The sequence below is a fragment of the Candidatus Symbiopectobacterium sp. NZEC135 genome, from assembly GCF_025962695.1.
The window spans coordinates 57,672-115,342 of sequence record NZ_JAGFPF010000009.1 but is presented as its reverse complement, the minus strand read 5'-3'; the positions used below and the strand labels follow the sequence as shown (position 1 = coordinate 115,342).

56 protein-coding genes, 1 tRNA gene and 1 riboswitch (2 of these 58 cut by a window edge) are annotated in these 57,671 nt (G+C 53.6%); of the genes, 27 read left to right on the top strand and 30 right to left on the bottom strand.

Annotated features, from left to right (window positions below):
* The 3 genes from J5224_RS07795 to manX all read right to left on the bottom strand — a co-directional run.
* Window positions 1-505, bottom strand: the 5' portion of a protein-coding gene (locus tag J5224_RS07795) for a PTS mannose transporter subunit IID (RefSeq protein ID WP_264624817.1). Its footprint begins 338 nt before the window's first position; the window shows 505 of its 843 coding nt (coding positions 1-505); the start codon lies at window positions 503-505; the stop codon falls past the left edge of the window.
* A gap of 14 nt (window positions 506-519) precedes the next feature.
* Complete coding sequence (locus tag J5224_RS07790; protein ID WP_264624816.1) at window positions 520-1,320, bottom strand: PTS mannose/fructose/sorbose transporter subunit IIC; 801 nt, start codon at window positions 1,318-1,320, stop codon at window positions 520-522.
* A 100-nt stretch (window positions 1,321-1,420) separates the two neighbouring features.
* The gene (manX, locus tag J5224_RS07785) at window positions 1,421-2,374 is read right to left on the bottom strand and encodes a PTS mannose transporter subunit IIAB (protein WP_264624815.1); all 954 of its coding nucleotides are present in this window, start codon (window positions 2,372-2,374) and stop codon (window positions 1,421-1,423) included.
* 478 nt (window positions 2,375-2,852) lie between these two features.
* Between manX and J5224_RS07780 the strand changes: the two genes are divergently transcribed.
* A complete protein-coding gene (locus tag J5224_RS07780; protein WP_264624814.1) occupies window positions 2,853-2,975 on the top strand; it encodes a hypothetical protein in 123 nt (40 codons plus the stop codon).
* Window position 2,976: 1 nt separating this feature from the next.
* A complete protein-coding gene (locus J5224_RS07775; protein ID WP_264624813.1) occupies window positions 2,977-4,527 on the top strand; it encodes a TerC family protein in 1,551 nt (516 codons plus the stop codon).
* A gap of 78 nt (window positions 4,528-4,605) precedes the next feature.
* Here the strand turns inward: J5224_RS07775 and J5224_RS07770 are convergent, their stop codons facing one another.
* From J5224_RS07770 to pabB, 3 genes are all read right to left on the bottom strand, one after another.
* The gene (locus tag J5224_RS07770; protein WP_264624812.1) at window positions 4,606-5,970 is read right to left on the bottom strand and encodes an L-serine ammonia-lyase; all 1,365 of its coding nucleotides are present in this window, start codon (window positions 5,968-5,970) and stop codon (window positions 4,606-4,608) included.
* 241 nt (window positions 5,971-6,211) lie between these two features.
* The gene (locus J5224_RS07765) at window positions 6,212-6,829 is read right to left on the bottom strand and encodes a CoA pyrophosphatase (protein ID WP_264624811.1); all 618 of its coding nucleotides are present in this window, start codon (window positions 6,827-6,829) and stop codon (window positions 6,212-6,214) included.
* The gene (gene pabB / locus J5224_RS07760; RefSeq protein WP_264624810.1) at window positions 6,826-8,202 is read right to left on the bottom strand and encodes an aminodeoxychorismate synthase component 1; all 1,377 of its coding nucleotides are present in this window, start codon (window positions 8,200-8,202) and stop codon (window positions 6,826-6,828) included. Before pabB ends, J5224_RS07765 begins: the two co-directional genes overlap by 4 nt.
* Window positions 8,203-8,326: 124 nt before the next feature.
* Between pabB and J5224_RS07755 the strand changes: the two genes are divergently transcribed.
* A complete protein-coding gene (locus J5224_RS07755) occupies window positions 8,327-8,506 on the top strand; it encodes a YoaH family protein (protein ID WP_264624809.1) in 180 nt (59 codons plus the stop codon).
* Window positions 8,507-8,555: 49 nt separating this feature from the next.
* On the opposite strand, the gene J5224_RS07750 is transcribed toward J5224_RS07755, so the two are convergent.
* Window positions 8,556-8,903, bottom strand: a complete 348-nt coding sequence (locus J5224_RS07750; RefSeq protein WP_264624808.1) for a RidA family protein — start codon at window positions 8,901-8,903, stop codon at window positions 8,556-8,558.
* A 193-nt stretch (window positions 8,904-9,096) separates the two neighbouring features.
* On the opposite strand from J5224_RS07750, the gene J5224_RS07745 reads away from it, so the two are divergent.
* The 5 genes from J5224_RS07745 (at window position 9,097) to rnd (ending at window position 15,610) form a co-directional block, all read left to right on the top strand.
* Window positions 9,097-11,022 (top strand): ATP-dependent DNA helicase, encoded by a 1,926-nt coding sequence (locus tag J5224_RS07745; RefSeq protein ID WP_264624807.1) that lies wholly within the window; start codon window positions 9,097-9,099, stop codon window positions 11,020-11,022.
* A 73-nt stretch (window positions 11,023-11,095) separates the two neighbouring features.
* Window positions 11,096-11,797, top strand: a complete 702-nt coding sequence (tsaB, locus tag J5224_RS07740; protein WP_264624806.1) for a tRNA (adenosine(37)-N6)-threonylcarbamoyltransferase complex dimerization subunit type 1 TsaB — start codon at window positions 11,096-11,098, stop codon at window positions 11,795-11,797.
* A gap of 66 nt (window positions 11,798-11,863) precedes the next feature.
* Window positions 11,864-12,433: a Slp family lipoprotein gene (locus J5224_RS07735; RefSeq protein WP_264624805.1), complete on the top strand. Its 570-nt coding sequence runs from the start codon at window positions 11,864-11,866 to the stop codon at window positions 12,431-12,433.
* Window positions 12,434-12,655: 222 nt separating this feature from the next.
* Window positions 12,656-14,359 (top strand): long-chain-fatty-acid--CoA ligase FadD, encoded by a 1,704-nt coding sequence (gene fadD, locus J5224_RS07730; RefSeq protein WP_264624839.1) that lies wholly within the window; start codon window positions 12,656-12,658, stop codon window positions 14,357-14,359.
* A gap of 123 nt (window positions 14,360-14,482) precedes the next feature.
* The gene (gene rnd, locus J5224_RS07725) at window positions 14,483-15,610 is read left to right on the top strand and encodes a ribonuclease D (RefSeq protein WP_264624804.1); all 1,128 of its coding nucleotides are present in this window, start codon (window positions 14,483-14,485) and stop codon (window positions 15,608-15,610) included.
* A 48-nt stretch (window positions 15,611-15,658) separates the two neighbouring features.
* Here rnd and minE read toward each other — a convergent pair whose 3' ends face one another.
* From minE to minC, 3 genes are read right to left on the bottom strand one after another with little or no spacing between them, the layout of a single operon-like run.
* Window positions 15,659-15,928 (bottom strand): cell division topological specificity factor MinE, encoded by a 270-nt coding sequence (minE, locus tag J5224_RS07720; RefSeq protein ID WP_222160745.1) that lies wholly within the window; start codon window positions 15,926-15,928, stop codon window positions 15,659-15,661.
* A gap of 3 nt (window positions 15,929-15,931) precedes the next feature.
* Window positions 15,932-16,744 (bottom strand): septum site-determining protein MinD, encoded by an 813-nt coding sequence (minD, locus tag J5224_RS07715; RefSeq protein WP_264624803.1) that lies wholly within the window; start codon window positions 16,742-16,744, stop codon window positions 15,932-15,934.
* A 22-nt stretch (window positions 16,745-16,766) separates the two neighbouring features.
* Entirely contained in the window at window positions 16,767-17,453 is a 687-nt protein-coding gene (gene minC / locus J5224_RS07710; protein WP_264624802.1) for a septum site-determining protein MinC, read from the bottom strand.
* Window positions 17,454-17,586: 133 nt separating this feature from the next.
* Between minC and J5224_RS07705 the strand changes: the two genes are divergently transcribed.
* The 4 genes from J5224_RS07705 to J5224_RS07690 all read left to right on the top strand — a co-directional run bounded on the left by J5224_RS07705 (window position 17,587) and on the right by J5224_RS07690 (window position 20,020).
* Window positions 17,587-17,856 carry a YcgL domain-containing protein gene (locus tag J5224_RS07705; protein WP_264624801.1) on the top strand — a complete coding sequence of 90 codons (270 nt, stop codon included), beginning with the start codon at window positions 17,587-17,589 and terminating at the stop codon, window positions 17,854-17,856.
* Between the two features lie 278 nt (window positions 17,857-18,134).
* Window positions 18,135-18,791, top strand: a complete 657-nt coding sequence (locus tag J5224_RS07700) for a fumarylacetoacetate hydrolase family protein (protein WP_264624800.1) — start codon at window positions 18,135-18,137, stop codon at window positions 18,789-18,791.
* 147 nt (window positions 18,792-18,938) lie between these two features.
* Window positions 18,939-19,385: a YcgN family cysteine cluster protein gene (locus J5224_RS07695; RefSeq protein ID WP_264624799.1), complete on the top strand. Its 447-nt coding sequence runs from the start codon at window positions 18,939-18,941 to the stop codon at window positions 19,383-19,385.
* A 365-nt stretch (window positions 19,386-19,750) separates the two neighbouring features.
* Window positions 19,751-20,020, top strand: a complete 270-nt coding sequence (locus tag J5224_RS07690; RefSeq protein WP_264624838.1) for a hypothetical protein — start codon at window positions 19,751-19,753, stop codon at window positions 20,018-20,020.
* 72 nt (window positions 20,021-20,092) lie between these two features.
* Here the strand turns inward: J5224_RS07690 and dsbB are convergent, their stop codons facing one another.
* Complete coding sequence (gene dsbB / locus J5224_RS07685) at window positions 20,093-20,623, bottom strand: disulfide bond formation protein DsbB (RefSeq protein ID WP_264624798.1); 531 nt, start codon at window positions 20,621-20,623, stop codon at window positions 20,093-20,095.
* A 218-nt stretch (window positions 20,624-20,841) separates the two neighbouring features.
* Complete coding sequence (nhaB, locus tag J5224_RS07680) at window positions 20,842-22,380, bottom strand: sodium/proton antiporter NhaB (RefSeq protein WP_264624797.1); 1,539 nt, start codon at window positions 22,378-22,380, stop codon at window positions 20,842-20,844.
* A gap of 231 nt (window positions 22,381-22,611) precedes the next feature.
* Between nhaB and fadR the strand changes: the two genes are divergently transcribed.
* Window positions 22,612-23,331, top strand: coding sequence for a fatty acid metabolism transcriptional regulator FadR (gene fadR / locus J5224_RS07675; RefSeq protein ID WP_264624796.1), 720 nt, complete (start codon window positions 22,612-22,614; stop codon window positions 23,329-23,331).
* Between the two features lie 52 nt (window positions 23,332-23,383).
* Here fadR and J5224_RS07670 read toward each other — a convergent pair whose 3' ends face one another.
* A complete protein-coding gene (locus tag J5224_RS07670) occupies window positions 23,384-24,925 on the bottom strand; it encodes a SpoVR family protein (RefSeq protein ID WP_264624795.1) in 1,542 nt (513 codons plus the stop codon).
* A gap of 282 nt (window positions 24,926-25,207) precedes the next feature.
* On the opposite strand from J5224_RS07670, the gene J5224_RS07665 reads away from it, so the two are divergent.
* A complete protein-coding gene (locus J5224_RS07665) occupies window positions 25,208-26,464 on the top strand; it encodes a D-amino acid dehydrogenase (RefSeq protein WP_264624794.1) in 1,257 nt (418 codons plus the stop codon).
* Window positions 26,465-26,478: 14 nt separating this feature from the next.
* On the opposite strand, the gene J5224_RS07660 is transcribed toward J5224_RS07665, so the two are convergent.
* From J5224_RS07660 to J5224_RS07635, 6 genes are all read right to left on the bottom strand, one after another.
* Window positions 26,479-27,672: a multidrug effflux MFS transporter gene (locus tag J5224_RS07660; protein WP_264624837.1), complete on the bottom strand. Its 1,194-nt coding sequence runs from the start codon at window positions 27,670-27,672 to the stop codon at window positions 26,479-26,481.
* A gap of 208 nt (window positions 27,673-27,880) precedes the next feature.
* Window positions 27,881-29,623 (bottom strand): ABC transporter permease subunit, encoded by a 1,743-nt coding sequence (locus J5224_RS07655; protein ID WP_264624793.1) that lies wholly within the window; start codon window positions 29,621-29,623, stop codon window positions 27,881-27,883.
* Window positions 29,620-31,134 carry an ABC transporter substrate-binding protein gene (locus J5224_RS07650; protein ID WP_264624792.1) on the bottom strand — a complete coding sequence of 505 codons (1,515 nt, stop codon included), beginning with the start codon at window positions 31,132-31,134 and terminating at the stop codon, window positions 29,620-29,622. The genes J5224_RS07655 and J5224_RS07650 overlap by 4 nt, the downstream gene beginning before the upstream one ends.
* Before the next feature lie 23 nt (window positions 31,135-31,157).
* A complete protein-coding gene (locus tag J5224_RS07645) occupies window positions 31,158-31,982 on the bottom strand; it encodes an ABC transporter ATP-binding protein (RefSeq protein ID WP_264624791.1) in 825 nt (274 codons plus the stop codon).
* Between the two features lie 6 nt (window positions 31,983-31,988).
* Window positions 31,989-32,768, bottom strand: a complete 780-nt coding sequence (locus tag J5224_RS07640) for an ABC transporter ATP-binding protein (RefSeq protein ID WP_264624790.1) — start codon at window positions 32,766-32,768, stop codon at window positions 31,989-31,991.
* 89 nt (window positions 32,769-32,857) lie between these two features.
* Entirely contained in the window at window positions 32,858-33,763 is a 906-nt protein-coding gene (locus tag J5224_RS07635) for a LysR family transcriptional regulator (protein WP_264624789.1), read from the bottom strand.
* 95 nt (window positions 33,764-33,858) lie between these two features.
* Here J5224_RS07635 and J5224_RS07630 point away from each other — a divergent pair, with 95 nt between their 5' ends.
* Window positions 33,859-34,401 (top strand): GNAT family N-acetyltransferase, encoded by a 543-nt coding sequence (locus J5224_RS07630; RefSeq protein WP_264624788.1) that lies wholly within the window; start codon window positions 33,859-33,861, stop codon window positions 34,399-34,401.
* Window positions 34,402-34,448: 47 nt separating this feature from the next.
* Here J5224_RS07630 and J5224_RS07625 read toward each other — a convergent pair whose 3' ends face one another.
* Together J5224_RS07625 and J5224_RS07620 are read right to left on the bottom strand one after the other, a co-directional pair.
* Window positions 34,449-35,723 (bottom strand): YeaH/YhbH family protein, encoded by a 1,275-nt coding sequence (locus J5224_RS07625; protein WP_264624787.1) that lies wholly within the window; start codon window positions 35,721-35,723, stop codon window positions 34,449-34,451.
* Between the two features lie 36 nt (window positions 35,724-35,759).
* Window positions 35,760-37,694 (bottom strand): PrkA family serine protein kinase, encoded by a 1,935-nt coding sequence (locus tag J5224_RS07620; RefSeq protein ID WP_264624786.1) that lies wholly within the window; start codon window positions 37,692-37,694, stop codon window positions 35,760-35,762.
* Between the two features lie 639 nt (window positions 37,695-38,333).
* Here J5224_RS07620 and J5224_RS07615 point away from each other — a divergent pair.
* Both J5224_RS07615 and J5224_RS07610 read left to right on the top strand, forming a co-directional pair.
* Window positions 38,334-39,083 carry a MipA/OmpV family protein gene (locus J5224_RS07615; protein WP_264624785.1) on the top strand — a complete coding sequence of 250 codons (750 nt, stop codon included), beginning with the start codon at window positions 38,334-38,336 and terminating at the stop codon, window positions 39,081-39,083.
* Window positions 39,084-39,204: 121 nt separating this feature from the next.
* Window positions 39,205-40,059, top strand: coding sequence for an aldo/keto reductase (locus J5224_RS07610; protein ID WP_264624784.1), 855 nt, complete (start codon window positions 39,205-39,207; stop codon window positions 40,057-40,059).
* Window positions 40,060-40,149: 90 nt separating this feature from the next.
* On the opposite strand, the gene J5224_RS07605 is transcribed toward J5224_RS07610, so the two are convergent.
* The gene (locus J5224_RS07605; RefSeq protein WP_264624783.1) at window positions 40,150-41,019 is read right to left on the bottom strand and encodes a D-hexose-6-phosphate mutarotase; all 870 of its coding nucleotides are present in this window, start codon (window positions 41,017-41,019) and stop codon (window positions 40,150-40,152) included.
* 106 nt (window positions 41,020-41,125) lie between these two features.
* Window positions 41,126-42,121 carry a glyceraldehyde-3-phosphate dehydrogenase gene (gene gapA, locus J5224_RS07600; RefSeq protein WP_264624782.1) on the bottom strand — a complete coding sequence of 332 codons (996 nt, stop codon included), beginning with the start codon at window positions 42,119-42,121 and terminating at the stop codon, window positions 41,126-41,128.
* Between the two features lie 348 nt (window positions 42,122-42,469).
* On the opposite strand from gapA, the gene msrB reads away from it, so the two are divergent.
* Window positions 42,470-42,889: a peptide-methionine (R)-S-oxide reductase MsrB gene (msrB, locus tag J5224_RS07595; RefSeq protein ID WP_264624781.1), complete on the top strand. Its 420-nt coding sequence runs from the start codon at window positions 42,470-42,472 to the stop codon at window positions 42,887-42,889.
* Window positions 42,890-42,986: 97 nt separating this feature from the next.
* A complete protein-coding gene (locus tag J5224_RS07590; protein ID WP_264624780.1) occupies window positions 42,987-43,268 on the top strand; it encodes a YeaC family protein in 282 nt (93 codons plus the stop codon).
* 32 nt (window positions 43,269-43,300) lie between these two features.
* On the opposite strand, the gene pncA is transcribed toward J5224_RS07590, so the two are convergent.
* From pncA to sppA, 3 genes are all read right to left on the bottom strand, one after another.
* Window positions 43,301-43,954 carry a bifunctional nicotinamidase/pyrazinamidase gene (gene pncA / locus J5224_RS07585; RefSeq protein ID WP_264624836.1) on the bottom strand — a complete coding sequence of 218 codons (654 nt, stop codon included), beginning with the start codon at window positions 43,952-43,954 and terminating at the stop codon, window positions 43,301-43,303.
* 38 nt (window positions 43,955-43,992) lie between these two features.
* Window positions 43,993-45,012 carry an asparaginase gene (ansA, locus tag J5224_RS07580; RefSeq protein WP_264624779.1) on the bottom strand — a complete coding sequence of 340 codons (1,020 nt, stop codon included), beginning with the start codon at window positions 45,010-45,012 and terminating at the stop codon, window positions 43,993-43,995.
* A gap of 72 nt (window positions 45,013-45,084) precedes the next feature.
* Window positions 45,085-46,935, bottom strand: a complete 1,851-nt coding sequence (sppA, locus tag J5224_RS07575) for a signal peptide peptidase SppA (RefSeq protein WP_264624778.1) — start codon at window positions 46,933-46,935, stop codon at window positions 45,085-45,087.
* Between the two features lie 409 nt (window positions 46,936-47,344).
* Between sppA and J5224_RS07570 the strand changes: the two genes are divergently transcribed.
* From J5224_RS07570 to J5224_RS07555, 4 genes are all read left to right on the top strand, one after another.
* Window positions 47,345-48,358, top strand: coding sequence for a hypothetical protein (locus J5224_RS07570; RefSeq protein WP_264624777.1), 1,014 nt, complete (start codon window positions 47,345-47,347; stop codon window positions 48,356-48,358).
* A gap of 265 nt (window positions 48,359-48,623) precedes the next feature.
* Window positions 48,624-49,175 (top strand): NAD(P)H nitroreductase, encoded by a 552-nt coding sequence (locus tag J5224_RS07565; protein WP_264624835.1) that lies wholly within the window; start codon window positions 48,624-48,626, stop codon window positions 49,173-49,175.
* A 2-nt stretch (window positions 49,176-49,177) separates the two neighbouring features.
* Window positions 49,178-51,106 (top strand): DNA topoisomerase III, encoded by a 1,929-nt coding sequence (locus tag J5224_RS07560; RefSeq protein ID WP_264624776.1) that lies wholly within the window; start codon window positions 49,178-49,180, stop codon window positions 51,104-51,106.
* On the top strand, window positions 51,103-51,420 hold the full coding sequence (locus J5224_RS07555) for a YnjH family protein (RefSeq protein WP_264624775.1): 318 nt from the start codon (window positions 51,103-51,105) through the stop codon (window positions 51,418-51,420). The genes J5224_RS07560 and J5224_RS07555 overlap by 4 nt, the downstream gene beginning before the upstream one ends.
* Window positions 51,421-51,464: 44 nt before the next feature.
* Here J5224_RS07555 and xthA read toward each other — a convergent pair whose 3' ends face one another.
* Window positions 51,465-52,274: an exodeoxyribonuclease III gene (gene xthA / locus J5224_RS07550; RefSeq protein WP_264624774.1), complete on the bottom strand. Its 810-nt coding sequence runs from the start codon at window positions 52,272-52,274 to the stop codon at window positions 51,465-51,467.
* A gap of 141 nt (window positions 52,275-52,415) precedes the next feature.
* Window positions 52,416-52,508: riboswitch (glycine riboswitch) on the top strand.
* Window positions 52,509-52,641: 133 nt separating this feature from the next.
* Here xthA and J5224_RS07545 point away from each other — a divergent pair.
* Together J5224_RS07545 and J5224_RS07540 are read left to right on the top strand one after the other, a co-directional pair.
* Window positions 52,642-53,268, top strand: a complete 627-nt coding sequence (locus J5224_RS07545) for a trimeric intracellular cation channel family protein (protein ID WP_264624773.1) — start codon at window positions 52,642-52,644, stop codon at window positions 53,266-53,268.
* Window positions 53,269-53,380: 112 nt separating this feature from the next.
* Complete coding sequence (locus tag J5224_RS07540) at window positions 53,381-54,580, top strand: MFS transporter (protein WP_264624772.1); 1,200 nt, start codon at window positions 53,381-53,383, stop codon at window positions 54,578-54,580.
* 80 nt (window positions 54,581-54,660) lie between these two features.
* On the opposite strand, the gene J5224_RS07535 is transcribed toward J5224_RS07540, so the two are convergent.
* The 3 genes from J5224_RS07535 to J5224_RS07525 form a co-directional block, all read right to left on the bottom strand.
* Window positions 54,661-54,745: transfer RNA gene (locus tag J5224_RS07535), tRNA-Tyr, on the bottom strand.
* Window positions 54,746-54,901: 156 nt separating this feature from the next.
* The gene (purU, locus tag J5224_RS07530) at window positions 54,902-55,750 is read right to left on the bottom strand and encodes a formyltetrahydrofolate deformylase (RefSeq protein ID WP_264624834.1); all 849 of its coding nucleotides are present in this window, start codon (window positions 55,748-55,750) and stop codon (window positions 54,902-54,904) included.
* Between the two features lie 138 nt (window positions 55,751-55,888).
* Window positions 55,889-56,359: a YchJ family protein gene (locus J5224_RS07525; RefSeq protein WP_264624771.1), complete on the bottom strand. Its 471-nt coding sequence runs from the start codon at window positions 56,357-56,359 to the stop codon at window positions 55,889-55,891.
* Between the two features lie 151 nt (window positions 56,360-56,510).
* Here J5224_RS07525 and rssA point away from each other — a divergent pair, with 151 nt between their 5' ends.
* A complete protein-coding gene (gene rssA / locus J5224_RS07520) occupies window positions 56,511-57,425 on the top strand; it encodes a patatin-like phospholipase RssA (RefSeq protein WP_264624770.1) in 915 nt (304 codons plus the stop codon).
* A 110-nt stretch (window positions 57,426-57,535) separates the two neighbouring features.
* Window positions 57,536-57,671, top strand: partial view of a two-component system response regulator RssB gene (gene rssB / locus J5224_RS07515; RefSeq protein ID WP_264624769.1) — the 5' portion only. It continues 881 nt past the right edge of the window; only the first 136 of its 1,017 coding nucleotides appear in the window; it begins with the start codon at window positions 57,536-57,538; the stop codon falls past the right edge of the window.

The window sequence follows — 57,671 nt, the reverse complement described above, 5'->3', positions numbered from 1 at the left end:
TACGGTAACCGTAAGCCACGCCGTAGTAGCGCACCAACAGACGTACCATGTTAAACAGCACGAAGAACAAGACAGGGCCGAGCAGGCTGCCACTCATGGCGATACCCGCACCCAGCGCGGCAAACACCGGACGGGCGGTTCCCCAGAAAATCGGGTCGCCGACACCGGCCAACGGTCCCATCAGACCGACTTTCAGACCGTTGATCGCACCGTCATCAATCGGGGCACCGTTGGCACGCTGTTCTTCCATCGCCATGGTGACGCCCAGTACTGGCGCTGCCACGAAAGGTTGCGTGTTAAAAAACTCCAGATGGCGTTTGATCGCCTGTTTACGCTCTTCCGAGTTTTCTGGATACAGACGACGAATGACCGGCACCATGGAAAAACAGAACCCCAGCGCCTGCATACGTTCGAAGTTCCACGAGCCCTGAAACAGGTTGGAGCGAATAAACACCGCACGAATATCGCTGGGCGTCAGTTTTTTCTCTTGTGTTGAATCAACCATTTCTTTCACCCCTGTTAGTCCAGTTCGTTATCAAGATCGTTGCTGCCCGATGCGCTGGCGGGTTGCCCCTGCGCCTTGTTGTATTTCGGGCTTAACTGGATGTACATGATCGCCATGACAATACCGATAACCCCCAGCGCAACCAGGTTGAACTGGGTGAAGGCGGCAGTAACGAAGCCAAGATAGAAGAACGGCATCAGGTAGCCAGCGCGCATCATGTTGATGACCATCGCATAACCAACGACAACGATCATACCCCCTGCGATATTCAGCCCGTTGGTCACCACCTCAGGGATGGAGTTCAGCAGGGTGTGAACCGCTTCCGTACCGACGGACACAGCCACAATCAGCGCCGGAATGGCGATACGCATCGCCTGCAACAGCAGGGCAGAAACGTGAATCCAACTGATGGCGTTTAAATTACCGCGTTCCGCTGCGCTGTCAGCAGCGTGCTGGAAGGCCACGGTGATGGTACGAACGATAATGGTCAATACCTGGCCTGCGGCGGCAAGCGGAATAGCCAGCGCAATACCGGCCCCAACGCCCTGACCACCGGCGATAACCAGAATGGTAGAGATGATGGATGCGAGTGCAGCATCAGGTGCTACAGCAGCACCGATATTCATCCATCCCAGCGCGATCATTTCCAGGGTCCCGCCGATGATAATCCCGGTTTGCAAATCACCCAGCACGGCGCCAATCAACGTACAAGCGACCAGAGGGCGGTGAAACTGGAATTCATCGAGAATAGACCCCATCCCCGAGACGCATGAGACGAGAAATATCAGCACAAGTTGAAGTGTTGTTATCTCCATTGTACTTCTCCTATGAGAAAACTGTCTGAGTAAATATGGTCAAAATAAACATAGTCGAGACACAGCATTAACGTGCCACAATGCGGCAATGCTGTTGTCGTTAGCTATTCACCTTGGCAATCAGATCCATCATTTTAAGTTTAGAATCGGTGGAGACCTTTCTGACTTCCAACTCGATGCCGCGTGCATCCAACGCCTTGAAGGCCTCGATATCTTTATCATCAATGGAGACGGCGTTATTCACCTGGGTTTTACCTTGACGATACGCCATACCGCCGATATTCACGGAGGTAATTTCCACGCCATTTTCGACCAGACGCTGCACATCGGTAGGATTGGTGAACAACAACATCACGCGATCGTTGGCGTATTTCGGGTTTTCATACACACGGATCGCTTTGGCGACGTCCACCACGTGGGCAGTGACACCGGGAGGCGCAACCTGTGTCAGCAGCGTTTTGCGCACGTTATCAGCGGCAACTTCATCACTGATCACGATAATGCGACTGACATTGGTCTCCTTGGTCCAACGGGTCGCAACCTGACCGTGAATCAGTCGGTCATCGATACGCGCGAGGCCAATCTTCATATGCCCGCCGGGGCCAACCTGTGCGGGCGCAACGGCTTTGGCCACCGGTTTGGCAGCGGGGGCAGGCTCAGCGGCTTTTAGTGCTTTCACGCCGGTGCGGCCCGCTTCAAGCGCGATGGCGATCAACTCCTCAAAGGAAGGGTTATCATCACGTGCCATAAACGTTTCTGCCAGCATTGGGATATTTACCCCGGCAATCACGTCATGGTTGGCTTTGCCCGTGACCAGACGGCTGGCGGCATTAAACGGGCTGCCGCCCCAGGTATCAACAAGAAACAACACGCCAAGCGACGTATCCAACGTTTCGAGCTTAGCCTGATATTTCTCAATTAACGTTTCCGCATTTTCACCGGGAACGAAATCAATCCAGGCGACGTTACTTTGTTCACCCAGAATCATCTCTGCTGTTTTCAGCAGCGGCCCGGCGGTGGATCCGTGAGTGCATAACATAATTGCAATACTCACTTGCTACCTCCTCATTCTATTTAAGGTACTCAATGCATCCGGTTAAGGGGGAAATCGGTTAACCGAAGTGATATCAGTATGAACGCAAGTTTTTACTCAAGAATCATAAAAGAATAAAAAGGTTGCGCTGTAGCGTTATATGCTATGAAACGATTCAGGCTCCCCATCATGGGTGTAATGTCCGATTTATTTTACCCACTGAAAAAATAAATAGTGTGACGTTGCTTACGTATTTGCTGGTTAAAACGTCGTTTGTTATGTGATTGAGAACAATATCACGGGCATGTTAAGAAACGTTGCGTATCGGCGTTTTTGGGTAGCAAAGAAATCTTTGTAAAAATTCGAAACAACCTGCTAGAGTAACCTCCTGTTTAATTGCTTAGGGGCACAGGGTTTCGACCCACTCTATATGGACCGTCACCGACAATCCTTCCTTACCCAGCCGGCCTGCGCCGGTGCTGTTTCTGGGGCTGACCTGATGGGTCACCCACTTATCGATAGCCGCCAGGGCGGTATTTATTTTCTTGCTGTTTCCCCTATGCTGCGCCACATCACACCGACGGTGTTGATGCTGTCTGCTTGCGCCATTTCTGGAGTCTGACATGGAATTTTTGCTAGATCCCTCAATCTGGGCGGGCTTGTTGACGCTGGTAGTCTTGGAAATCGTTCTGGGTATCGATAACCTGGTGTTTATCGCCATTCTGGCGGATAAGTTGCCGCCAAAGCAGCGCGACAAGGCCCGTGTTATTGGTCTTTCGCTGGCGCTCTTGATGCGCCTGGGGCTGCTGTCTCTGATTTCATGGATGGTGAAACTGACCAACCCACTGATCACTATCGCCAGTTACGGTTTCTCCGCGCGCGATATGATCTTGCTGGCGGGGGGGCTATTTTTGCTATTCAAAGCCACCACGGAGCTGCATGAACGGCTGGAAAATCGGCCGCATGAGCATAACGGGCCCAAAGTTCACGCCAGTTTCTGGGCGGTTGTCGCACAGATTGTGGTGCTGGATGCCGTCTTCTCTCTGGATGCGGTGATTACGGCTGTCGGTATGGTTAACCATATCGGGGTAATGATGACGGCGGTGGTGATTGCAATGGTGGTGATGTTGCTGGCATCCAAGCCACTCATGAACTTCGTCAATGCCCACCCGACAGTGGTGGTGCTCTGCCTTAGCTTCTTGCTGATGATCGGTTTGAGTTTGATGGCGGAAGGTTTCGGCTTCCATATTCCGAAAGGTTACCTGTACGCCGCGATCGGTTTCTCGATTCTGATCGAGCTGTTTAACCAGATTGCACGCCGCAATTTTATTAAGCACCAGTCGCGCCGCCCGATGCGTGAGCGAACTGCCGAAGCGATCCTACGTTTGATGGGGGCGCGTAAAGCCTCGGACGATGAAGAAGCCAAACCAGCGTCGCCCGCGATGGAAACCTTCGCCGCAGAAGAGCGTTATATGATCAGCGGTGTCTTGACGCTGGCATCGCGCTCGCTGCGCAGTGTGATGACACCGCGCACTGAGATCTCCTGGGTAGACTGTGAACGTTCGATTGACGATATCCGCGTGCAACTGTTGGATACGCCGCACAGCCTGTTCCCCGTTTGCCGCGGTTCGCTGGACGAGTTGGTCGGTGTGGTGCGGGCTAAAGAATTGCTGGTGGCGTTGGATAACGGTGTGGATGTGGAAAGTTTTGCCGCAGCCACGCCGCCGCTGGTGGTGCCGGATACGCTGGATGCCATCAATTTGCTACCGGTATTGCGCCGTGCCAAGGGCAGTCTGGTTGTCGTCACCAACGAGTTTGGTGTGGTGCAGGGGCTGGTGACGCCGCTGGATATTCTGGAAGCGATTGCCGGTGAATTCCCCGATGAAGATGAAACGCCGGATATTGTGGTCGAAGAGGGCGGCTGGTTGGTGAAAGGCGGCACCGATTTGCACACGTTGCAACAGGTACTGGACAGCCATGAACTGGTCGATCCGAAAGAAGAATATGCGTCGTTGGCGGGGCTGTTATTGGCGCACAGCAATGAAATTCCCAAGCTGGGCGAGGTGATTGAACTGCACCACTTCCGCTTTGAGGTCATGGCCGTATCGGAATACCGTATTGAACTGGTGCGAGTGACGCGTTTGGCCGATCCTTACGCGGATGAAGAAGAGTAATCCTCCTAGCGCACACAAAAAACCCCTCAGTTGAGGGGTTTTACTTTTAGAGCATTAATGTCAACCACTCACTCGCTGTTAATCACACTGCACTTTCACGGCCAACCCACCGCGCGAGGTTTCTCGGTACTTGGCGTTCATGTCTTTGCCGGTTTCGTACATGGTTTCAATCACTTTATCGAGCGATACGCGCGGTTCGCTGGTGCGGCGCATGGCCATGCGGGTTGCATTGATGGCTTTTACCGAGGCGATGGCATTACGCTCAATGCACGGCACCTGAACCTGGCCCGCGACAGGATCGCAAGTCAGACCAAGGTTGTGCTCCATACCAATTTCAGCCGCGACGCACACTTGCTCTGGACTGGCACCGAGTAATTCCGCCAGACCCGCAGCCGCCATGGAACAGGCCACGCCGACTTCTCCCTGACAGCCAACTTCCGCACCGGAGATCGAGGCATTCATTTTGTACAGTATGCCAATCGCCCCAGAGGCGAGGAAATAACGCAGGGCAATGTCAGTGGTGATCGGCTCAATAAAATGATCGTAATAAGCCAATACCGCCGGAACGATCCCGCACGCCCCGTTGGTCGGCGCGGTTACAACGCGGCCGCCAGCGGCGTTTTCTTCATTCACTGCGAGTGCAAACATGTTAACCCAATCGACCACGTCCATTGGGTCGTTGGAGTGCTTGCCTGCGGCACCCAGAATGCGACGCAGCGCCGAGGCGCGACGCGGTACACGCAGCGGGCCGGGCAACACCCCTTCAGTATTGATACCGCGCTCGATGCAGGCATGCATGGTTTGCCATACATCCGCAAAGTAGCGCTCAATCTCATCCCGGCTGTGTAGCGCCAACTCATTACGCATCACCAACCCGGAAAGGGATAGGCCGTGCTGTTTACAGTGCGCCAGCATCTCTTTTGCCGAATGGAAGGGAAATGGCACCTGAACGTCACCGGCGCTGCTTTGACCAAAGTGGGCTTCATCAACGATAAATCCACCGCCGGTAGAGTAATAGGTGTTGCGATACAGAGGAAGATCGCCGCCAAACGCAGTGATCGTCATACCATTCTCATGCAGGGAGAGATTTTCACTGCGAAAATTCATGCCGCCGTGCAGCGGAAAATCCACTTCATGCTGACCGTTTGCCAGCAGCAAGCGTTCGCGCTGTTCCACGTCGCGGATAAATCCCGGAATGGCATCGATGGCGATGGTATCGGGCATGTTGCCCGCCAGCCCCATAATAATGGCGATATCGGTATGGTGTCCTTTCCCGGTCAGGGAGAGCGAGCCATAGACGTCAACGGCGATGCGGGTTACATCGCTAAGCTTACCCAGCTCAATCAAATCATCGACAAATTGCTTACCGGCTTTCATCGGTCCAACCGTATGAGAGCTTGAAGGGCCAATACCGATCTTGAACATGTCGAAAACGCTTATCACGCGAAAGCTCCTCAAAAGCGCAGATTTAGAATAATACTCCTTAGATCGCGCTATTGTAGTGGGGTTTATATGGTGGGATTAAGCTTTTCACATGAAAAAAACTTATGCGCCGAGTGAAGATAACTTATAGCAGATCCGCGTCACACTAGGGGTTGGTAAGAATAATCAGGGGAATAGAAATACCACTATTTATGTATGGTTAATGTCCGCTTAGAGGGGCATCAGAATAAAATGCTACATTTCAGACGGTTGAGGCAGAGACTTGAAGGGCAAGCTGACGAATGATGGCAGCAGTCAGCCCCCAGACAAACTGTTGCCGATACCAGGAGAGATAGACGCGATGCGTTTGACGCTGCCGTTCAATATCCAGCGGATAGTAGCGCGCCAGCGAAAACGCATCAGTCAACGGCATTTCAAACAGTTCTGCTACCTCATCGGCATTGGGGGCGACGCGAATATTTGCCGGTAACAGCCCAACTACGGGCGTGACCTGAAAGCCGCTGACACTGTCCAGCGGCGGCAGGGTGCCTAACACCGTCACAACATCAGGGGCAATGGACACTTCCTCTTGGGCTTCGCGCAATGCCGTGGCGATCAGGCTGGTGTCGCTGCTGTCTGCGGCACCGCCGGGGAAGGCTACTTGCCCGGCATGCTTGCGCAGCGTACTGGCACGCCGGGTGAGCAATAACGTCGGGGCGTCGGCGTGGCACACAATCGGCACCAGCACAGCTGCTTTACGCACTTGACGCACCGGTTTGGCCTGTGGTGCCTGCTGCAACTGAAAGCGCGTGACGAAGTTTGCTAAATCGTCAGTCAGCGGGGGAAAGGGAAAGGTTACTGGCTGAATGAGTGTACTCATAACCTGTGCGCCGCGTTGAGTAGAGGAAGGATTCGACCCAGTTTATCCAAGGTTTCCTGGTATTCCGCCTGTTCCTGGCTATCTGCCACGATACCACCGCCCGCCCAGCAGTGAAGCTGCCCCTGTTCTGCAATCAGTGTGCGAATGGTAATGCTGGTGTCCATGGTGCCACAGACGCTGATATAGCCAATGCTGCCACAATAGGCGTTGCGGCGATGCGGTTCCAGCTCTTCGATAATCTCCATGGCGCGAATTTTTGGCGCACCGGTGATAGAGCCACCGGGAAAACAGGCGCGCAGCAAATCCGTGGCATGGCTGCTTTCGGGTAGTCGTGCTTCAATGGTGCTGACCAGATGGTGCACTGCCGGAAACGGCTCAACGTGAAACAGCGCAGGCACCCGCACGCTGCCGGGCACGGCAACGCGACCAATATCATTACGCAGCAGGTCGACAATCATGAGATTCTCTGCCCGATCTTTTGGCGAAGCAGCAAGCGCCGTGGCGCGGCGCGCATCTTCCTGAGGATCGGCTGCGCGCGGCAACGTTCCCTTGATGGGGCGCGTTTCAATACGCTGGTCTTGTAACTGCAAGAAACGCTCTGGGGATACGCTGATGACACAATGTTCAGGCAAACGAATAAATGCAGAAAACGGGGCCCGATTGGCAGCAGAGAGCGAGAGGAAAGCCTGCCATTCGTCACCCTGATAACCTGCGCTGAAGCGTTGTGCCAGATTGACCTGATAGCAATCCCCCGCGCGCAGATAGGCTTGGATGCGTTGGAAACGAACACCGTACTCTTCCCGTGTCATATTGGAGTGCCACGGAGTGGTCAGTTGGAAATCGCCAAGGGAAGTCACATCTGGCGGTGCAGATAACCAGGCCAGTCGCGCTTCATGATTACCATAAGTCACCAGCGTAAGCGTCTGCTGCTGGTGATCGGCGATCAGTGCCCAGTTGTAGATGCCCACCGCCATGTCCGGCAGGTGAATATCGTGCGCTGCCCGTGATGGCAGCGTTTCGACGCGTCGTCCGAGATCGTAACCAAACAGGCCGAGTGCACCGCCCTGAAAAGGCATATAGGGATGCGCGCGCGCGGCAATCCCAGCCCGTGCCATCGCCTGGCGCACCAACAAGAAGGGATCTTGCATAGAGCGCTCGGTGCCGTCCGCGCGTGCGATGCGCGTCTCATCGCCGTGAGTGGTCAATGTTGCCACCGGATCGGCCACCATAATATCGAAACGGTTGTGCTGATGATCGGCAAAACCAGAGTGCAGCAGCATGGCCCATGGCTGATGAGCGAAGCGGGCAAACAGATGCAGCAAGGCATCCGGCTGATAAGGCAGTCTGTGAAAATCAGGTAAACGAGAATCCATCGGTGTTATGTCATCGTGCAGGTGCTGATTAATATTGTCGTTAGCGTTATGATGCGTGTTTATAGGCCACGCCAGTGCGTCAGCCTAGCACAATTCGCCCATGGCGTATAAGGAAGCTGATTGAATGTTTAATGATATGCCCCCCTTAACTCACTCGCAGCAGCAAGACGCGGTTGAACGTATTCAATCGCTGATGGCGGAAGGTATGAGCAGCGGAGAGGCCATCGCACTGGTTGCCGCTGACTTACGGCGGCAACATCGAAGTGACGCCGTCACTTATAATGAAAGTGACGAAGAGGAATAAGCTCTAACGCAGGCGCTTAGCGATGGCCATCAACGTATTCTGCGATACGCTACAGCGCGGCGATGGCCTTGATTTCCACTTTATATTTCGGGTTCATCAGACGCGCTTCTACGGTACAGCGTACCGGTGCCTGACCTGCCACTATCCAGGCATCCCAGGCGGCATTCATAGCGCTAAAGTCTGCTGCATTGGCAAGGAAAATCGTCACATCCAACAGACGCGTTTTGTCTGAACCGTTTTCACTCAGGATGGCATCAAGCTGTGCCAGGGCGCTTTCGGTTTGCGCCTGGGCATCGGCATCCAGATTTTCAGGCACGCTGATGTAGTAAAGGGTGCCGTTATGAATCACGGCATCGGACCAGCGGGCTTCTGGTCGAATTCTGATAATGTCTGTCATGGGTTGTCTCCCTGCATCAATCCTAAAGGTAAAAATCGTTTTGCAGCCTACCATGATTCTGCGGTCTGAGGCGATGCGATCGCGATGCAGGGTGGCTGCCGGGGCAGACACAGGGCATAATTGGACAATAGCTTCACCGCATTCCTTCCGGTTTTGGTTGTGGCAATTGGGCAGTGACAAATAGAGAGCGTGTGTGACAAAACATTCCGTACAGGACGATTTTTCTCCCGAAGGCACCCTGGCGCGAGCCATTGACGGTTTTAAACCGCGTGAGCCGCAGCGTGATATGGCTGCTGCGGTAGAGCGTGCCATTGTCGAACAACACGCGCTGGTGGTGGAAGCGGGCACCGGGACCGGCAAAACCTATGCTTATCTGGTGCCGGCGCTGCGTTCCGAACGCAAGGTCATTGTCTCCACCGGTTCGAAAGCCCTTCAGGACCAACTTTTCGCACGTGATTTACCGCGCATCGCCACCGCCTTGGGGTACACCGGACAGGTCGCATTACTCAAAGGCCGCTCGAACTATCTGTGTATTGAGCGGCTGGAGCAGCAATCACTGGCTGGCGGCGATCTGAGCGGTGAAGCGTTGAGCGAACTGGTGCGCTTACGCGGATGGTCATCGGCCACGGTAGACGGTGATATCAGCACCTGCACCGACGTGGCGGAGGATAGCGCTGTGTGGCCGTTAGTCACCAGCACCAATGACAACTGTCTGGGGAGCGATTGCCCGCATTATAAAGAATGCTTCGTGGTCAAAGCGCGGCGTAAGGCGATGGAGTCCGATGTGGTGGTGGTTAACCATCACCTCTATCTGGCCGATATGGTGGTTAAAGAGAGCGGATTTGCGGAGCTGATCCCCGACAGCGATGTGGTGATTTTCGACGAAGCGCACCAGATCCCCGATATCGCCAGCCACTACTTTGGTCAGCAGCTTACGAGCCGTCAACTGCTCGATCTGGCGAAGGATATCATTATCGCGTATCGCACCGAAGTGCGCGATGCGGCCCAGTTGCAAAAATCCGCCGATCGCTTATCGCAAAGTACACAAGATTTTCGGCTGGCGCTGGGTGAGCCCGGCTTTCGCGGCAACCTACGTGATGTGTTAGCGCAACCCTCACTGCAACGCGCGTTGCTGTTGCTCGATGATGCGCTTGAACTCTGCTATGACGTTGCCAAACTGTCGCTCGGGCGCTCGGCGCTGCTGGATGCCGCTTTTGAGCGTGCGACCCTGTATCGCGCCCGTCTCAAACGGCTACAGGATGTGCAACAGGCCGGTTACAGTTATTGGTATGAATGCAATGCGCGGCATTTTGTGTTGGCGCTGACGCCGCTCTCCGTGGCGGACCGTTTTCGTGAGTTGATGCAAGAGAAGAAGGCCGCCTGGATCTTTACCTCGGCGACGCTGTCGGTTAACGACCGGGTCGAGCATTTTACCGAGCGTCTGGGATTGGACCATGCGCAATCCATGCTGCTGCCGAGCCCGTTTGATTATGCGCAGCAGACACTGCTCTGCGTGCCACGTTTTCTGCCAGAATTGCAGCAACGGGGAGCGGCACAACGGTTAGCCACTCAGTTGCGTCCTCTCATTGAGGCGAATCGCGGGCGTTGCTTTATGTTGTGTACCTCACACCAAATGATGCGCGATCTGGCCGCAGAATTCCGCGCCTCACTGACATTGCCGGTGTTGCTTCAGGGCGAAACCAGTAAGGCGCAACTGTTAGCGCAGTTTGTCTCTGCGGGGAATGCATTGCTGGTTGCCACCAGCAGTTTCTGGGAAGGAGTGGATGTGCGCGGTGATGCGCTCTCTTGTGTGATTATCGATAAACTGCCGTTTACTTCGCCAGATGACCCGCTGCTAAAAGCGCGTATCGAAGATTGCCGCCTGCGCGGCGGCGATCCGTTTGACGAGGTACAACTGCCCGATGCGGTCATCACCCTGAAACAAGGGGTGGGGCGTTTGATTCGCGATGTGGACGACCGCGGCGTTATCGTTATCTGCGATAACCGTTTGGTGATGCGCCCTTACGGCAAAACCTTTCTGCAAAGCCTGCCGCCCGCTGCCCGCACCCGCGATTTGGCACAGGCGATACGCTTTCTTTCCCGCTCCGGGGACGAATGATGCCCCTGCGTAATTCTGTTCGCGGTGTGCTATGCTACGCCGCGTTATTTTTGTTTCCCTGCCTGAGGTCGGCATGTCTACGCGAATTTTAGCGCTCGATACTGCGACGGAAGCCTGTTCCGTTGCGCTCTGGAATGATGGTCAAGTTTTCTCCCTGTATGAAGTATGCCCCCGTGAGCATACCCAACGCGTGTTGCCGATGGTGCAACAGGTGCTGGCTGAAACCGGTGTGGCGTTGAACAGTTTGGATGCGCTGGCATTTGGTCAAGGTCCCGGCAGTTTTACCGGTGTGCGAATTGGTATTGGTATTGCTCAGGGGCTGGCGTTAGGCGCAGATTTGCCGATGCTGGGTATCTCCACGCTCGCCACGATGGCGCAGGGGGCCTGGCGTCGCACAGGGGCAACGCGCGTGTTGGCGGCGATTGACGCCCGCATGGGGGAGGTCTATTGGGCCGAGTATCAGCGTGATGTTGACGGTAACTGGCAGGGCGATGACCATGAAGCCGTGCTGACGCCACAGCAGGTATTGGAGCGCACGCTGCTATTGCGCGGTGAGTGGGCGACCGTTGGAACCGGCTGGGAGGCGTATCCAACGCTGGCTGCCCACGCGGAGATCGCTCTGACGCCGGGCGATATGCTGCTGCCGCAGGCGCAGGATATGCTGCCGCTGGCCTGCCATCAGTGGCAGTTGGGTAAGGCGGTCGCCGTCGCCGATGCCTTGCCGCGCTATCTGCGCAACAATGTCACCTGGAAAAAATTACCCGGTCGCACCTGATAACCGCGCAACTTATTGCATTACTGCCTACTCTAAGGAGTAGGTAATGGCAAAGGGATCAGTATTATGGCGATTTCTTATTGGTCAAAGCAGGTGACGTTTGCGGCGCTGGCATTGTTGCTGGCAGGCTGTTCCTCGATTCCTGAATCAATCCAGAGCCGTTCGGAAAGACCGTACGACCGTTTGTCGCAAATCACGGTGATGCCGCAGATGGCCTTGGGCCAGGAAGCGCGTCTCGGCGGTCGCGTTGTCGCCGTGCATAACGAAAATGATAAAACCCGTCTGGTGATTGTCAGCATGCCGCTGGATCGCTGGGCGCGGCCCCAGTTGGAGAGCGTTTCGGAAGGGCGATTTATTGCCAACGTCAAAGGTTTTCTTGAACCCCTTGATTTTCAGGGCCGACTGGTGACAGTAGTGGGGTCGGTAGCGGAAATGGAGCAAGGGCAGATAGGCAGCAGACCTTATCGCTTTGTGGTTATCAATGCGACGGGTTATCAACGCTGGAATGAAACGCAGCAGGTTGTCCTGCCGCCTGGCGCGGCCGATCCCTGGGGATGGGATTGGCGTTACCGGCGTGGTTGGGGTTTTGGCAATGATTGGGGCCCGGCACGTATCGAGACCATCGTGACGCAATAACGCAATAAATGACGGTTTCTCTCTTTTAGAAAAACAGAGAACAACGAGGCGACGCAGGTCGCCTCATTTTTTTGATACATATGGTTAACAATAAGGCGTGATCAAACTCTCAACCTCGATATTGTCTCAGCAGTAACTGGTAAGCTGAGTTAAAATAATGTTAATTAAACGAGCGGTGGGGGAATCATCATGCCACTAAAAAAATACCTTGGGAGTGATACCTTGGAGAAAATCTGGTTAACGCGTTATCCGGCAAACGTGCCCGCCGACATTAATCCGGATAGCTATACGTCGTTGGTCGATCTTTTTGAAAGTGCGGTTTCCCGCTATGCCGACCTGCCCGCGTTTATTAACATGGGCGAGGTGATGACCTTCCGCAAGCTGGAAGAGCGTAGCCGCGCGTTTGCCGCCTATTTGCAAAATCAACTCCAACTGCAAAAGGGCGATCGCGTGGCACTGATGATGCCGAATCTATTGCAATACCCGGTCGCGTTGTTTGGCATTTTGCGCGCCGGATTGGTGGTAGTTAACGTCAATCCGCTTTACACCCCGCGCGAACTGGAACACCAGTTGAAAGACAGTGGCGCAACCGCCATTGTGATTGTTTCCAACTTTGCGCACACGCTGGAAAAAGTGGTGTATAACACCGACGTTAAGCATGTGATCCTGACGCGCATGGGCGATCAGCTCTCCACCGCGAAAGGGACGCTGGTCAACTTTGTGGTTAAATACATCAAGCGTCTGGTGCCAAAATACCATCTGCCGGATGCCATCTCATTTCGCAGTGCGCTGCAACAAGGGCGGCGTCTTCAGTACATCAAACCACAAATCGTGAATGCCGATCTGGCATTTTTGCAATACACCGGCGGCACCACCGGGTTGTCGAAAGGGGCGATGCTGACGCATCGCAATATGCAGGCGAATCTGGCACAGGCGAAAGCCGCTTACGGTCCGGTGTTGCAAGAGCGACATGAATTGGTGGTCACCATGCTGCCGCTCTACCACATCTTTGCGCTCACGGTAAACTGCCTGTTGTTTGTTGAACTGGGTGGGCAGAACCTGCTGATCACTAATCCGCGTGATATCCCGGCGGTGGTGAAAGAACTCGGTAAATACCCGTTTACTGCGGTCACTGGCGTTAACACCTTGTTTAACGCGTTGCTGAATAACAAGGCCTTCCACGAACTGGATTTTTCTACGCTGCGTTTGTCGGTGGGCGGTGGCGCCTCGGTGCAGCAATCCGTGGCGGAGCGGTGGGAAAAGTTGACGGGAAAACACCTGCTGGAAGGCTATGGCCTGACGGAAAGCTCACCGCTGGTGGCGGGCAACCCCTATGATTTAAAACACTACAGCGGCAGCATCGGTTTGCCGGTACCGTCTACTGATGTGCGCATTCTGGATGATGAGGGGCACGATGTCGCGCTGGGCGAGTCGGGTGAACTGTGGGTGAAAGGGCCGCAGGTGATGCTGGGATACTGGCGGCAACCGGCCGCGACGCAAGAGGTGCTGAAAGAGGGCTGGCTGGCGACTGGCGATATTGTCACGGCTGATGAAGAAGGGTTTCTGCGCGTGATTGACCGCAAAAAAGACATGATTTTAGTATCCGGGTTTAACGTTTATCCGACAGAAATCGAAGAAGTGATCGCGCGCCATCCAAAAGTGTCCGAGGCAGCGGTGATCGGTGTCGAAAGCGAACTGAGTGGTGAAGCGGTAAAAGCCTACGTGGTGGCCCGTGACAGCAGCCTGAGTAAAGATGAGCTGATCACCCATTGCCGCCGTAATCTGACCGCCTATAAAGTGCCAAAACTGGTCGAGTTTGTGGACGAATTGCCGAAATCCAACGTGGGAAAAATTCTGCGTCGCGAGTTGCGTGCCGACAATAGCAAACAAAAGTCACCCGATGAGGGGGCCGCAAAGGTTTCCTGATTTATCAATAAAACGTCTGCCAGATCGCAGCAGGACAGGCTATCATAGCAAAAGGTTAACAACGCCGGTTATACCGGCGTTGTTTTTGCAGTAGCCGACAGTTAAAAAACAAGAGAACACGTTTTGAATTATCAGTTAATCAGCGACAACAATGGCCTGGAACAAGTTTGTCAGCAGGCGCGTCAGCACAGTCAGGTCGCGCTGGATACCGAATTTGTCCGCACTCGCACCTATTATCCGCAGTTGGGCCTTATTCAACTCTTTGACGGTGAAACACTCTCTCTGATTGATCCCCTCACTATCAGCGTCTGGCAGCCGTTTGTGGCGCTGTTGCAGGATGCGCAGGTGACCAAGTTCCTGCACGCCAGCAGTGAAGATCTTGAGGTGTTTCTTAATGCGTTTGGTGTATTGCCGCATCCGTTTATTGACACACAGATTTTGGCTGCCTTTCTCGGTAAGCCCTTGTCATATGGATTTGCTGCATTAGTGGCAGATTATCAAGGTGTGACGCTGGATAAGACCGAATCGCGTACCGACTGGCTGGCGCGTCCGTTGACTGAGAAACAGTGCGACTATGCTGCTGCTGATGTCTTCTATCTGTTGCCAATGGCTGAGAAGATTGTGGCCGAAACGCGCGAAGCCGGATGGCTGGATGCGGCGTTGGATGAGTGCCGGTTACTGTGTCAGCGTAAACAGGATATCCTCGCGCCGGAACTGGCCTATCGTGAATTTGGTAACGCCTGGCAACTGCGTGGCAAGCAACTGGCTTGCCTGCAACTGCTTGCTCAGTGGCGTCTGAACCTGGCGCGCCAGCGCGACAGTTCAGTCAACTTTGTGGTGCGGGAAGAAAATTTGCTTCAGGTGGCGCGCTGCATGCCGTCCTCGTTGGGCGAGTTGAGCGCGCTTGGGCTGAGCGGCCCGGAGATTCGTTATCACGGCAAAACCCTGCTTGATATTGTCGCCCAAGCCAATGCGCTGCCGGAATCCCAGTATCCTGCGCCGATCGTGAATCTGATCGATTACCCGGGCTATAAGCGCGTGTTTAAAGACATCAAAACGCTGGTGACGCAGGTGAGCGAGCGTAGCGGACTGTCTGCTGAGTTACTGGCGTCACGGCGTCAGATTAACCGCCTGTTGAATTGGCATTGGAAGTTGTTTGCGCAGGAAGGCACGGTACCTGAAATGTTGAACGGTTGGCGAGCCGATCTGTTTGATGCCCCATTGCGTGAGTTACTGACTCGCGAAGGGTAATAGCAGAATAACCCCCACATGGTGCGGGGGTTATTTAATTCCTTGGACTCATTTAGCGGGTTCTTCCGGTTCTGGCAGGGTGACGTTAAGTTCAAGCACGGAGATATCATCCCCTTTTTGCTCTAACTGAACTGTCACCATTTCCGGGTCGATCTGTACGTATTTACAGATCACCGCCAAGATATCCCGCTTTAACTGTGGCAAATAATGTGGCTCACTGTCACCACGGCGGCGTTCCGCAACGATAATTTGCAGCCGCTCCTTGGCGATATTCGCGGTGTTTTTTTTGCGGGACAGAAAGAAGTCGAGTAAGGCCATAATTTATCCCCCAAAAAGGCGTTTAAGAAAACTCTTTTTCTCTTCCTCAATGAATCGGTAGGGACGATCTTCACCCAGCAAGCGATCGACGGTGTCAGCGTAGGCTTTGCCTGCGTCAGAAGCGATATCAAGGATCACCGGTTCCCCCTGGTTTGATGCACGCAGTACGGACTGATCTTCGGGGATAACGCCAACCAGCGGAATACGAAGGATCTCCAGTACATCTTCCATGCTTAACATATCACCGCGGCTAACGCGGCCTGGATTGTAACGGGTGAGCAGCAGGTGCTCTTTAATCGCATCCTGACCGCGTTCTGCCCGACGTGATTTGGATGCGAGGATACCGAGAATGCGGTCAGAGTCGCGTACCGACGACACTTCCGGGTTAGTAGTAATAACGGCTTCGTCGGCAAAATAGAGCGCCATCAATGCACCGGTTTCAATCCCTGCCGGAGAGTCACAGATGATAAAATCAAACTCCATTTCTGCCAGCGTATCCAACACTTTTTCCACGCCTTCGTGCGTTAGCGCATCTTTGTCACGGGTTTGTGACGCAGGCAGGATATAAAGGTTTTCCGTACGCTTGTCTTTGATCAATGCCTGATTCAGCGTGGCATCGCCTTGAATCACATTGACGAAATCGTAGACCACACGGCGCTCGCATCCCATGATGAGATCGAGGTTACGCAGACCAATATCGAAGTCGATAACAACCGTCTTTTTACCTTTCTGGGCTAAACCGGTAGCAATGGCCGCGCTTGAAGTAGTCTTGCCAACGCCCCCTTTACCCGATGTAACAACAATAATGCGTGCCATAAATAGTTCCTTGTTAAAGGGCTTAGTCTAGAGGTTGTATGGTTAAATCGTTTGCGAGTTGGTCGAGCTTCAAACGCACGGCCTTCCCGAAATGGGCCGCAGGGATCTTATCACTGAGCCAGTAGCGCCCAGCGATGGATACCAGTTCGGCAGCAAGATGCGTACAGAATATTTGGCTCTGCACATCACCCGAGACGCCCGCCAGCGCGCGCCCACGCATCATGCCGTAAATATGGATATTGCCATCGGCGATCACTTCTGCACCGGCGCTCACGCTGCTCAGTACGATTAAGTCACCCTCTCTGGCATAAATCTGCTGACCGGAACGAACCGGTGTGGTAATCACTTTGGTTTTGGCGATTGCTGGTGCAACGGGAATAGGCTCAGGTGCCCGACGCGGTGACTTGCCTTCATTCAGCAGCGGCAATCCCGCCTTGATAATGGCTTTTTTAAGTACCTCGTCCTGACAACCGCTCACACCCACCACGTGTAACCCCGTAGAAATAATAGCGTGCTGGATAGATAACCAGTCTATTTCATCCGTCAGGGCGGCAACATTAATAACCACAGGCGCATTTTTTAAAAATGCGGGAGCCTGCTCGATCTTTTCCTGTAATGCTTTAATAATTACCTCGGGTTGCGACTCATACAAATGAACAACCGATAAGGTAAAATTGCTGCCTTTTAACTCAATTGGCGTTTGTGACATCTATCCTGACTCAGTTTCAGCCTGTTAAATCCCTGGATTTGCATGGCAACATGATATTCCAGAGTGCTGTAAGCATGTTATAGTCACAATTATATACAGGCAAGATGACATTCCCATCTAATCGAGTAAAAAAATGTTTTGTGTGATCTATCGAAGCGCCAAACGCGATCAAACCTATCTCTATGTTGATAAAAAAGACGATTTTTCCCGCGTACCGGAAGCGCTGATGAAAAGCTTTGGCACACCGCAGTTGGTGATGCTATTACCGCTTGATGGCAGCAAGAAATTAGCATCAGCCGACATTGAAAAAGTAAAGCAGGCGCTCAAAGAAGAGGGCTTTTATCTGCAAATGCCGCCGCCTCCGGAGAATTTGTTATCCGGCCATTACAACGTCAGCAAATAACGTGGTGCTGTGTTTAGGGTAACAAATTCGGTTTTTTCTTAACCATTTTTCCTTACTAATTGCGTAAACCAGGCGTCGTGTTGATGCGTAACGGCGCTTAAAAAGTATGATCTGGCGTTGACTTCTTTACTTAAATTTTTCCGCATTACTGTCTACAGGCTTGTTTTATCGGCGCAGAGACGTATAAATAAACCCCTGACGTAAATGGATACCCACCGGTTTACCTAATGTACTGGGTATCTGAGCGTGATTTTCAACTGACAGGGCAGGAGATATCCATGTACCAACACAGAGACTGGCAGGGCGCACTGCTCGATTTCCCGGTAAATAAAGTGGTTTGCGTCGGCAGTAACTATGCAGACCACATCAAAGAAATGGGAAACTCGGTCGCCCCTGAACCCGTGCTATTTATCAAACCTGAGAGCGCACTGTGCGATCTGCGCCAACCGGTGGCTATTCCGAAAAACCTGGGTTCGGTGCATCACGAAGTTGAACTGGCGGTGCTGATTGGCACGCCGCTTAAGCAGGCCAATGAAGAGCGCGTGGCGCGTGCCATTGCGGGTTATGGCGTTGCACTGGATTTGACGCTGCGTGACATTCAGTCCGAGTGCAAAAAAGCCGGTCGTCCTTGGGAAAAGGCCAAAGGGTTTGATGGCGCTTGCCCTATTTCCGGGTTTATTCCCGTCGCCGAGTTTGGCGATCCGCAACAAACGGATTTAGGCGTGAAAGTGAATGATGAAATCCGCCAACAGGGCAACACGCGCGATATGATCACGCCGATTCTGCCATTGATTGCTTATATGAGCCGCTTTTTCACCCTGCGCGCGGGGGATGTGATCCTGACCGGAACCCCGGCAGGCGTTGGCCCGATTGTGTCTGGCGATATGCTGACCATTACTATCAACGATCGCAGTCTCTCCACGCGGATCATCTGATCTTTCTCCGACCCGTTCCCAATGGGAACGGGTAAAGCACTTGCTTCACCTCGCTAAATCCGTTATACCCCTCCTGCACGTTGCAGGTGTGGTTGGCGGGGCGTTTGTGCGTTGCCAGATAATATAAAGATTGATGAGATACTGTGCATGAGCGAACGCAATTTTTGGCAGCAAAAAACCTTGTCTGAAATGTCCGATCACGAGTGGGAGTCCCTATGTGATGGCTGTGGTCAGTGTTGTTTGCATAAACTCATTGATGAAGATACGGAAGAACTCTACTTCACCAACGTTGCCTGTAATCAGTTAAACATCAAAACCTGCCAATGCCGTAACTATGAACGGCGATTTGAGTATGAGCCGGATTGCATCAAACTGACGCGCGAAAACCTGCTCTCTTTCGATTGGTTGCCAGCGACCTGTGCGTATCGCCTGATCCACGAAGGAAAAGATCTGCCCGGCTGGCATCCGCTGCGAGCGGGCAACAAAGCGCTGATGCACAGTGAACGTATCTCCGTGCGGCACATTGCGGTGCGTGAAACCGAGGTTGTCGATTGGCAGGACCATATCCTGAATAAACCGGAGTGGGCGCGGTAAGTATTGTGGTGGATCCGATTTAAAATTTTCACAAAGTGTATATATCGATACGGACAATTCAACGTCTTTATTGTGGTCTTGATAAATCGGTTCCCAACCACGTCTTACCCACCGATCGTATATTGAAAATGGATTGGACGTTCTAATTAATATGTCAATTCCACTCGCTGCCAGATGATACTTTCCTGAAAAATTTTCAACAAATTTAAATTCGAATTTGAAAGTTTCGTTTGCCTAACCTGCATCAATCCGACTGTGCGCGGTAATATCGCCAGTGTAGCGTTAATTTATCCTGACAAACTTGCTGTTATGCGCGGGCGTTAACTACATTTTTAGGTTATGTCATTAACGGTAAGTGAGGCGTGATGCTTTGGTTAGAGCAAGGGTTATATTTACGAATTCAGGAGTTAGACAACGGCCCTCGACCGCTGCCGCTGCAAAGCGGATTTTCGGCGGGGACGGCGTACCGTGTGCTGGGGTGTTTTAATCCTTCTGAAACTTCAGATGCCTATTACATACTGGCAAACGATCGCGATGAAATATGGTTTATTTGCAATCGGCATGTACGCGTTGTGGTGTTGGACGCATCTCGCAAAGATCTCAGGTATTCGCTAGACCCCTCGCTTCACCACTGACATCGCGCACGGCCGACAAGGCCTTACGCTGTTGTCGGGCCAGATGACCTGAGCCATCTGGCAACAACAGGGTTAACGGCTAAACAGGTCGCGACGTTTAGGCTTGAACGGCTGGGAAATCAGCACCAGTACGCCCATCACAAGAAACGCACCAAAAATCACCAACATCCACTGCGGCATAACCAGTGACAGGAACTGCCATTGTCGCTCGGCACAGTCACCGGAGGCAACGAACACGGAGGGCAGCCATTTGTCGAGCGGCAGCCATGACGGGAAGTTGACAAAGAAGTCACACACGGCAAACGGTGAAGGATGCAGCATGACATTGGTGTGCTCCCAGGCGAGTTTTAATCCTTCGACTGCACTGTAGATCCACAGGAAAATGGCTGGATAGCGCAGCAGCGTCGCGGGTGCAATAGCCCCCAGCAACCCGGCACCCATCACGCCGAACAGTGCGCTGCGCTGGTAAATACAGAGCACACAAGGTTTGAGCAACATGACATGCTGAAAATAAAGCGCGACCAATTCAAAGGCGAACGCCGTCAAAGCCATTAACAGCCAGGCACCGCGCCCACGTGAGCAGCGGTTAAGAAATCGCAACATAACAAATATTCCATGCTAAAAAAATGATCGATTTGGCGGCAAAGACGGTACAGGCAATGACGCCATCATTTCACTGAGCAAAACGTAACAATCTATTTATTTGATACTCTTTATATATCATTTTTGCGATTGCCATCCTTTGACGCATCGCACGCTACGGTTGAGCGTTGTAACTCGTTCACTATACACGATAGTTGTGCGTAGCGATGCGTCTGTGTTTACAGTTTTGGTAGCGCAATCCACTGCCATTCAGTAAGCAGTTCTGTTGCAGGCACTAACGCGAAGGCAACGCACACCCAGCCTACCAGCGTCATGACTATCGTGTAGGGCAGTGCCATAATCACCATTCTGCCATAAGAAAGTCGAATGAGCGGGGCCAGGGCCGAGGTCAGCAAAAAGAGAAAGGCGGCCTGCCCGTTGGGCGTTGCGACTGAAGGCAGGTTAGTACCGGTATTGATCGCTACCGCCAACAGCTCAAACTGCGCGTGTGAGATGCGGCCTTGTACAAGGGCCTGATGCGCCTCGTTGATATAAATAGAACCGACGAACACATTGTCGGAAATAGAAGAGAGCAGGCCGTTAAACAGATAAAACAACGTAAGCTGATCTTGTGCTGAGCCCTGAAGCACCAACTGAATCAGCGGTGTAAACAGTTGCTGATCGATAATCACCGCAACGATAGCGAAGAACACGGTAAGCAGTGCGGTAAAGGGCATGGCATCCTGAAAGGCTTTGCCAATGGCGTGCTCCTGGGTGATGCCGCAAAATGAGGTAACCAGAATAATCACGCTCAGTCCGATTAAACCGACTTCCGCCAAGTGCAACGCCAGAGCCGCAATCAGCCAGATGCCAATAACGCCCTGAATCCATAGCATCATGCGTTCCTGCGGTGCCCGTTCCGCGCTGGTCTTACGTTCGTAATCCTCCAGCACCTGACGCACGGTGTCCGGCAGTGTGGCACCGTAGCCGCAAATTTTGAGGCGTTCTACCAGAATACAGGTAGCGATACCACCTATGAATACCGGGACGGTAACCGCTGCCATGCGCAAGAAAAAGCTGACGAAATCCCAGCCGGCGGTTTTGGCAATAATCAGGTTTTGTGGTTCACCGACCATGGTCATCACGCCGCCGAGGGCCGTGCCCACGCCCGCGTGCATCAACAAACTGCGCAGAAAGGCGCGAAATTGTTCCAATGTCTGCGCATGTTCAGCGGTAATGGCCTCAGTATGCTGATCCAGCCCGGTGATGTACCGGTGGTAAATATCGTAAAACCCGGTGGCGACGCCAATCACCACGGCGATGACGGTCAAGGCATCCAGAAAAGCCGACAGAAATGCTGCCGCCAGGCAGAAGGCGAGTGAAAGCACCGTCTTGGAACGAATGCGCAGCAACAGCCGCGTGAACACGAACAGCAGTAGCGGCTTCATAAAATAGATGCCCGCAACCATAAACATCAACAGCGTGATGACGGGAATATTGCGAGAAACCTCATGCCAGATCTGCTCTGGACTCGTCATGCCGATAAACACCGCTTGCAGCGCCAGTAGGCCGCCGGGCTGAAGTGGGTAGCATTTCAAGGCCATGCCTAGCGTAAAAATAAACTCGGCAACCAGGAACCAGCCCGCTAAAAAAGGGCTGACCCAAAAAAACACCAAAGGATTGAGGATGAGGAAACCCAGCAAGGTTAATTTATACCAGCCGGGGCATTGTCCCAGAAAATTATTTTGCAGTGTGCGTCTTATCGACATGTCCGTCATTTTCTTTGCGGTTCCCTTATTGTTTAACGGTGTGAAATCTGGTTTACCGTTCACTGACGGCAAACGAACTGATCAATACTAAGCGCAATGCGATGACTTTTAAATAAATCAGCTTGTGAAGTGTCACAGTTTCTAGCGGAATTCTGTTTTTGTCCCCCTGCCACGCTATGTGATGACGGGCTGCTCTGGTATGATGAGTCCGCTTTTATATCGTAATGGAACATCACACACATGGTTATCAAGGCGCAAAGTCCTGCTGGATTCGCGGAAGAATATATTATCGAAAGCATTTGGAATAATCGTTTTCCTCCCGGTTCTATCTTACCTGCGGAACGTGAGTTATCAGAACTGATCGGGGTAACCCGTACCACGTTGCGCGAGGTGCTACAGCGCCTGGCACGTGATGGCTGGCTGACGATTCAGCATGGTAAACCCACGAAAATCAATAATTTTTGGGAAACATCTGGGCTGAATATCCTGGAGACGCTGGCACGGCTCGATCACGACAGCGTGCCGCAACTGATCGATAATCTGCTGGCTGTACGCACCAACATTGCTGCGATCTTTATTCGTACCGCCCTGCGTCAACACCCTGATAAGAGTCAGGAAGTATTAATACAGCGTGCCAGTGTCGAAGACAATGCCGATGCCTTTGCTCAACTTGATTATGCGATTTTCCGCGGATTGGCGTTTGTGTCAGGCAACCCGATCTATGGATTGATTCTTAACGGGCTGAAAGGGCTGTATATGCGGGTTGGACGTTACTACTTCTCCAACCTGGATGCGCGTAAGCTGGCTATCGATTTTTATGCTCGTTTGGAAACTATCGCGAAAGAAGGGCAACACGAGCGCGTAATGGATGCCGTGCGTACCTACGGGAAAGAGAGCGGTGCTATCTGGCACAGCATGCAAAACCAGATCCCGCGCGATATTGCTGAGGTTCGTCGCTAATTCATGCCGTCACGTGCCGCGCACTGTGTGAGCGCGACACGTGGCATAGGCTTTAGTTGACCCCTGGATTACGCGGTGGACAGCGTTCAACCAACTCTACGCTGCCATCTGCGTTCTGTTGCTCCAGATAAACATCAAATCCCCACAGCCGGTGTACGTGTTTCATCACATCGTGGCTGCTCTTGTCGAGCGGTGCGCGATGGTGAGGAACATAGCGTAGCGTCAGCGAGCGGTTACCGCGCAAATCCACATTCCAGACCTGAATATTGGGCTCCTGATTGCTGAGGTTGTACTGTGCGGACAGTTCCTGGCGGATCATCCGGTAGCCTTCCTCATCGTGGATCGCGGCGATTTCCAGATAATTGTTATGGTCATCATCCAGCACGGTAAACAGCCGGAAATCGCGCATCACTTTGGGTGACAAAAACTGGCTGATAAAGCTTTCATCCTTGAAGTTCTGCATGGCGAAATGCAGGGTTTCCAGCCAGTCTTTGCCCGCGATATCAGGGAACCAGTAGCGGTCCTCCTCCGTTGGTGCCTGGCAAATACGCTTGATGTCCTGAAACATAGCGAACCCGAGCGCATAAGGGTTAATGCCATTGTAATAAGGGCTGTTGTACGGCGGCTGATAGACCACATTGGTGTGGCTGTGCAGGAACTCCATCATAAACCGCTCGGTCACTTTCCCTTCGTCGTAGAGATGATTGAGGATGGTGTAGTGCCAAAACGTTGCCCAGCCCTCATTCATGACCTGAGTCTGTTTTTGTGGGTAAAAATATTGGCTGACCTTACGCACAATTCGTAGCACTTCGCGCTGCCAGGGTTCCAGCAACGGTGCATTCTTCTCCATAAAATAGAGAATGTTCTCCTGCGGTTCGCGAGGGAAGCGGCGCGTCGCTTCGAGCGACACTTCGGGATCGCGGCGTGGCAGGGTGCGCCACAGCTCGTTGACCTGACTTTGCAAATAGGCCTCACGACTTTTCTGACGCAGTTTTTCTTCTTCCAGTGAAATCTTTTGCGGACGTTTGTAGCGATCGACACCGTAATTCATCAGCGCATGGCAGGAATCAAGCAGTTGTTCGACCTCTTCTACACCATAACGCTCTTCGCATTGGGCGATGTATTGACGGGCAAAAATCAGGTAGTCAACGATGGAGCCTGCATCGGTCCAACTTCGAAACAAATAGTTACCTTTAAAAAACGAGTTGTGGCCATAACAGGCGTGCGCCATCACTAAGGCTTGCATGGTAATGGTGTTTTCTTCCATCAGATAAGCGATACAGGGATCGGAGTTGATAACAATCTCATAGGCCAACCCTTGCTGACCGTGCTTGTAGCGCTGTTCGGTTTCGATAAATCGCTTACCAAACGACCAATGGGAATAATTGATGGGCATGCCGATGCTTGAATAGGCATCCATCATTTGCTCAGAAGTGATCACCTCGATTTGATGCGGATAGGTTTCAAGGCGATAATGTTTCGCCACCCGATCAATCTCCTCAAGATAGCTTTGCAGCAAATCGAACGTCCAGTCTGGTCCATCATTCAAACGTGTCTCAGCTTGCGGTACTCGAGTCTTTGTTTTTGTCACCATCAGCGCGCCCCCCACAGTGCCCTCTACACGCTTTCGTGCAGACTCTATTAATCGTAGCTCACTCTGATAAAAGTGCCGTTAAAACCGGTGTTTGGCAGAAAAGATTGCGGTGAAAACAGCAGCATAAAACGGTACTTCACCCGCGTAATAATAGATAAATAGTATGTTAGCCAAGCGTGACAACGGTAAATCCCGTGTTACATTAGCTTTTTATTTTGGGTAGTGGCGATTCAGGCAGCATATTGCGCCGCAAACGGCGAGTTATCACGGAGATAAGTCAACATGCGGGTTGTCATTTTAGGCAGTGGTGTTATTGGCGTCAGCACGGCGTGGTATTTGTGTCAGGCAGGGCATGAAGTCACGGTTGTTGACCGACAACCTGCACCGGCGCTGGAAACCAGTGCGGGCAATGCAGGGCAAATTTCCCCCGGTTATTCCGCGCCTTGGGCTGCGCCCGGCATACCCTTAAAAGCCATAAAGTGGTTGTTCCAACGCCATGCGCCGTTAGCTATCCGGCCCGATTGTTCTAGCGAGCAGTTACGTTGGATGTGGCAGATGTTGATGAACTGCGATTCCGCGCATTATCAGGTCAATAAGGCGCGTATGGTGCGCTTGGCAGAATACAGCCGTGACTGTTTGCAGGCATTGCGCGCGAGCACGTCGATTCAGTACGAAGGGCGTCAAGGCGGGACGCTGCAACTGTTTCGCAGCGAGCAGCAATATGACAATGCCAGTCGGGACATTGCAGTATTACGCGATGCTGGCGTGCCGTACCAGTTGTTGACCTCGCAGGAGCTGGCGACGGTAGAGCCTGCGCTTGCCGCGGTGGCGCATAAGCTCAGCGGCGGGCTGCGTTTGCCCCATGATGAAACGGGCGACTGCCAACTGTTTACTCAGCGCTTGGCTGAAATGGCGCAGGCGGCAGGTGTGGTTTTTCGCTTTGGTGAATCTGTCGAACACGTGCAGGTGGAGGGCGATCGTGTCACTGAGGTGCGGTGTAATGGGAAAACAGTCACTGCTGATGCCTATGTGGTGGCCTGCGGCTCCTACTCGACGGCGCTGGTACGTCAGTGGATGCACCTGCCGGTCTATCCCTTGAAAGGCTATTCACTCACGCTGCCGCTTGCCAACGAAGCCGCTGCACCGGTTTCAACGGTGCTTGATGAGACGTACAAAGTGGCCGTGACGCGCTTCGATCGCCGTATTCGTGTCGGGGGCATGGCAGAAATTGTTGGTTTTGACACGGCCCTTAACCCTAAACGCCGTGAAACGTTGGAAATGGTGGTACGCGATCTTTATCCTGACGCTGGGCCGGTAGAGCAGGCGACGTTCTGGACCGGGCTGCGTCCGATGACACCGGATGGTACGCCGCTGGTGGGTCGTTCCCCTCTCGCCAATCTTTATCTCAATACCGGACACGGTACGTTGGGCTGGACGATGGCATGCGGTTCAGGGCAACTGTTGGCGGATATCATTTCCGGCAAGACGCCTGACATTGCCCACGACGATTTATCGATATTTCGTTACGCCAGCGCGTAAATTCGAGCACGAGATCAACTGAGCGCCGTAATCGTGCCGCGCGCCTTTGCACTTAAACGCTGGGCGCGCAGCGCCAACAGCGTGGCACACAGCATGGCAAGTGCCAGCGTGCTCTGTGGTGAGAGGGGGAGCGCCATCACCGCCAGCCCAACACACGCACCGCCTGCCATCTGCACGAATCCTACCAGCGCCGATGCTGTACCCGCTTCATTCGCATAAGGTTCCAGTGCATAGCTGGTGGCTGGGCCGATGGCAAACGCCAGGCCAGCAAATGCTACCACCACCGGAGCCATAAAGATCCACCAACGCACCTGTAGCGCCTCGGGCAAGCATAGAATAATGGCGCACAGTAACAAAAAACCGATACCCATCAATATCACGCTGAGCGTCAGGCAAGCAGGGCGGCCAATTTTCACGATCGCGCGCGTTGCCAGCAGGCTCATTGCCATCACCCAAAAGCCGTTTGCGCCGAACACCAATGAGAACTGCAATGGTGACAAACCGCCATGTACCATTAAAACCACGGATGCCACGGTCAGGTAGGTCAGGGCCATCCCCATAATGCCCGCATTGCAGCCAGCAAAGCCGATGAAGCGAGGGGTAAAAAGGATTCGCGCGTATTGTTTGATGGGTAAACCCGGCAGCCGCAGGGTGCCTGCCGGGCGGGTTTCGGGCAGATAGCGCAGGGCAATAAACAGAACCAGGCTGGCATACAGCGTCAAAAACCAGAAACAGGCGCGCCAGCCGAACGCGGCGGAGAGCAAGCCGCCAAAAAAGGGGGCCAGCGCGGGCACGATATTCAGAGTGCCATTGAGAAAGCCAAAAGTGCGCGCAGCATCATCACCGTTCAACCGGTCACGCACCGCGCTAAACACCACCACGGCAGTGCAACACACGGCAACGCTTTGCAGTACGCGGGAGGCAATAAACACTGTCCCATTGGTCGCCAGTGCTGCCGTGATGGCCCCCACAATGTAAATCACGATCCCGATCAGGGCCATTGGGCGGCGTCCTACGCGGTCAACCAGCGGACCCGCCACCAGTTGCCCCCATCCCATGATCATGATAAACAACGAAATGGTGGATTGAATGGTCGCGTTATCGCTGTTCAGACCGTGTGAGATGGCAGGGATCACCGGAAGGTAAAGGTCGATGGCTAATGGGCCGAGCAGTACGAGCATAAACAACAACAGCACGAATCTTTGTATGGTCATAGCAAGGTGAATTCCGTTCCCTGGTAAGTGAATGAATAACGTAGTGCTTGCCTTTGGTCATCGTCAGGTAAGGCGGGTTGCATAACCACACTGTAGCGAATGGTACGCTAGAACCAACGTGCTTTACCATGCCAGAAGCGTTTCTTGGTTTTTTATGGCGATCCGGGGCAGAGAGTCTGGTCTATTATTTTAAGTGACGCTGTCACTTTTTCTTCTTCACACCAAAAGTCATTTGCCCCAATGAGACCGCCAGCATGGCCAGTAGCATCAGTGTGATAACAGGAGCCAGTACCGCCCAGGGCGCGCGCTCAATATAAGGCATGCCTTCAGCGACAATCCGTCCCCATTCAGGGTACGGCGGTTGTTGCCCCAACCCGAGAAAACCTAATGCCGTCAATGCCAGTGTGACACCGGGAAAACGCACCAAGGCGTGACGCGTGACCGGGCCAATCAATGCAGGCAATACATAGCCCGTGAAACGATGCCAAGGCCCGACGCCAAGCAGAGGGGTGATGCGCACGTAGGGGCGTGTAAGGATCTCCTCAACCAGAGCGGCAGTATGCGCCGCAAGCGGTGCCCAACTCACCAACATCACCGCCAGTGCCGCACCATAGGTAGAGGGCCCGGTCAGGGCGACAACGATAAGGCCCGCCATCATGGGCGGCAGCGCATTGGCTATCTCCATCGGACCGATAAACAGGCGCGGGAAAAGTCCAAACACAATACCGACAAGCAAACAGGCAACGCTGACGCCGGCGGCGGTGATGAGCGTGGCAAACGCACCGTGCGCCACGCGTGCCAGTAAATCGCGCCCGGTGGCATCCGCGCCCAACGGCAACGCGAGGCTCGGAGGTTGCAAGCGCAGAAAATCAGAGGCCAGCGGATCGCGGGTCAGTCCGACCGCAATCAGCAGTACCAACGCCACGGCAATCGTTGTCGGGAAGGCATAGTGCGACCGCATCGTCGGGCTGATGGTTGGGGCGGACAAGGAGCCACTGCGTAGCGCACGCCCCAGTATCAACTGACGTAGCAGGTTGCCAAGGGTGCCGCTCACCGTTGCAATCAACAGTAACAGCAGAACGCCGCATTGCAGGGCGGGCAGATCTTGTGCGGCTGAAGCACCAAGCGTGGCGCGGCCCAAACCGGGGATAGCAAAGATCTTTTCTACCGCCACGGCCCCCCCTGTCAGCCCAACGGTGATTAAGCCAATCTGTGGCAGTAATGCAGGCAGTGCGCGCCGCAGAACCGCGATGGCACAATCAAATGGGCTCACGCCCGCCACGCGCCACGTGATAAGCCACGGCTCGGCAAACGTGCTGCGCAGTGCATCCGCCAGCAAGCGCGCCAGTAATCCCCCTGCGGGCAGCCCCAACGCCAGCGCAGGCAGTACCAGGTGTTGTACGCCGTGCCAGCCATACGGCGGAAACAACGGCAGCCAGATCGCCCCAACCATCAGCAACAGGGATGCCAGCAAATATTCTGGCAGAGTAGTGAACGCCATCGCCCAAGCTCCGTGGCTGCTATCCGCCGCGCCACGCAGCCCATTGCGCAGCGTGGATACGCACAGCAACGTAGCAACCAGTATTGCCAGGATTAATGCTGCCCCCATCAGTGTCAACGATACGCCGGCCGCGTCTAACATGGCGGGCAATACCGGCTTGCCAGAGATCCAGGAGTGCCCGGCATCCCCCTGTAATATACCGCGCCACCACCGCAACAATAGTGCTATCGGGCCTTGGTCGAGACCGAGTTGGCTACGAATAGCCTGCAACGCCTCGGGGGTTGCCTCTTGTTCGGCGGATTTGGCGCGCAGTATGCTCAGAGCCGGATCGCTGCCGGAAAGCCACGGCAACAGGCCAATAAGCGCGATGACGGCAAAGGCGCTTACGGCACGGGATACCAGAGGCGTGATAACCGCTCCGAAGCGTAAGGGAGAGGCGATCATGGTTGGTGCATCTGCCCGGTGATGTGTGTTTGTGATGTAACCAGCATCCGTTCACGCGGATCGCGTGCTGCCTGACGTACACCGCTGGCCTCACCTTGAATCACCCGCTCGTGCAGCAAGGGGATAGCTGCATCCGTGGTGAGAATACGCTGTTCGGCTGCCATAATAGCCTTACGCCGCGCCTCCCCGGCGGGGATAGCGGCAGCGGTGAGCAACGCCTCATCGACAGCAGGATCGCACAGCTGTGAGAGGTTAAACGACCCTTTGCAACTGAAATCGCTGTAGAGATAAGCCACCGGATCGCCGGAATCCAGCACCGTGGCGCGCGACAGGATAAAGGCATCGAACTTTCCGGCTAACGCATCGGCTTCAATCTGGGCGTATTCACGCACTTCTTGCTGCACGGTAAACCCGGCTGCGGTTAACTGCTGTGCCAGATAAACGGCCACTTCCGGCAGTTCAGCGCGATCGCTAAAGGTCGCCAGTTTGATAACCGCTCCCTGCGGATGGCGTGCGGGGATCGGCTGGTCTACCGCTTGGCGAAGCGGCGCTGCCCAACGCAGTGCCGGGCCGAGCAAGCCCTGGGCGATATCTGCGCGATTCTCATACACGTTCTTTACCAGCACCTCCCGCTGAACGGCATCGCGTACCGCAGCACGCAGTCCGGCATCACGCAGTGGGCCGATGCGGGTGTTGAGATACAGGGTATTGGTGCGCGGCATCGGGACCTCATGGATCAGCGCGGGATCGATCAAGGGGGCTTGCGCGACCGGCACGGCTTCCACAATATCCGCGCTGCCGCTACGTAACGCAGCGGCGCGGGCTGTTCCATCGGGAACGAAGTCGACATCAAGGCCTGAAGCCTGCGCAGGCGTGCCCCAGTAACCATCAAAGCGCTCAAGCGTCGCGTGGCTAGTGCCCTGAACGGCAGTTAACACAAACGGGCCACTGCCGTGCCGGATCGGCTCAACGCGGCCTTCCTGATATGCATTGGGTGAGAGGATAGCCAGTTGTGGGCTGGAGAGCCGCTGGGGCAACAGAGGATCGGGGGTGGCGGTGGTCACCCGCACCGCGTTGTCGCCGTCGGCGCTGATGTGTAGCGTAACGCCATCCAGAATACGCGGTTTGGGGGCGGCACGCGTCGCCGCGCTGAGCGCATTGACCACGACGTCCGGTGTCAGCCGTTCACCGTCGTGGAAACGCACCTCGGGGCGCAGCGTGAAGCGCCAGGTGGTGTCGTTTATCGACTGCCAGGCCGTCGCCAACGCCGGTTGTGCGTCACCGTTCTCATCCAGCACGATCAGCGTTTCGCTGGTGCCCCAGCGCGAAAGCTTGAAGGCGTCATCGCTGAGCGGGGTCAGACCCGCACGGGGAGGTTGCAGCATCGCGATGCGAATGCGATCGCTGGCGGCTTTCGGCATAGTTGTCTCTTCGCTGCCAAAGCAGCCAGTAAGCCCGGCACTGCCAATGACCAGCGCTAAAGGGAAAATGTGGCGATAGACTAACGACATAACAGCATCCTTTCAGGGATAAATTAGCAATAACAATCAGGGAGTGTTGGGATGGCTGCCAGCAGAGCCCGCGTATGCGGATGGGCAGGCGTGGAGAGCAGCGCGTGACACGGCCTGTCCTCGACAATCTGCCCCTCATGCATGACCAATACGCGTTGGCACAGCGTCGCCACGGTGGAGATATCATGGGAGACCAGCAGCAGTCCCATATCGTAGTGCTGGGCAAGTCGGTGAAATAACGCCGTTATCTGCTCGCGTAACGGCAAATCTAAGCCGCTCACCGGCTCATCAGCAATCAGGAAAACCGGTCGCAAGGCCAGGGCGCGCGCAATGGCTACCCGCTGCGCTTGACCACCGGAAAGTGTTCCCACGCGTTGGTGCAGCAGTGATGCGGGCAAGGCGACATCGTCAAGGGTGCGTTGCAATGCCGACATCGACGGTGCGCCGTGGCCTAAAAAATGCAGTGGCTCGGCAATCGACTGTGCCACCGTTTTATGGGGTGCCAGCGTGGAGGCGGGATCTTGGGGAACATACTGTACCAACCGGCGATACCAGCGCAGTGCAGCGGTGGACGCTGGAACAACGCCACGGCCCTGACAGCTCACAGTGCCTGAATCTGGCGTTTCTAATCCCAATAAAATCTTCAGCAGCGTTGATTTTCCGGCACCCGATGCTCCCACTAGTCCCACATATTCACCTTTATTGAGTGACAGCGTCACTTCACTTAGGGCGCAATGATACTGTGCGACTTGCCAGAAGCGTGTGCCCGGCAGCGGATATCGATGGGTTACCCGATGCACTGCCAGAAAAGGCGGCGCAGTGGCAGCGTGTAAGGCAGAAGCAGACATCTTACGTTACCCCGCCAGCGCTAACGCGTTCTGAGATACCTGATGACGCTGTTGCCGTGCAGCTGTCATCAATGCGACGGTGTAGGGATGCTGCGGGTGACGAAGCAGCGCATCGATTGTGCCTTGTTCAACGATCTTGCCATCGGACAAAATCAACGCCCGCTGGCAAAGCGCAGCGGCTACGGCGATATCGTGGGTGATAAACAGCAAAGCACGTTCAGGTGCATGGGCATAGGTTTTTAGCGCCTGTAGCACCTGAGCCTGGGTGATGACGTCCAGTGCGGTGGTGGGTTCATCGGCAATCAGCAGCGCGCTTTGGCTGGCGAGTGCCAGCGCGATACAGACCCGCTGACGTTGCCCGCCAGAAAGCTCACCGGAATAGCGATGGGCGATGTGTTCTGGCTGAGAAAATCCTACGCTAGCCAGTAACGCGAGTCCTGCCTCCCACGCGGCGCGCGTAGATGTTGCGCCGTTAGCACGCAACACCAGTACCAATTGCTTGCCGACGCCGATCAGAGGATGCAGCGCGGCCGAGGTATCTTGGAAAATGGCGGCAATGCGCGGTTGCTGCGTTAATCTGTTTTGCCCAGAAAAATGGATGTTGCCACTTATCGTCGAGCCTGCAAGGGGGAGCCCTAACAAGGCGCGTGCAGTGAGCGATTTTCCAGAACCCGATGCCCCGAGAAGTGCGACACGCTCGCCGGGATGCAGAGAAAAACTGATGTTGTCGAGTTTTATCAACCCGTTAAGCGTGAGGGTGAGGTTATCGACGGTAAGCAGCGCCATGCCGGGGAGTTCCTGTTACACAGTAATGCAATGTTATAATGTATCATAAGTTATGATATAACATAACATTTCGTGTGCAAGTGTTCAACTCAAAATGGCGTAACACCGCTGTCTGTCAGGGTATGGATGCGTTCAAGCACTTTTGCCATACTGCGATTAATGACTTTATCTTGCCGCATCACGATGCCCAGCACGCGATGCAGCGTCGGCTCCAGTTGATAGACATCCAGGCCCACCTTATCGGCAGGCGTCATCACTGACATGCTGGGTACAATGCTGTAACCTAACCCTGCACTGACCATCCTTTTGATGGCTTCAATGCTTCCTAGTGCCATTGTGGGGGTGGCTGTCTTGCCGTCTGCGTGAAACCAGCCATCAATAAGTTGTCGGGTATTGCTGCCGGTCTCAAAAGCGATCCACGGCTTATCAGCTAATATTGTGGGCGTGAAGGTCGATGTGCCACCGATGCTGTTTGCCTGAGCGATCGCGATAAATTCATCTTTCATTACAGGCGTAACACTCAGGCTTCGGCCATTAACGGGCAACGTAACCAACCCCATATCAATGCTGTTTTCTTCCACTGCTCTGACGATATCCTGCGTGTTTCCGGTTCTGACGCCGATAGACAAACGCGGATGTGCTTTCTGGAGCTGGCACAGTAGTGTTGGCAGTAAATGGATGCAGGCCGTCGCGCCGGTACCTATGACTACATTTCCGCTGATGTCATGCTGGTGCTGCGCGATGGCCTGCATGGCTGCATTGACGGCATTCTCAATGTTCTCACAGTGATCAAGCAGTGCCAGCCCTGCGGCAGTTGGACGGACACCCCGACCCGTCCGTTCAACCAGTCGCACGTGAAGTGCCAGTTCCAATTGCCGTATTTTCAGGCTGACCGCAGGCTGAGAAACACCCAGTGCGGCGGCGGCTGAGGTGAAACTTCCACGCTGTATGACACGTTTATAGGTGACCAGTTGGTCGAGGTTGAACTGTCCCATCCTTCATTTTCCTTATACGGTTTATAAGCGTAGGTGGGTATCAGCCTTGGCGGATTTCACGTAGCCTGTGTTCGGTTTATTTTGGGAGTAAAACCGTGAACATTATTGCAGCAGAAGAACAACATATCAGCGCTATCCAGAAAATTTATGCCTATCACGTTATTCATGGCACCGCATCGTTTGAAACAGAGCCACCGGATATCAACGAGATGCGCGCCCGGTTGAAGAAGAGCTACGATGCCGGTCTTCCCTGGTTTGTGGCCATCAAAAACGGCGGTGTAGCAGGGTATTGTTATCTGTCTCGCTACCGTGAGCGCCGAGCCTACCAGTATACGCTTGAAGATTCGATCTATGTTGATCCGCAGTATCAGCAGCAGGGCGTCGGGAAAGCGCTGCTGGCTTACGCTATTGAGTGGGCAGAACAACACGGCTTCCGCCAACTGATTGCAGTTGTGGGTAACAGTGAAAACGAGGGATCGCTGCGTTTACACCGTCAGGCCGGTTTCTCACTGGTGGGAACGCTGGCAAGCGTAGGGTTAAAACACGGGCGCTGGCTGGACACGGTAATGCTTCAACGTGCACTGGGTGAAGGAGATTCGACCTTGCCAGAATCTCCGCCGCGCTTTGACGCGAATTGATTCGGGCTGGTTTCCGCCAGCGCGAAGGCTGGCGGAAGGTTGGGCGATTATCCGTTAACGGTTTGCTTGCGGAACAATTCGCGAAATACCGGATAAATATCGTCCTGATCGCGAATATGCTGCATAGCAAAATTGGGGTAGGCATCACGCAGTGCTTCATACTCTCGCCACAGGGTTTGGTGTGAGCGACGTGTGATTTCGATGTAGCTGTAGTAACGCACAAAAGGCAACAGCTGGTTAGCCAGAATATCGTGACACAGCGGTGAGTCATCGGCCCAGTTATCGCCATCGGAGGCTTGTGCCGCATAAATATTCCACTGTGACGGGTTATAGCGCGCTTTAACCACTTCCTCCATCAGCTTCAATGCGCTGGACACAATGGTGCCGCCGGTCTCCTGAGAGTAGAAAAACTCTTCTTCATCGACCTCTTTGGCTTGGGTATGGTGGCGAATGTAAACCACATCCACGTTCTTATAATTCCGACTTAAAAACAGATAGAGCAGAATATAAAAACGTTTCGCCATGTCCTTAGTGGACTGATCCATCGAGCCGGAAACGTCCATCAGGCAAAACATCACGGCCTGACTGGATGGCTCGGCCCGGCGTTCATAGTTCTTGAAACGCAGGTCAAAAGTATCGATAAAGGGCACGCGCGCAATCTTCTCGCGCAGTGCCGCAATTTCGTGGCGCAACCGATCTTCTTCCAGCAATTGCGCTGGCTCGGTGTGCTCAAGCTCGGCCAGATCTTCCTCGAGTTGGTGCAGTTCACGCCGTTTCCCTGCCGTCATTGCCATACGCCGCGCCAGTGAATTTTGCAGCGAGCGTACCACGCTGATGTTAGCAGGCACACCGTTAGCGGTGTAACCCGCACGGTGCGTTTTGTACTCGTTCATTTGGTGCTGCTGGGTCTTTTTCAGATTAGGCAGCGCCAGATCTTCGAACAGCAGATCGAGGTATTCATCCTTGGAGATTTGAAACACGAACTCGTCCTGGCCTTCACCATCTTTACTGGCGTTGCCTTGACCGCCACCGCTGCCACCACCTCCTTGTGGCCGCTCGATACGATCGTTGGTAACAAAATGGTCGTTGCCGGGGTGGACGCGATGCCGCTTACCGCCACGCCCCTGATGGAACATCGGTTCGCTAATGTCGCCCTGAGGGATCGATACGGACTCCCCGCTGTCTATGTCGGTTACCGAACGCTTGTTGATGGCCTCGGAAATCGACTGTTTTATTTGCGACTTATAGCGGCGTAAAAAGCGCTGGCGGTTCACCAGGCTTTTGTTCTTGCCGTTCAGCCGTCGATCAATGAAATAGGCCATGATTCCCCCGCATGACGTCGTCAAGCTGCCCGTACGTTATGATGATTTCCTGACACGCAGATACCATTCGCACAGCAATCGTACCTGCTTGCGGGTGTAGCCTTTCTCCATCATGCGATCGACAAAGTCGTCATGTTTTTTCTGCTCATCGGTCGAGGTCTTGGTGTTGAACGAAATCACCGGCAACAGCTCTTCCGTATTGGAGAACATTTTCTTCTCAATCACGGTACGCAGTTTCTCATAACTGGTCCAGTTCGGATTATGGCCACTGTGGCTGGCGCGGGCGCGCAGCACAAAATTGACGATTTCGTTACGGAAATCTTTGGGGTTGCTGATGCCAGCCGGTTTCTCGATTTTCTCCAGTTCGGCATTCAGCGATTCCCTGTCAAACAGTTGCCCGGTGTCAGGATCGCGATATTCTTGGTCCTGAATCCAGAAATCCGCATAGGTGACATAGCGATCAAAAATGTTTTGCCCGTACTCGGAGTAAGACTCCAGGTAGGCGGTCTGAATCTCTTTGCCGATAAATTCGGCGTATTTAGGGATCAGATAGCCTTTCAGGTGTTCGACATATTTTTCCGCCACTTCTTGCGGGAACTGCTCACGTTCAACTTGCTGTTCCAGAACATAGAATAAGTGTACCGGGTTGGCGGCAACCTCACTGTGGTCGAAGTTGAATACGCGTGAGAGGATCTTGAAGGCGAAACGGGTGGACAAACCGCTCATGCCTTCATCGATGCCCGCGTAATCACGGTATTCCTGATAGGATTTTGCCTTGGGATCGGTATCTTTCAGGCTTTCTCCATCGTACACACGCATTTTTGAGTAGATGCTGGAGTTCTCTGGCTCTTTAAGGCGCGACAGAATGGAGAAGCGTGCCAGGGTTTCCAGCGTGCCGGGCGCACACGGGGCGTGTGACAGCTCGCTGTGATCGAGCAGCTTGTCGTAAATCTTCACCTCTTCGGAAACGCGCAGGCAGTAGGGCACTTTGACGATGTAAACGCGGTCCAAAAAGGCTTCATTGTTTTTGTTATTGCGGAATTGCACCCATTCCGATTCGTTAGAGTGGGCCAGAATGATGCCGTTGAACGGCAGGGCGGCAATGCCTTCGGTGCCGTTATAGTTGCCTTCCTGCGTGGCGGTCAACAGGGGATGTAGCACCTTGATCGGGGCTTTGAACATCTCCACAAATTCCATGATGCCCTGGTTGGCGCGGCACAATGCACCGGAATAGCCATAGGCATCGGGATCGTTTTGGGCAAAGTGCTCCAGCTTGCGGATGTCCACCTTCCCGACCAGTGCTGAGATATCCTGATTGTTTTCGTCGCCCGGTTCGGTTTTGGCGATCGCGACCTGTGCCAGAATGGATGGCCACACCTTTATCACTTTGAATTTGGTGATATCACCGCCGAAATCGCGCAGGCGTTTGGCCGCCCAGGGCGACATTATAGTGCCCAGATAACGGCGCGGCACCGCATACTCCTTTTCGAGAATGTCGGCATCTTCCTGCGGGTTGAACAGGCACAGCGGGTGATCGTTGACCGGGCTACGCTCGCCATTGGCGCTCAGCACATAAATCGGCACACGTTGCATTAAGGCTTTCAGGCGTTCAGCCAGCGACGATTTCCCGCCGCCCACCGGACCAAGCAGGTAGAGGATCTGTTTCTTCTCCTCCAGCCCTTGTGCAGCGTGTTTCAGGTAAGCAACAATCTGTTCTATGGCATCTTCCATGCCGTAGAACTCTTCAAAGGCCGGATAGCGCGCAATGACCCGATTAGAGAATAAACGGGAAAGGCGAGACTCATGGGCGGTGTCCACCATCACAGGTTCGCCGATCGCCATTAACAATCGTTCGGCGGCACTCGCATAGGCACTGCGATCCTGCTGACAGATGTTAAGAAATTCCTGCAACGTGAATTCTTCGTCCTTGGCAGCGTCATAACGCTGACGGTAATGATCAAATATGTTCATAGCGATGCCCGTCCTTCGTCGATTAGCACAGTTATACCCGTCATACTTCGAGTTGCAGGTGTGTTGGCTGCGTTCACTCACCCGAATCACTTACCTGAGTAAGTTCATCGGGATTCGTTCGCTTGCCGCCTTCCTGAAACTCGAATTATTTAGGGTACAGAGAGCCTATTAAATAATGTGCGGCGTTATTTATGCGGCCATAGATATGTAGCCCTCTGGCAGATGATTTTCCTGAATACAGCAACCCTTATGCCAAATTCGCAGCAGTGTAGATGTTATTACACTCACAAGGCGCGTTTTCCTTCAGCCACACAAGGTTAGGCGGTAAGGCTGGTGTACGCGCTTATGCTGACCCGCGAACTCAGGAACATTCATCTCCCTGTCATTAAGCGTAGTTGGCATCTGCAAAATTTCCTCATTGGTGAAAACATCTTTTTAAGATATTTCAATAACTCACTCTGCGAAGTATGCCGCTACAATGGCGGTAGCCACTGGGCTTTCATGCCTTTGGCTCATCGGAAACGACGACAGGTATGGCATGTGGTTTAATGCCATGCGGTTTGCACATTTAACGATTATGATTGATATGAGCGAAATACGATTTTGATAATTCATATCAGTAATAGGAATAATAACGTTATGAAAAAATCATCTGTGATCTATACCACTTTGCTGTTGGCAGGGTCGCTGGCAGCAACAACGGCCGTCGCGGCGGATTTCTCGCTGGGGGCAGGGGTATTAGGTTCCATCAGCCCGTATCGCGGGGGCGATAACGCATTGTATCCGATGCCAATGGTGACCTATGAAAGTGACAACTTTTATTTTCGCGGGCTGGGTGGGGGCTATTACCTGTGGAATGATGGACAAAACCGCCTGTCGGTAACCGCACTCTACTCTCCGTTGGGATTCAAACCGAGCGATAATGACGATGTGCAGATGAAGCAACTGGATAAGCGCCGTGGCACGCTGATGGCGGGTCTGGCGTATTCACACTCCGCGTCCTGGGGGATTTTGCGCACCTCGGTGGTGGCGGACACCTTGGGCTACAGCGACGGTTATCTGTGGGACAACACCTACCTGTATCGCTTCGAATTGGGTGACTGGTCATTGACACCTGGCGTCGGTGTGACCTGGAGCAGTGAAAGACTCAACCGCTATTACTTTGGTATCAGTGGCAAAGAAGCATCGCGCTCAGGTTTAGGCGCTTACAGCCCGGATGGTGACTGGTCGCCGTACGCTGAGTTGAGTACCAACTACCGTATCAACGATAGCTGGAGTGCATGGGCCACCGGGCGTTATGTACGCCTGGCCGATGAAGTGAAAGAGAGCCCGATGGTCGATCGCAGCTATACCATGGTGTTTGGCGCGGGTGTGAGTTATCGCTTCTAACGCCTGATGCGTGGAAACAGGGCAAGTGCTGCACAATAATGGGGTGATTTCACCCCATTTGCACGTTTTGGGCGCGCGGCGGCTCAGGTAAGGTATTCAACAGGATGCAAGGAGGATAGCGATGACAACCCGACAGGTTCGATTTCCTGATGGTTCAACGCTGCCCGCTGTCGGGCAGGGCACGTGGTTTATGGGGGAAGCGGCCAGTGAGAAGGCGCGAGAAATAAAAGCCTTGCAGGCAGGGCTCGATCTCGGGCTCCGGCTTATTGATACCGCAGAAATGTACGCCGACGGTGGTGCGGAGAGCATAGTCGGCGCAGCACTGCGCGGGCGGCGAGACGATGCGTTTCTGGTCTCCAAGGTCTATCCCCACAATGCGGGCGGTATGCGAGCGATTGAAGCCTGTGAGCGCAGCCTGAAACGGCTGCAAACTGATGTGCTGGATTTATACCTGCTGCATTGGCGCGGCGGTATCCCGTTGGAAGAGACCATCACCGCAATGGAGGCGTTGCAACAGTCAGGCAAGATTCGGCAGTGGGGCGTGTCCAATCTGGACGTGGCGGACATGAATGAACTCTGGTCCTTGTCGGGCGGTGAGCGCTGCATGACCAATCAGGTGCTTTATCATGTTGCTTCGCGCGGCATCGAGTTTGATTTGCTGCCCTGGTGCCAGGCACGTGCTGTGCCGGTGATGGCCTACTGTCCATTAGCACAAGCGGGTACGCTGCGCCGCAACCTGTTTTCTCATCCTGTGATAACGCGCATGGCGGGCAAATATCAGGTGACGCCCGCACAAATTATGCTGGCATGGGTATTGCGACAACCGGGCGTAATTGCCATTCCCAAAGCGAGTTCGGTTGCTCACATTGAAGAAAACGCACGTGCGCTCACGTTGGAATTGGACAGTGGTGATATCGCTGCGCTGGATGCTGCTTTTCCCGCACCGACCAGTAAGCAGCCATTGGATGTGGTGTAGCGGGATTGCGCGATATGGCTCTTGGTTAGCGCCGCCCGCAAGCCTGCGAGCGGCGATATCGGATCTATTGGAGCAAACCCGTTTCGCTGATCAACGTTTTACGCTAATCACCGTGGTCAAACGCGCTGGTGCGGCGGGGGTGGCAACAAACGGCTGAGTCACACGTGCCGTTTCCACGCAAACAAAGGTTTTATAACCGTCATCCGGCATGTCGGCGATGGTTTTAGACAGTTCCGCCGCCGGGTTCCAGGCAACGGCATCGCTATGGTGCGTGTGGTGCACGTCGATAGTGCGTTTCAGCGTGGGGTCCACGATGCTGCTCACTGCTTGCGGATGCGTATAGATACGATCGGTGCGTTCAGTGAACGTCAGATCGCCACCTTGCGTTGTCAACTTACCTTGATTGACCTTATCGATAAAGGTATCGCCCAAACCGCTGACGCGGATATGGTCAATGTCACCAATCTGGAAGTAGGTGTGCAGGGCGCTGGTGATGCTGTAATCACCTTGCGCTTCTAACTCAATGGTGCAGGTTTTACCCAGCTTGTAACGTGCAGTCAACGTGAAAGCGTGTGGCCAGCTTGCCAACGTATCCGGCGTATCACGCAGGGTGAAGGTCAATTCAACGCCGTTGGCATCTTCACGGTGCGCGGTGAATTCCCACGGCAGCAGGCGGGCAAAGCCGTGGTTAGGTTCCGCAAACGGGCCAAACCACGGGAAGCAGATCGGCACACCACCGCGAATGGCGACGCCTTCAGCGAACGGCGTGTTGTCGCTCAGCCACAGCACCGGCGTTTCTCCTTGCGGCTGCCAGTGCAGCAGATGGGCACCTTGCAGCGTGACGGCAGCGCGTACCTGCGGATGATCAACGACAATCACCGGCAGTTGGTCTATCTGGCGTTGACTGAGCGTGGGGGAAATTTCAGATTTGATGGGAAGTGAAAAAATTTTATCGTTCATGATGTTACCTTGTTTTATTTGTATTTCGTGTTGCATCATGGCGGAACGCAGCTAATAAAAAGGGCGACATCATGTCGCCCCTTGCATCGCTTATCGCACCGTCGCCTTATTTGGAGATGTGGGCGATCAGGTCCAGTACTTTGTTGGAGTAGCCGGTTTCGTTGTCATACCAGGAAACCAGTTTCACAAAGTTGTCGTTCAGCGCGATACCCGCTTTGGCATCGAATACAGACGTCAGAATTTCGCCGTTGAAATCGGTAGAAACCACGTCATCTTCAACGTAGCCCAGAACGCCTTTCAGCTCGCCTTCAGAAGCGGCTTTGATGGCTTTCTTGATTTCTTCGTAGGATGCTGCTTTTTCCAGACGAACAGTCAGGTCAACCACAGAAACGTTCGGAGTCGGAACGCGGAACGCCATACCGGTCAGTTTGCCGTTCAGCTCTGGCAGAACTTTACCTACAGCCTTGGCTGCACCAGTAGAGGACGGGATGATGTTCTGGGATGCGCCGCGGCCGCCGCGCCAGTCTTTGTGAGACGGGCCATCAACGGTTTTCTGGGTAGCGGTGGTGGCGTGAACTGTCGTCATCAGACCTTCGATGATGCCGAAGTTGTCGTTGATTACTTTTGCCAGCGGTGCCAGGCAGTTAGTGGTGCAAGATGCGTTGGAAACGATATCCTGTCCGGCATATTTGTCAAAGTTGGCACCACGAACGAACATCGGGGTGTTGTCTTTGGACGGGCCAGTCAGAACCACTTTTTTCGCGCCAGCGGTGATGTGCTTACGTGCAGTTTCGTCAGTCAGGAAGATGCCCGTTGCTTCTGCAACCACATCAACACCCACTTCGTCCCACTTCAGGTTAGCCGGATCTCTTTCTGCGGTAACGCGGATTTTTTTGCCGTTAACAATCAGCTGACCGTCTTTCACTTCAACGGTGCCGTCAAAACGGCCGTGAGTTGAGTCGTATTTCAGCATGTAAGCCATGTAGTCAGCGTCCAACAGGTCGTTGATTGCAACGATCTCAATGTCAGAACGTTTCTGAGCAGCACGGAAAACAATGCGGCCGATGCGGCCAAAACCGTTGATACCTACTTTGATAGTCATATATTCCACCAGCTATGGTTTGTGAATAATGGTTAGTGAATAAAGGTTGGTTGTAAAATTACAAAAACCTTGCTGAGCGTCAAGCGGAATCGTGTCAATAGTTGCGGCAAGTCAAATCTGAGGCGCAACGGTTGCACGAAAAATCGCCGTAATGAAACTTAGGAACATCTTTCCCTTAAATGGGGGCGTTTGCACCAATATAAAGCCCGCAGTCCCGATAAATGTGATGGATGTCACAATTGGCAGGGTCTTGGTCGGTTACTCACCATTTTAGTCGGAAAAAAACGTTATGAGGATGTTAATTCTTGTTAAACTAAGTAATGCCAAAAAAATGATGACGAGACAATCATGGATAAACCAGTTTCAACGTCTGCACCGGCAGGCAAGGGAACCTTGACGGAGATGCAACAGTACGTGACGCAGCAACGCGGCACTGAACCTGCCTATTCAGGCAAACTGTTGCACAATAAACGCACTGGGGTGTATCACTGCCTGTGTTGCCAAAGCGCGCTGTTTTACTCCGATAACAAATACGACTCTGGATGCGGCTGGCCCAGCTTTGATCGGCCGGTAGCGAAGGGGGCAATCCGCTATCTGGAAGATTTTTCGCATAACATGCACCGTATCGAAATTCGCTGTGGTAAATGCGATGCCCATTTGGGGCATGTATTCCCCGATGGGCCGCAAACCACCGGCGAGCGTTACTGCGTTAACTCGGCCTCGCTAAGCTTTATCGATGGTACCGACGGTGAGAAAGTGGATGGCTGACATTTTCGCGCAATCGCTGTAGCTAAAACGCTTCAGCTTGCTTGGCGTTGATGACAAATAGCGTGATGGCAAATAGCAATGACAGGATGGAATAACGATGCTCGACAAACAGCTTGATGAGGTTGTGACGGCGCTGACACCGGATATCTACCAACGCCTGGCAACCGCCGTAGAACTGGGCAAATGGCCTGATGGCGTGCCGTTGACGCCAGAGCAAAAAGAAAATTGCCTGCAAATGGTGATGCTATGGCAATCGCGCCACAACGTGGAGGCGGAACACATGACCATCAATACCGACGGTGAGTTGGTGATGAAAAGCAAGCAAGAGCTGAAACAGGCGTTTGCCATCGACAACCTGATTCAGCGGGAACGCCAGTAACCGAAGGCCTCTGCATGCACAGGGGCTCGGCGTTATGTGGAGTGGTGTGCTATTGCTGCGATAAAGTCGGCTAGGCTAGTGCGGCGTGCTCCGTGAGCCACCATCTCGACCAGCGCAGCTTCGCCGTCACCCGGTTGGAGATTCACTCCGCGACAGCCTTCTTCAACGATCTGTACGTCATACCCGAGTGCCAACGCATCAAGCACGGTAAATTTTACGCAGTAGTCCGTTGCCAGCCCCATGATGGTCAAGCGTGTGATGTTGCGTTGGCGTAACAGGTCATCCAATACGGTAGCAGCGCGTTTGCCGTTGTCGAAAAAAGCGCTGTAGCTGTCAATCTCAGGCTGAGAACCTTTTTGTACCACGGCATCAAACGCGTCATGATGAAGGTGCGGGTGGAACTCCGCACCACGCGTGCCCTGTACACAGTGCACCGGCCACCAGGTTTGCGCTAAACCTGCCAGTTCTCCACGTTCACCCACGACAGCACCAGGGTTATTGTCAGCGAAGCTCAGATGATTGGCCGGGTGCCAGTCCTGGCTGGCGATGACGGGCATACCGGCTTTCTGTGCCGCTGCTATCGCGGCGTTGGCAACATCGATGGTGACATCTCCTTCTGCGACAGGCAGTGCGCCGTTCGGACAAAAATCATTCTGCAAATCAATCAACAGTAAGGCATGGTTTATGACGGTCTGGTTCATGGCAGTTAGCTCCAGCAGCCGGGTTATGCGTCCTGGGTCAGTTCGCCGCGCAGGTCTTGTTGCATGAGCTGGCGAATGGTCCCGGGGGTTAAGTCAGGTTGGCTTAGCAGATAATGCAGTTTAGTCAGGGCGGCTTCTACCGTCATATCAAAACCACTGATCACGCCAGCCTGTGCCAGTGCATTGCCGGTGGCATAGCCCTCCATATTCACCCGTCCAGAAATGCACTGGGTGAGGTTAACCACCACGATACCCCGTTCCGATGCCTGACGCAGTTCGTCCAACAGCGCCGGGCTTTGCGGCGCATTACCCACACCATAAGAGCGCAATATCAGTGCTTTCACCGGCTGGCGCAAGAAGTTACGCACTACATCCGCTGAAATGCCCGGATAGACGGTAATCACGCCGATCGGTTGCGGGGTAATCGGATGTACGATCAGCGGAGCGCTGGGCGTTTCCGATTGCGCTGGCACCAGACGGCGTATATGAATACCGGCTTCCAACAGCGTCGGGAAGTTGGGGGAGGCGAACGCATCAAAGCCGTCCGCATGGGCTTTCGTGGTGCGGTTGCCGCGCAGCAACTTGTTGTTGAAAAACAGGCTGACTTCATTCACCGGGTGATTAGCCGCGACATACAGCGCATTTAGCAGGTTGGTTTGCCCATCAGAACGCAATTCGGCCAATGGAATTTGTGACCCTGTCACAATGAGCGGTTTGGCCAGGTTCTCCATGATGAAGGAGAGGGCTGATGCCGTGAAGGCCATGGTATCGGTGCCGTGCAAAATGACGAAGCCATCGTACTCATCGTAGTGCTGCTGAATATCCTCAGCGATGGCCTGCCAATCGGCTGGGGTCATGTCAGAGGAGTCAATCAGCGGGTCATATTCATGGATGGTGAAATCAGGCATTTCCGGGCGATGAAACTCTGGCATGTTAGCCAGTTGCTGTTGCAGGTGACCTGAAACCGGAATGTAACCATTGGCGGAGCGTTGCATACCTATCGTACCGCCGGTATAAGCGACATAAATGGATTTCTTTTGCATGCTGTTCTTATTTAAAAGATGAAAAACAGCCCGACATACGCCGGGCTGAGGGAGAATCCTGTGTTACGGCGGTTATTTTACTTCACCGCAAGCCATACAAAGCGCATAGCGATGCTGCGGATCGTTAAAGGTGTTGAGCAATGCCGGTTGTGCTTGCACCACCTCAGCCAACTGAGCTACCGGAGCCGGTAGCATGGCCTGAAGTTGGGCCGGTAACCAGGCATGGGCGGCAGCGTTGACACGGTTGAGCATCATATCCAGCAGGCTTGGCTGTTCCTCAAACCAGTTGAGCTGGTATTGGCCCAGCTTGGCCAACTCAGCGGCTTTTTTAACCGCATCGTCAAAGTCACCCAACTGATCGACCAAACCGTTGGTCTTTGCGTCGTCACCGGTCCACACGTGCCCTTGCGCGATTTTATCAATCTCTTCCGGGCTTTTCTTACGGGACTGCGCGACCAGATCGACGAAGTTTTTATAACCGCGCTCGATGCTGATTTGCATCATTTGCGAAAACTCGGGCGGCAGCGTTTTAGTGATACTGAGATCCGCCAGCGGCGAGGTGGCCACGCCATCGGTGTGTACGCCTATCGACCCAAGGGTGTTTTCAAACGTGGTGATCACGCCAAAAATCCCAATTGAACCTGTCAAGGTGCTCGGACTGGCGATAATGGCGTTCGCTGGGGTAGAGATCCAGTAGCCGCCCGACGCCGCCATACCGCCCATGGAGACCACAATGGGTTTGCCCGCCAGACGGACGGCCATCAGCTCTGCGCGAATTTTTTCTGAGGCGGTTACGCTGCCTCCGGGGCTGTTAACGCGCAGCACGATCGCCTTGATTTTAGGATCCAGTCTGGCCTGACGAATTTGGGACGCCGTGGTATCGCCACCGACCACTCCCGGGGTTTCAGGGCCGTCAACAATAGCGCCGCTGGCAAAGATCACCGCAATTTCCGCGCCGTTTTGGTTGCTCGGTTTTTCGGTGTAGTCGTAAATGCTGGTGTAGTTGAAGCTCTGGTTTTTGGTATCCCAGCCGAAGGTTTTTACCAGCTTCTGTTCGATGACTGAACGCGATGCCACCTCGTCCACCAGTTTGTTTTCCAGCGCATAGCGTGCCGGATCGCCTTGCACCGCCTGAAGGCCGGCAATAATCGCGCTGGCACCGGGGAACAACTGTTGCGGTGTAATTTGGCGGTTTGCGGCCACCGTATTCAGGTAGTTTTGCCACAATCCACCCACCCAGCGCAGGTCGGCTTCACGCGCTTCAGGGGACATATCGTCGCGCAGAAAAGGTTCCACGGCGGATTTGTAGGTACCGACGCGGAATACGTGACTGGTTACATCCAGCTTTTCCAACAGCGATTTGTAATAGAGGCCATTGGTCGCGAAGCCGCGCAGATCGACGTTACCCTGCGGGGTGAGTGAAACGGTGGTTGCGAAGCTGGCCAGATAGTATTGTGGTTGGCTGTAACTGTCGCCAATCGCGAAAATGGGCTTGCCGCTGTCGCGGAATTCACGCAACGCCTTGCCGATATATTGCAAAGAGGGCTGGTCTGCACCGACGAAATCGCTCAGATCGAGCACCATACCGGTAATATTGCTGTCGGTTTTAGCCTGACGAATGGTATTAACAATATCAAACAGCGAGTTTTCCTGACGGCGATTGCTGGAGGCACCAAAAAATTCTCTGCCTAACTGCCGCAGTTTATTATTCACTGTCGGCTTATCGACGACAACGCCGGTTATATCAACAAGCAGCGCGCCCTGAGGCGTTTGGGTCGGTGCATTTTTAAACTGCAGGTAAATGCCTACACCCACCAGAATCAACACAATCAGAAACAGGTTAAGAATAAACTCGCGGGTGAAATTGAGCAGACGCCAAGTCCACTTGAAGAGTCCGCTAAAGAGTCGCCACAGTGTGCGCATGTTATCTCCAAAAACGCCAAACATAATACCTGCTCGCTGTTCCTTTTGATGGCAAAGTGAGCAGTAAAGGGTTGCCCCGCGACATTCACGCTAATAAGAGCGAACTTACTCTCTATCCTAATGAGCGTATAGGAAAATGCCAACTTCATTAGTACCCTTCGTTGATAAAAATGTGCCTATTTTGTAAAGAAAAGCGATTGTTGGCGCGGTAACTTTTTTGGTGCGAGACGATGGAACAACTGCGGGAGGAGGAATACTGAAGTGCGTAACAGAAATGAATAATAACACTCAGCATCTTCTCACCGAATTTCTGCGGAAAAAATGCTCGTCCATGGGAAATAATGCTTTTACAATTATCACGTTGCCTGAAGTCGTCAGGTGAAGTGTATTCTTATCAATGGAGTGAGCCATGTCTTTTTTAATGCACGTCCGTGTGTTGTTCCTTTTGTTATTGACCTCTCTGTCATTCCCCGCATTGGCCGATCCGGTTTCTGGCTTGACCTGTGGTATTTATAAAGAACCAAGAAGCCAGATTCGCGTGTTAAATCACGAACTGCTACAACAGTCGTTTCCTACCGAGACGGTGTTGCATTATTACCGTTTAGAGGGAAGCAAACTCAAACGGATCTCGCTGGAGCAATTGGTAGACGCCACCATGGAAGTGTCTGCTGACGGTAAAACCATCACCGATTCGATGTTCAAACTCAACTATGTGCTCAAGGAGGAGCAACCCTGCCTGACGAATCTGCCGCAGCCGAAAACCGAAATAGGCAAAACCTGCTGGAACGACCTGCGTGCCTGCAAAAAAATGCTGTATGAAATTGATACTGCCCAGTTCAAGCAACTGTGTGAAGATCACATTGATTCAGCGTGCGGCACGTGGAAAACGCTTAGCGCTCGGGAAAAATCGGGTCAGTCACCGCTCGCCTCTGTGACGGGCATTCCGGCGGCACCGGTACAGGATTATACCGATACTATGGCAGCACTCTGCCGCAGCGGTGTCTCAGCCAACCTGTGCACCGAAGCAGCCAAAGCTCAATGGCTTAGTGGACAATACCTGGCTGCCCGAGACCTTTTGCAGGTTGCTTGTGCCGCACCGATTAATGATGGTTCATCGTGCCAGAAGGTCGCCAACTTGGCTTCATTGACAGAGCAGGACATCGTGTCACCGGCATCAGGAATTCCCGTGGGAAGCTTTGCCCTGCGCGAAACCGGCGACCCTGATATCACCATTGCAGAAGATGGCATGGTGAACATGCGCGGTATTGCACCGGTAAAAGCGCAAGAAGAAAAAGGCATTATCCGTATCGGTCACAATAAAGGCGGCGCCTTCGCATTTCGTCGTGCAGGAAGCGACAAGCTGATCGGCCTCGATTTTTGGAATCAGCTAACGGTGTACCACTTGCGTCGCGACGCCCAGTGATCGCGGTGCGGTAGTGAGCGCATTGCGGGTCACTGTTTTGCCTGCGCAAGCAGACGTTCTCTGTTTGCGCATTATCACCTGCCAACCGCCTGAATAGGGCCAGTAACATTCAGAATCTCCCCGCATTATTACCGGTATCCGCTATGATAGGATTGCCACAAAACCGTTACTGACGCACCGCGACTTGTGATACCGTGGCGCGCATGACAGGCGATGGCAACGCTTGGCGCTATTTTTCATGCAGGCCGTTAACAGGAGAGAAATGATGGATGCACTGGACTTGTTACTCAATCGCCGTTCTGCCTCGCGTTTGGCTGCTCCGGCACCGCAAGGTGACGTGTTAGCCAACATTATTCACGCCGGTATGCGCGCGCCCGATCATGGCACCCTGCAACCGTGGCGTTTCGTGATTGCACAGGATGACGGACTTAACCGCCTGAGTGAGGTTTTACACGCTGCGGCCCAGCAAGAAGGGCTGGATGCTGCCGCACAGGACAAAGCCCGTCAGGCACCGTTTCGCGCCCCAATGGTTATCACGGTGATTGCACACTGTGAAGAGCATCCCAAGGTGCCCAAATGGGAGCAGGTGGTCTCCGCGGGCTGTGCGGTGCAAGCGATGCAAATGGCAGCACTGGCGCAGGGCTTCAACGGTATCTGGCGCAGCGGTCTGTGGACTGAACACGAGCATGTGCGTGAAGCCTTCGGTTGCCGTGAACAAGATGAAATTGTCGGGTTTCTTTATTTGGGAACACCGCAACTGAAAGCGTCCACCACGGTTGTGCCGTTGGACACGGAAAAATTTGTCCGTTATTTCTGATAATGCGCCTGTTTATTGCTGAAAAACCCAGCCTCGCCAGAGCGATAGCCGATGTCTTGCCCAAACCGCATCGGCGAGGCGACGGCTACATCGCCTGCGGTTCACAGGATGTCGTCACCTGGTGTGTCGGGCATTTGCTTGAGCAGGCTCAGCCCGATGCCTATGATGCCCGCTATGCGCGCTGGTCGTTGGCCGATCTGCCGATTATCCCCGAAAAGTGGCTGTTGATGCCGCGCCCATCGGTGAGCAAACAGCTGAATGCCATTAAGAAATTGCTGGGGGAGGCGACGGAGGTGATCCACGCCGGTGACCCGGATCGCGAAGGACAACTGCTGGTAGATGAAGTGTTGGAGTATCTGGCGCTGGCGCCGGAAAAACGTCAGCAGGTGCGCCGCTGCCTGATTAACGATCTCAACCCGCAAGCGGTGACGCGTGCGGTCGAGCGACTGCGCGATAACCGCGACTTTGTGCCACTGTGTGTATCCGCACTGGCGCGTTCACGGGCTGACTGGCTCTACGGCATCAACATGACCCGCGCCTACACGTTATTGGGGCGCAATGCGGGTTATGACGGCGTGCTTTCCGTCGGACGGGTGCAAACGCCGGTGCTGGGGCTAGTCGTGCGCCGCGATGAAGAGATCGAAAATTTCGTCGCCAAAGATTACTTTGAGGTCAAAGCACATATTGTCACGCCTGCCGATGAACGCTTTGTGGCGCTCTGGCAACCGAGTGACTCCTGCGAGCCGTATCAGGATGAAGAAGGGCGTTTGCTACACCGTTCTTTGGCTGAGCATGTGGTCAAGCGTATTGCTGGGCAGCCTGCTATTGTCACGGATTACAGCGACAAGCGTGAATCTGAAACAGCACCGCTGCCTTATTCTCTCTCTGCATTGCAGATCGAAGCCGCGAAACGCTTTGGCCTGAGCGCACAGATGGTGCTGGATACCTGCCAGCGCTTGTACGAAACCCATAAGCTGATTACCTATCCGCGTTCGGACTGCCGCTACCTGCCTGAAGAGCATTTTGCCGGGCGCCATGCGGTTATCAATGCGATCACAGTGCATGCCTCCGGGTTATTACCGCAACCGGTCGTCGATCTTGAGCGACGTAATCGCTGTTGGGATGACAGTAAAGTCGATGCGCACCATGCCATTATCCCCACTGCGCGCAGCGCCAACGTATCGTTGAGCGAGAACGAGCGACAGGTCTACGGGCTGATTGCCCGGCAGTATCTGATGCAGTTTTGCCCTGATGCGGTGTTTCGCAAATGCGTTATTACCCTCGATATCGCGGGGGGGAAATTTATCGCCAAAGCCCGTTTCCTTGCCGATGCGGGCTGGCGCGCGCTGCTTGGTGCCAAGGAGCGCGACGACGAAAACGATGGTTTGCCTCTGCCTGTTGTCGCCAAAGAAGATGTACTGCTGTGTGAAAAAGGTGAAGTGGTGGAGCGGCAAACCCAGCCTCCACGTCCTTTTACCGATGCCACATTGCTCTCGGCGATGACCGGTATTGCCCGTTTTGTACAAGACAAAACGTTGAAGAAGATATTGCGTGAAACCGATGGCCTCGGCACGGAAGCCACGCGTGCAGGCATTATTGAGCTACTCTTTAAACGAAGCTTTCTGTTTAAAAAAGGGCGTTACATTCATGCCAGCGAAGCGGGGCGAGCGCTGATTCATGCTTTACCGCCTAGTGCCGCATTGCCGGATATGACTGCCAACTGGGAAGCCACCTTGACGTTGATCAGTGAAAAACAGCGCCGTTACCAGGATTTTATGCAACCGCTCACCCAAACGTTGAGTGGATTGATCGAGCAAGCACGACAAAACCGGTCCGCGTCGGCGTTTCGCGGGTTGCAAGCACCACAAAAAACGCAGAAGAAAACACGTAAACCCACGGCGAAAAAGGCCGCGAAGGAGCAGAATGGATGAAATCATCACAGGTGATGTTGTTTGTCGGCGCGCTGGTCTCTCTGCCCGTGTGGGCGCAATCCACCGCGGTGACCACGCCCTCGCGCGGGAATACGGATATTGTGGTTGGCGTACCGCCCAGTGTGGTTTGGGGCGATAATAACGGTTCGACCCGACGAGAACAGCAAAATAACTGTATGCGGTGCTGCGTGTTCGAAAACCGTAATTACACTGAAGGCGCTGTGGTGAGAACAGAAGGTGTGCTGTTGCAGTGTACGCGAGACAGGCAAACGCTGGGAACGAATAATCTGATCTGGCAGGTGCTTAAACAGTAACGGTTCCAGCGATGGCAGCCGCGAGCGGCTGCCTGTGCGGGGTGTTACAGCCCGTAGAACGTGGCCCAAATCGGCGCGTGGTCTGAGGGTTTTTCCATGCCGCGTATGTCATAATCGATATCGCTCGCCGTGCAGTGCGCCGCTAATCCCTGACTGGCAAGGATCACATCGATTCGCAGGCCGCGGTTGTCGTCAAAACCGGCAGAGCGGTAATCAAACCAGGAATAGCGATCGGTGCTGTCTGGTGCCAACGCTCGGAACGTGTCGACCAATCCCCATCCCAGCAAACGCGCCATCCATTCACGCTCTTCGGGTAAAAATGAGCACTTACCGGTGCGCAGCCAGCGTTTGCGGTTTTCTTCGCCGATGCCAATGTCCAGATCCGTTGGGCTGATATTGATATCGCCCATGACAATCAACGGTTGCTCTGGGGTGTGGTGCTGCGTCAGATAGGTCTGCAAGTCGGCATAAAAGCGCGTTTTGGCAGGGAATTTCACCGGATGGTCGCGGCTCTCTCCCTGCGGGAAATAGCCATTGATCACGGTCAGTGTGCCTGCGGGCGTGGCGAAATCCGCCATGATGATGCGTCGCTGCGCATCGGGTTCGTCGGTGGGAAAGCCGTAGCGTACGGCAATCGGTGTTTCTTTACACAATAACGCAACGCCGTAATGGCCCTTTTGCCCGTAATAATAGACCTGATAGCCGAGCTTGCGTATCTCTTCAAAGGGAAACATATCATCGTGCACTTTGGTTTCCTGCAAGCCAATGATATCCGGCTGATGCTGGGCGATGATGGCGGCCAGTTGGTGAGGGCGGGCTCGCAGCCCATTGATATTAAAAGAAACAACTTTCATCGTCATTGCCATGTCAGGAAATTGTGACGCTGATGGTATCAGAAAAAAAGGGCAAAGGTCACGCCAGAGGCACGCGGTGGATGATATCGCGTTCTGTTGAACGAACGGAAGGTTGAAGTAGCGATAGTAAGCCCTTATACTTCGCAGCTCGCAGGAGAGAGGACCGCGCTACGCGCGACCCGCCGAAGGCGCAAACTCCCATAATCGCTCAGGCCACCTTACTGCACTTTGTTGATACGCCGACTGGAGAGCGGTGTGCGCGTTATTTATCAACGTAGCCACCCACCGAAGGGGCAAGCGGCGTAAGCTGCATAAACTCTCAGGTAAAACGGACAGGGGGAGAGGCACATTTCACAGGAAAATTTGTGTGCTTACTTACATCTATCTGATCGCAATTACCGCAGAAGGCATGTCTGGCGCATTGGCCGCTGGGCGCAGGAACATGGACATTTTCGGTGTGGCGATGATCGCCTTCATTACCGCTCTGGGCGGCGGCACCGTTCGTGATATCCTGCTTGGCAACTATCCCATCGGCTGGACGCAACACCCCGGCTATATCTATCTGACGATTGGTGCAGGGCTGTTCACTATCGTGATTGCCCGCATCATGCACCACCTGCATCGACTGTTCCTGATACTGGATGCCATGGGGCTTATTGCCTTTACCATTATTGGCTGCAATGTGGCGCAGAAGCTGAATTACTCCTTCACTGTGGTCATTATGGCGGGGATTGTCACCGGGATCTTCGGCGGCATTTTGCGCGACATCTTTTGTAACCGCACGCCGATGGTACTCAGAAAAGAGCTCTATGCCAGCGTATCACTGCTTGTGGCGCTGCTTTATCTCGGGCTGAAAGCGTTACAGGTAAACCACGATATTAATCTGCTGGTGTCGTTTACGCTGGGGTTGTCGCTGCGTCTGGCGGCGATCCGCTGGTCATGGCAGTTGCCGGTGTTTTCCTACTCGCCAGGTAGTTGGAAAGGAAAAACCTGAGAGATGTGGTGAGCCGCACCGTAATCGGCAATAAAACGGTGTAACGTTGCTTCTTCATAACAAATAACAATTGTGGCAGACGGATCTGATCGTTTTCAGCTATCTGGATATTATGAAGAATAATTTTAACGTTTTTGTCGCGAGTTCTGCGTTTTCACTGCTGGGAATCGAGATTTACCACATCACGTTACCTTTGCTGGCGTTGAGCCTGAACCTCGACCCGGTTCAGATTAGCTGGTGTGTGTTTGCCTTTTATTGTCCAGTGATTTTTATCAAAATAATATCATCACCGTTCATAGAAAAATCAAATAAGATCAATGTGCTGAAAGGTAGTGAGTGCGGGCGCATTCTCTGTTTGGCGCTCTTTATCCTGCTGCTTATCGTGTTTCGCGATGCCAGTTTCCTGTGGATTATGGCGGTTTCACTCGCTTACGGTGTATTTACTGTGTTTACCGAAGTGGCTGAGCCCGTTGTCATCAAGGGGCTGATTCAGGGGCATGCCTCCACATCAGCCTTGTCAACCTACGAGATCAGAACCCGAGCGGTTCAGCTTGTTGCGCCTGCATTGTGTGGGTATCTGATATCGGTGAATGTTTTCTTTCCCTATTCCGTCAACCTGATCTTTTCGCTGATAGCCGTGTGCTTGCTCTTCCTGATCCGTATCGATGTTCCACAAACCGCAAGCCCCACGCACTCCTCGATGGGCGCTGATATTCAGCAGGCATTTGGCTGGTTGCGGGACAATACACTGTTTAGCGTCATCGTCGCGCTAACCGCGGTTAACAATTTTTTGCATCCCATTCTCTATCTGACCGTGATATGGAGCCTGAAAGCACAAAATACCGCTTTTGAAATAACCGGCCTGGTGCTTTCTGGTCTGGGGGCGGGCGGTCTTATCGGCAGCTTTATTTCACGCAAAGCGATTAATATGTTGTCGCTCAGGCAGTTGGTTCTCGTTATAAATGTGGCCCGCGTGCTGGTTTTCTTTGGCTTTCTCGTTTTCACCGATCCTGTATCGATCTTCGTGCTGTTTGTTCTTAAAGCCATACTGGGGGGAATATGGAATGTCAGTTACAACGTGTTCACCCTTCAGGAGATGCCGCTCAAACTGGCGGCAAGGATTTCTGCGGTGAGCGGGACGTTGGTGAAAATCAGCGCCGGTGTTGGTAGCCTGGTGGCCGGCTATTCTCTGGGATTCATGGGGGCAGAGTTGACGCTGGTTATACTGGCCGTGCTGACGTTGTTCATGCTGTCTGGCTCTTTTGTCTGTAAAAAAGAGTACGGCAAATACCATGAGCAAAAAGCGTTATAAGGATAACAGGGAGAATTCAGGTGTCAGTTGGGAAGTAACATGAACTGTGGAAACAATATGATGAAATAGCTGCTGCGAGATGGTGGTGGGGGAAGGATTCGAACCTTCGAAGTCTGTGACGGCAGATTTACAGTCTGCTCCCTTTGGCCGCTCGGGAACCCCACCATGGCCTAACTGATTGTGCGCTTTCTTGGTAAGCGGGGCGCATCATATCAAATGCGACGCCCCTGTAAAGCCTGAACGCATAAAAACGCGTTTGTTTGCCGTTTTTTCACACGCCTTGCGGAATTTCCACTCAACGTTGAGTGGAAAAACAGCGGCTTAAAGAATAATGGTACGATTGCCGTAAACGAAAACCCGTTGTGCCAGCACGCGGTAAAGGGCACGGCTAAGAACGTTCTTCTCGACGTCGCGGCCAGCACGCATCATGTCATCTGCGGTATACGTGTGATCCACGTTGATAACATCCTGCATGATGATCGGGCCTTCATCCAGGTTATCGTTCACGTAGTGGGCGGTCGCACCGATGATCTTCACGCCGCGCTCATAAGCCTGATGGTAGGGACGTGCACCGATAAACGCAGGCAGGAACGAGTGGTGGATGTTGATCACCTGGTTCGGATAGTGCTGCACAAACGCAGGCGTCAATACGCGCATGTATTTGGCCAATACCACATAATCCGGTTTGTATGCATCAATCTGTTCAATCATCAACTGGTCGTGCGCTTCGCGTGAAAGTCCTTCATGGCTCACCAGATGGAACGGGATATCAAAACGCTCAACCAGCGTCTGCAACGTATCGTGGTTGCCAATCACGGCGGCAATTTCAACATCCAGACCACCGTAGGCACTCTTCATCAGCAAGTCGCCGAGACAATGCGCTTCTTTGGTGACCAGAACCACGATACGACGACGGCCCGCGTCACTCAGTTCACGCACGGAACCTGCCGGTAGCGCGCTGTCCAAATCAGCCAGCAGCGTAGTATCGTTGAAGATCCCTTCCAATTCGGTACGCATGAAAAAGCGCCCGGTGCGGTGATCGACAAACTCATTGTTCTGCACAATGTTCAATTCGTGCTTGTAGCAGATGTTGGTAATTTTTGCGATAAGCCCCTTTGCATCGGGGCAAATGGTACGCAGCACTTTTCGTTGTATGGCCTGAGATTGCATCGTTTGGGATTGCATGGAAATAAAAACCCTGTCCAAAATCGTCTGTCATTATCCCCGAAAGCTGCCATATTCGTGCGATTTATCGCCACGATAAGGGGAACCTGCCACCGGGTTACGTTTTTGCCTTACACTACGCGCCTATCCACGCCCGCAGCACTGTTTGTATTTTTTGTCCGAACCGCACGGACAGCGATCGTTTCTGCCGGTTTGCAGATGTACGCCGTCTACATAGTACCAGCGATCGAGGCGGCGAAGGAAGCGTGAGCGCTCGCGCATCAGCGATGTGCGCTCTGGCTGTGAGGTGTCGGTATAGCGCGCGGCGAATTCGACATAGCCTTCATCCTCATCGCGTCCTTGGCGGGTAGCCAGCACGTTCAATCGTTGCCACTGCGTATCCTGCGCGCTTTCGGTGATTGAAGCACGCCATTTTTCAGGTTGAAGCGCAGGATCCCAGGTAGCGATAAGATAATCAACGTCATGGGCTACGTAAGCACAATAGCGTGAACGCATTAGTGCTTCTGGGGTTGGTGCAATGTCAGTGCGTTGCAGATAGGGAAGGCAGCATGCGGTATACTGCTTACCACTCCCGCAGGGACAGCTTTGCGGCACGGTAACTCCTGGATGTATGACTAACAGTAAAATAAATTAAAAAATATCGATATTTACGTGAAAATAACTCAACGGCGTGGCGATATGTTACCTAACAATCTCGGTGAGTGGCAATGTGCGCTAAAATGAATAGCGAGATGAGAAGGATATCATGAAGCAAAGAAAGATTGGCTTGGCGCTGGGATCGGGTGCTGCGAAAGGATGGGCACACATTGGTGTCATTCAGGCACTGACTGAAATGGGTATTGTGGTCGATGTGGTAGCAGGCTGTTCGGTGGGTGCTTTGGTGGGGGCGGCTTATGCCACCAATCGCTTGAATGCCATGGCGCGCTGGGTGAGTGGGTTTCATCATTGGGATGTCATTCGCTTGATGGATCTCTCCTGGCAACGCGGCGGGTTATTGCGCGGCGATCGGGTATTTAACCAGGTGCGACACATATTGCGTACCCAGCAGATCGACGAGTGTGCTATCAAGTTCGGGGCAGTGACCACTAATCTGACAACGGCGCGAGAACTGTGGCTTACCGAGGGCGATCTGCACCATGCGATCCGCGCCTCATGCAGTATGCCGGGGTTGCTCGCGCCCGTGCGACACAATGCCTATTGGCTGGTTGATGGTGCCGTGGTGAACCCGGTCCCGGTTTCTCTGGCGCGCGCGCTGGGCGCTGACGTGGTGATTGCCGTGGATTTGCAACATAACGCGACGCTGGGGCATGACGACATGCTGTCGGTGACCGCTATGGCTGAGGAAACACAGGCGGAATCGACGTCGCTCAACTGGCAATACAAGCTCCGGCAGCGCTTGTCCATGGGATTGCAGCGTCAGCGGGCCAATCGCGCACCTTCAGCGATGGATATCATGACGGCCTCCATCCAAGTGCTGGAAAACCGTTTAAAAATGCATCGTATGGCTGGCGACCCGCCTGATGTGGTGGTGCAGCCCTATTGTCCACAAATTGCCACGCTGGATTTTCACCGTGCGCAAGAGGCGATCGCCGCAGGGCGGCTGGCCGTGGAGAAAAAGCAGGATGAACTGCAACTGTTGGTAAACCGAGATGCAGGCTAGTGCAGGTTGCGGCATCAGACCCGTATTTAAAGGGTAAAAGTGTGGAGTGGCAGAGGTTAAGGCCGAACAACGCGAGGGAATATGCATGAAGTTGACGTATGAGGTCATCAATGGGTCAGCCATTAACAGATAAGCACATTTTGATTGTTGAAGATGAGGCGGTATTTCGTTCCGTGATCGCTGGCTATCTGACATCGCTGGGTGCGTCTGTGCGTGAAGCTGTCAATGGGGTGGATGCATTAGCCG

Coding starts and splice junctions, on each gene's coding strand:
- J5224_RS07790 (WP_264624816.1), bottom strand. CDS start 1,320: ATGGAGATAACAACACTTCAACTTGTGCTGATATTTCTCGTCTCATGC.
- J5224_RS07780 (WP_264624814.1), top strand. CDS start 2,853: ATGGGTCACCCACTTATCGATAGCCGCCAGGGCGGTATTTATTTTCTT.
- J5224_RS07775 (WP_264624813.1), top strand. CDS start 2,977: ATGGAATTTTTGCTAGATCCCTCAATCTGGGCGGGCTTGTTGACGCTG.
- J5224_RS07765 (WP_264624811.1), bottom strand. CDS start 6,829: ATGAGTACACTCATTCAGCCAGTAACCTTTCCCTTTCCCCCGCTGACT.
- pabB (WP_264624810.1), bottom strand. CDS start 8,202: ATGGATTCTCGTTTACCTGATTTTCACAGACTGCCTTATCAGCCGGAT.
- J5224_RS07755 (WP_264624809.1), top strand. CDS start 8,327: ATGTTTAATGATATGCCCCCCTTAACTCACTCGCAGCAGCAAGACGCG.
- J5224_RS07750 (WP_264624808.1), bottom strand. CDS start 8,903: ATGACAGACATTATCAGAATTCGACCAGAAGCCCGCTGGTCCGATGCC.
- tsaB (WP_264624806.1), top strand. CDS start 11,096: ATGTCTACGCGAATTTTAGCGCTCGATACTGCGACGGAAGCCTGTTCC.
- J5224_RS07735 (WP_264624805.1), top strand. CDS start 11,864: ATGGCGATTTCTTATTGGTCAAAGCAGGTGACGTTTGCGGCGCTGGCA.
- minE (WP_222160745.1), bottom strand. CDS start 15,928: ATGGCCTTACTCGACTTCTTTCTGTCCCGCAAAAAAAACACCGCGAAT.
- minD (WP_264624803.1), bottom strand. CDS start 16,744: ATGGCACGCATTATTGTTGTTACATCGGGTAAAGGGGGCGTTGGCAAG.
- minC (WP_264624802.1), bottom strand. CDS start 17,453: ATGTCACAAACGCCAATTGAGTTAAAAGGCAGCAATTTTACCTTATCG.
- J5224_RS07705 (WP_264624801.1), top strand. CDS start 17,587: ATGTTTTGTGTGATCTATCGAAGCGCCAAACGCGATCAAACCTATCTC.
- J5224_RS07700 (WP_264624800.1), top strand. CDS start 18,135: ATGTACCAACACAGAGACTGGCAGGGCGCACTGCTCGATTTCCCGGTA.
- J5224_RS07695 (WP_264624799.1), top strand. CDS start 18,939: ATGAGCGAACGCAATTTTTGGCAGCAAAAAACCTTGTCTGAAATGTCC.
- J5224_RS07690 (WP_264624838.1), top strand. CDS start 19,751: ATGCTTTGGTTAGAGCAAGGGTTATATTTACGAATTCAGGAGTTAGAC.
- dsbB (WP_264624798.1), bottom strand. CDS start 20,623: ATGTTGCGATTTCTTAACCGCTGCTCACGTGGGCGCGGTGCCTGGCTG.
- nhaB (WP_264624797.1), bottom strand. CDS start 22,380: ATGACGGACATGTCGATAAGACGCACACTGCAAAATAATTTTCTGGGA.
- fadR (WP_264624796.1), top strand. CDS start 22,612: ATGGTTATCAAGGCGCAAAGTCCTGCTGGATTCGCGGAAGAATATATT.
- J5224_RS07670 (WP_264624795.1), bottom strand. CDS start 24,925: ATGGTGACAAAAACAAAGACTCGAGTACCGCAAGCTGAGACACGTTTG.
- J5224_RS07665 (WP_264624794.1), top strand. CDS start 25,208: ATGCGGGTTGTCATTTTAGGCAGTGGTGTTATTGGCGTCAGCACGGCG.
- J5224_RS07655 (WP_264624793.1), bottom strand. CDS start 29,623: ATGATCGCCTCTCCCTTACGCTTCGGAGCGGTTATCACGCCTCTGGTA.
- J5224_RS07650 (WP_264624792.1), bottom strand. CDS start 31,134: ATGTCGTTAGTCTATCGCCACATTTTCCCTTTAGCGCTGGTCATTGGC.
- J5224_RS07645 (WP_264624791.1), bottom strand. CDS start 31,982: ATGTCTGCTTCTGCCTTACACGCTGCCACTGCGCCGCCTTTTCTGGCA.
- J5224_RS07640 (WP_264624790.1), bottom strand. CDS start 32,768: ATGGCGCTGCTTACCGTCGATAACCTCACCCTCACGCTTAACGGGTTG.
- J5224_RS07635 (WP_264624789.1), bottom strand. CDS start 33,763: ATGGGACAGTTCAACCTCGACCAACTGGTCACCTATAAACGTGTCATA.
- J5224_RS07625 (WP_264624787.1), bottom strand. CDS start 35,723: ATGGCCTATTTCATTGATCGACGGCTGAACGGCAAGAACAAAAGCCTG.
- J5224_RS07620 (WP_264624786.1), bottom strand. CDS start 37,694: ATGAACATATTTGATCATTACCGTCAGCGTTATGACGCTGCCAAGGAC.
- J5224_RS07615 (WP_264624785.1), top strand. CDS start 38,334: ATGAAAAAATCATCTGTGATCTATACCACTTTGCTGTTGGCAGGGTCG.
- J5224_RS07610 (WP_264624784.1), top strand. CDS start 39,205: ATGACAACCCGACAGGTTCGATTTCCTGATGGTTCAACGCTGCCCGCT.
- J5224_RS07605 (WP_264624783.1), bottom strand. CDS start 41,019: ATGAACGATAAAATTTTTTCACTTCCCATCAAATCTGAAATTTCCCCC.
- gapA (WP_264624782.1), bottom strand. CDS start 42,121: ATGACTATCAAAGTAGGTATCAACGGTTTTGGCCGCATCGGCCGCATT.
- msrB (WP_264624781.1), top strand. CDS start 42,470: ATGGATAAACCAGTTTCAACGTCTGCACCGGCAGGCAAGGGAACCTTG.
- J5224_RS07590 (WP_264624780.1), top strand. CDS start 42,987: ATGCTCGACAAACAGCTTGATGAGGTTGTGACGGCGCTGACACCGGAT.
- ansA (WP_264624779.1), bottom strand. CDS start 45,012: ATGCAAAAGAAATCCATTTATGTCGCTTATACCGGCGGTACGATAGGT.
- sppA (WP_264624778.1), bottom strand. CDS start 46,935: ATGCGCACACTGTGGCGACTCTTTAGCGGACTCTTCAAGTGGACTTGG.
- J5224_RS07570 (WP_264624777.1), top strand. CDS start 47,345: ATGTCTTTTTTAATGCACGTCCGTGTGTTGTTCCTTTTGTTATTGACC.
- J5224_RS07565 (WP_264624835.1), top strand. CDS start 48,624: ATGGATGCACTGGACTTGTTACTCAATCGCCGTTCTGCCTCGCGTTTG.
- J5224_RS07560 (WP_264624776.1), top strand. CDS start 49,178: ATGCGCCTGTTTATTGCTGAAAAACCCAGCCTCGCCAGAGCGATAGCC.
- J5224_RS07555 (WP_264624775.1), top strand. CDS start 51,103: ATGAAATCATCACAGGTGATGTTGTTTGTCGGCGCGCTGGTCTCTCTG.
- xthA (WP_264624774.1), bottom strand. CDS start 52,274: ATGAAAGTTGTTTCTTTTAATATCAATGGGCTGCGAGCCCGCCCTCAC.
- J5224_RS07540 (WP_264624772.1), top strand. CDS start 53,381: ATGAAGAATAATTTTAACGTTTTTGTCGCGAGTTCTGCGTTTTCACTG.
- purU (WP_264624834.1), bottom strand. CDS start 55,750: ATGCAATCTCAGGCCATACAACGAAAAGTGCTGCGTACCATTTGCCCC.
- rssA (WP_264624770.1), top strand. CDS start 56,511: ATGAAGCAAAGAAAGATTGGCTTGGCGCTGGGATCGGGTGCTGCGAAA.